46 protein-coding genes and 1 pseudogene are annotated in these 53,837 nt (G+C 72.8%); 28 read left to right on the forward strand and 19 right to left on the reverse strand.

Translation table 11 applies throughout. From position 1 onward, the window contains the following. Positions 1 to 222, forward strand: a pseudogene (locus tag DMH12_RS12900) (coproporphyrinogen III oxidase); the annotation flags it as partial. A 127-nt stretch (positions 223 to 349) separates the two neighbouring features. Here the strand turns inward: DMH12_RS12900 and DMH12_RS12905 are convergent. Together DMH12_RS12905 and DMH12_RS12910 are read right to left on the reverse strand one after the other, a co-directional pair. Beyond that, a complete protein-coding gene (locus tag DMH12_RS12905; RefSeq protein WP_125491708.1) occupies positions 350 to 1,150 on the reverse strand; it encodes a DUF3097 domain-containing protein in 801 nt (266 codons plus the stop codon). A 34-nt stretch (positions 1,151 to 1,184) separates the two neighbouring features. Continuing rightward, the gene (locus DMH12_RS12910) at positions 1,185 to 1,919 is read right to left on the reverse strand and encodes an MBL fold metallo-hydrolase (RefSeq protein ID WP_125491709.1); all 735 of its coding nucleotides are present in this window, start codon (positions 1,917 to 1,919) and stop codon (positions 1,185 to 1,187) included. Positions 1,920 to 2,090: 171 nt separating this feature from the next. On the opposite strand from DMH12_RS12910, the gene hrcA reads away from it, so the two are divergent. From hrcA to DMH12_RS12955, 9 genes are all read left to right on the forward strand, one after another. After that, the gene (hrcA, locus tag DMH12_RS12915) at positions 2,091 to 3,107 is read left to right on the forward strand and encodes a heat-inducible transcriptional repressor HrcA (protein WP_122620162.1); all 1,017 of its coding nucleotides are present in this window, start codon (positions 2,091 to 2,093) and stop codon (positions 3,105 to 3,107) included. Next, positions 3,108 to 4,241, forward strand: a complete 1,134-nt coding sequence (gene dnaJ / locus DMH12_RS12920; RefSeq protein ID WP_125491710.1) for a molecular chaperone DnaJ — start codon at positions 3,108 to 3,110, stop codon at positions 4,239 to 4,241. 258 nt (positions 4,242 to 4,499) lie between these two features. Next, positions 4,500 to 5,585, forward strand: coding sequence for a nitronate monooxygenase (locus DMH12_RS12925; protein WP_122620163.1), 1,086 nt, complete (start codon positions 4,500 to 4,502; stop codon positions 5,583 to 5,585). After that, positions 5,582 to 6,331: a 16S rRNA (uracil(1498)-N(3))-methyltransferase gene (locus tag DMH12_RS12930; RefSeq protein ID WP_125491711.1), complete on the forward strand. Its 750-nt coding sequence runs from the start codon at positions 5,582 to 5,584 to the stop codon at positions 6,329 to 6,331. The genes DMH12_RS12925 and DMH12_RS12930 overlap by 4 nt, the downstream gene beginning before the upstream one ends. A 79-nt stretch (positions 6,332 to 6,410) precedes the next feature. Then, positions 6,411 to 6,926: a hypothetical protein gene (locus DMH12_RS12935; protein ID WP_125491712.1), complete on the forward strand. Its 516-nt coding sequence runs from the start codon at positions 6,411 to 6,413 to the stop codon at positions 6,924 to 6,926. 72 nt (positions 6,927 to 6,998) lie between these two features. Continuing rightward, complete coding sequence (locus DMH12_RS12940) at positions 6,999 to 10,214, forward strand: S41 family peptidase (RefSeq protein ID WP_125491713.1); 3,216 nt, start codon at positions 6,999 to 7,001, stop codon at positions 10,212 to 10,214. A gap of 74 nt (positions 10,215 to 10,288) precedes the next feature. After that, positions 10,289 to 10,642, forward strand: a complete 354-nt coding sequence (locus DMH12_RS12945) for a histidine triad nucleotide-binding protein (RefSeq protein ID WP_125491714.1) — start codon at positions 10,289 to 10,291, stop codon at positions 10,640 to 10,642. Between the two features lie 6 nt (positions 10,643 to 10,648). Then, positions 10,649 to 11,554, forward strand: a complete 906-nt coding sequence (locus DMH12_RS12950; RefSeq protein WP_125491715.1) for a ribonuclease Z — start codon at positions 10,649 to 10,651, stop codon at positions 11,552 to 11,554. A 20-nt stretch (positions 11,555 to 11,574) separates the two neighbouring features. After that, complete coding sequence (locus DMH12_RS12955; RefSeq protein ID WP_185832289.1) at positions 11,575 to 12,573, forward strand: adenosine deaminase; 999 nt, start codon at positions 11,575 to 11,577, stop codon at positions 12,571 to 12,573. Between the two features lies 1 nt (position 12,574). Here the strand turns inward: DMH12_RS12955 and DMH12_RS12960 are convergent, their stop codons facing one another. Continuing rightward, positions 12,575 to 13,918 carry an MFS transporter gene (locus DMH12_RS12960; protein ID WP_125491717.1) on the reverse strand — a complete coding sequence of 448 codons (1,344 nt, stop codon included), beginning with the start codon at positions 13,916 to 13,918 and terminating at the stop codon, positions 12,575 to 12,577. Between the two features lie 317 nt (positions 13,919 to 14,235). Between DMH12_RS12960 and DMH12_RS12965 the strand changes: the two genes are divergently transcribed. Together DMH12_RS12965 and DMH12_RS12970 are read left to right on the forward strand one after the other, a co-directional pair. Next, the gene (locus DMH12_RS12965; RefSeq protein ID WP_125491718.1) at positions 14,236 to 15,531 is read left to right on the forward strand and encodes a glucarate dehydratase family protein; all 1,296 of its coding nucleotides are present in this window, start codon (positions 14,236 to 14,238) and stop codon (positions 15,529 to 15,531) included. 146 nt (positions 15,532 to 15,677) lie between these two features. Continuing rightward, positions 15,678 to 16,811 (forward strand): carbohydrate kinase family protein, encoded by a 1,134-nt coding sequence (locus tag DMH12_RS12970; RefSeq protein WP_185832294.1) that lies wholly within the window; start codon positions 15,678 to 15,680, stop codon positions 16,809 to 16,811. 19 nt (positions 16,812 to 16,830) lie between these two features. Here DMH12_RS12970 and era read toward each other — a convergent pair whose 3' ends face one another. From era to DMH12_RS13015, 9 genes are all read right to left on the reverse strand, one after another. Beyond that, positions 16,831 to 17,784, reverse strand: a complete 954-nt coding sequence (gene era, locus DMH12_RS12975; RefSeq protein WP_185832290.1) for a GTPase Era — start codon at positions 17,782 to 17,784, stop codon at positions 16,831 to 16,833. A gap of 61 nt (positions 17,785 to 17,845) precedes the next feature. Then, positions 17,846 to 18,199: a cytidine deaminase gene (locus DMH12_RS12980; RefSeq protein ID WP_125491721.1), complete on the reverse strand. Its 354-nt coding sequence runs from the start codon at positions 18,197 to 18,199 to the stop codon at positions 17,846 to 17,848. Between the two features lie 34 nt (positions 18,200 to 18,233). After that, the gene (locus tag DMH12_RS12985) at positions 18,234 to 18,593 is read right to left on the reverse strand and encodes an MmcQ/YjbR family DNA-binding protein (protein WP_125491722.1); all 360 of its coding nucleotides are present in this window, start codon (positions 18,591 to 18,593) and stop codon (positions 18,234 to 18,236) included. Continuing rightward, positions 18,590 to 19,894, reverse strand: a complete 1,305-nt coding sequence (locus DMH12_RS12990; RefSeq protein WP_125491723.1) for a hemolysin family protein — start codon at positions 19,892 to 19,894, stop codon at positions 18,590 to 18,592. The genes DMH12_RS12985 and DMH12_RS12990 overlap by 4 nt, the downstream gene beginning before the upstream one ends. After that, positions 19,891 to 20,388 (reverse strand): rRNA maturation RNase YbeY, encoded by a 498-nt coding sequence (ybeY, locus tag DMH12_RS12995; RefSeq protein ID WP_122620179.1) that lies wholly within the window; start codon positions 20,386 to 20,388, stop codon positions 19,891 to 19,893. The genes DMH12_RS12990 and ybeY overlap by 4 nt, the downstream gene beginning before the upstream one ends. A gap of 12 nt (positions 20,389 to 20,400) precedes the next feature. Then, positions 20,401 to 21,480 (reverse strand): PhoH family protein, encoded by a 1,080-nt coding sequence (locus tag DMH12_RS13000; RefSeq protein WP_125491724.1) that lies wholly within the window; start codon positions 21,478 to 21,480, stop codon positions 20,401 to 20,403. A gap of 106 nt (positions 21,481 to 21,586) precedes the next feature. After that, entirely contained in the window at positions 21,587 to 22,954 is a 1,368-nt protein-coding gene (locus tag DMH12_RS13005; RefSeq protein WP_125491725.1) for a GH1 family beta-glucosidase, read from the reverse strand. A gap of 64 nt (positions 22,955 to 23,018) precedes the next feature. Then, on the reverse strand, positions 23,019 to 23,285 hold the full coding sequence (locus DMH12_RS13010) for a protealysin inhibitor emfourin (RefSeq protein ID WP_125491726.1): 267 nt from the start codon (positions 23,283 to 23,285) through the stop codon (positions 23,019 to 23,021). A 21-nt stretch (positions 23,286 to 23,306) separates the two neighbouring features. After that, entirely contained in the window at positions 23,307 to 24,377 is a 1,071-nt protein-coding gene (locus tag DMH12_RS13015) for a M4 family metallopeptidase (RefSeq protein ID WP_125491727.1), read from the reverse strand. 334 nt (positions 24,378 to 24,711) lie between these two features. Here DMH12_RS13015 and leuA point away from each other — a divergent pair, with 334 nt between their 5' ends. After that, on the forward strand, positions 24,712 to 26,433 hold the full coding sequence (gene leuA / locus DMH12_RS13020) for a 2-isopropylmalate synthase (RefSeq protein WP_125491728.1): 1,722 nt from the start codon (positions 24,712 to 24,714) through the stop codon (positions 26,431 to 26,433). A 184-nt stretch (positions 26,434 to 26,617) separates the two neighbouring features. Continuing rightward, entirely contained in the window at positions 26,618 to 27,313 is a 696-nt protein-coding gene (locus DMH12_RS13025; RefSeq protein ID WP_125491729.1) for a TerB family tellurite resistance protein, read from the forward strand. 13 nt (positions 27,314 to 27,326) lie between these two features. Here the strand turns inward: DMH12_RS13025 and DMH12_RS13030 are convergent, their stop codons facing one another. After that, positions 27,327 to 27,869: an N-acetyltransferase gene (locus DMH12_RS13030; RefSeq protein WP_125491730.1), complete on the reverse strand. Its 543-nt coding sequence runs from the start codon at positions 27,867 to 27,869 to the stop codon at positions 27,327 to 27,329. A gap of 270 nt (positions 27,870 to 28,139) precedes the next feature. Between DMH12_RS13030 and DMH12_RS13035 the strand changes: the two genes are divergently transcribed. From DMH12_RS13035 to DMH12_RS13075, 9 genes are all read left to right on the forward strand, one after another. After that, complete coding sequence (locus tag DMH12_RS13035; RefSeq protein ID WP_260474204.1) at positions 28,140 to 28,895, forward strand: SCO2525 family SAM-dependent methyltransferase; 756 nt, start codon at positions 28,140 to 28,142, stop codon at positions 28,893 to 28,895. A gap of 54 nt (positions 28,896 to 28,949) precedes the next feature. Beyond that, complete coding sequence (locus DMH12_RS13040; RefSeq protein WP_125491732.1) at positions 28,950 to 30,794, forward strand: SCO2524 family protein; 1,845 nt, start codon at positions 28,950 to 28,952, stop codon at positions 30,792 to 30,794. Positions 30,795 to 30,796: 2 nt separating this feature from the next. Then, positions 30,797 to 31,714, forward strand: a complete 918-nt coding sequence (locus tag DMH12_RS13045; RefSeq protein ID WP_125491744.1) for an SCO2523 family variant P-loop protein — start codon at positions 30,797 to 30,799, stop codon at positions 31,712 to 31,714. Further along, complete coding sequence (locus tag DMH12_RS13050; protein WP_185832291.1) at positions 31,711 to 32,673, forward strand: SCO2522 family protein; 963 nt, start codon at positions 31,711 to 31,713, stop codon at positions 32,671 to 32,673. The genes DMH12_RS13045 and DMH12_RS13050 overlap by 4 nt, the downstream gene beginning before the upstream one ends. A 1-nt stretch (position 32,674) precedes the next feature. Beyond that, on the forward strand, positions 32,675 to 33,655 hold the full coding sequence (locus DMH12_RS13055) for an SCO2521 family protein (RefSeq protein ID WP_125491733.1): 981 nt from the start codon (positions 32,675 to 32,677) through the stop codon (positions 33,653 to 33,655). A 72-nt stretch (positions 33,656 to 33,727) separates the two neighbouring features. Beyond that, positions 33,728 to 34,843 carry a hypothetical protein gene (locus tag DMH12_RS13060; protein WP_125491734.1) on the forward strand — a complete coding sequence of 372 codons (1,116 nt, stop codon included), beginning with the start codon at positions 33,728 to 33,730 and terminating at the stop codon, positions 34,841 to 34,843. A gap of 153 nt (positions 34,844 to 34,996) precedes the next feature. Then, a complete protein-coding gene (locus tag DMH12_RS13065) occupies positions 34,997 to 37,075 on the forward strand; it encodes an MMPL family transporter (RefSeq protein ID WP_125491735.1) in 2,079 nt (692 codons plus the stop codon). 67 nt (positions 37,076 to 37,142) lie between these two features. Continuing rightward, positions 37,143 to 38,417 carry a sensor histidine kinase gene (locus DMH12_RS13070; RefSeq protein WP_185832292.1) on the forward strand — a complete coding sequence of 425 codons (1,275 nt, stop codon included), beginning with the start codon at positions 37,143 to 37,145 and terminating at the stop codon, positions 38,415 to 38,417. Next, positions 38,414 to 39,082, forward strand: a complete 669-nt coding sequence (locus DMH12_RS13075; protein WP_185832293.1) for a response regulator transcription factor — start codon at positions 38,414 to 38,416, stop codon at positions 39,080 to 39,082. The genes DMH12_RS13070 and DMH12_RS13075 overlap by 4 nt, the downstream gene beginning before the upstream one ends. A gap of 23 nt (positions 39,083 to 39,105) precedes the next feature. Here DMH12_RS13075 and DMH12_RS13080 read toward each other — a convergent pair whose 3' ends face one another. Then, positions 39,106 to 40,602, reverse strand: coding sequence for an alpha/beta hydrolase (locus tag DMH12_RS13080; RefSeq protein WP_125491736.1), 1,497 nt, complete (start codon positions 40,600 to 40,602; stop codon positions 39,106 to 39,108). A gap of 160 nt (positions 40,603 to 40,762) precedes the next feature. On the opposite strand from DMH12_RS13080, the gene recO reads away from it, so the two are divergent. Both recO and DMH12_RS13090 read left to right on the forward strand, forming a co-directional pair. Then, positions 40,763 to 41,512: a DNA repair protein RecO gene (gene recO / locus DMH12_RS13085; RefSeq protein WP_125491737.1), complete on the forward strand. Its 750-nt coding sequence runs from the start codon at positions 40,763 to 40,765 to the stop codon at positions 41,510 to 41,512. A 40-nt stretch (positions 41,513 to 41,552) separates the two neighbouring features. Further along, positions 41,553 to 42,389 (forward strand): isoprenyl transferase, encoded by an 837-nt coding sequence (locus DMH12_RS13090; RefSeq protein WP_125491738.1) that lies wholly within the window; start codon positions 41,553 to 41,555, stop codon positions 42,387 to 42,389. Between the two features lie 72 nt (positions 42,390 to 42,461). On the opposite strand, the gene DMH12_RS13095 is transcribed toward DMH12_RS13090, so the two are convergent. The 4 genes from DMH12_RS13095 to DMH12_RS13110 form a co-directional block, all read right to left on the reverse strand. After that, positions 42,462 to 42,881 carry a Fur family transcriptional regulator gene (locus tag DMH12_RS13095; RefSeq protein WP_122620198.1) on the reverse strand — a complete coding sequence of 140 codons (420 nt, stop codon included), beginning with the start codon at positions 42,879 to 42,881 and terminating at the stop codon, positions 42,462 to 42,464. A gap of 62 nt (positions 42,882 to 42,943) precedes the next feature. Next, the gene (locus DMH12_RS13100) at positions 42,944 to 43,846 is read right to left on the reverse strand and encodes a metal ABC transporter permease (protein ID WP_122620199.1); all 903 of its coding nucleotides are present in this window, start codon (positions 43,844 to 43,846) and stop codon (positions 42,944 to 42,946) included. A 13-nt stretch (positions 43,847 to 43,859) separates the two neighbouring features. Continuing rightward, positions 43,860 to 44,633 carry a metal ABC transporter ATP-binding protein gene (locus DMH12_RS13105; protein WP_125491739.1) on the reverse strand — a complete coding sequence of 258 codons (774 nt, stop codon included), beginning with the start codon at positions 44,631 to 44,633 and terminating at the stop codon, positions 43,860 to 43,862. 20 nt (positions 44,634 to 44,653) lie between these two features. Continuing rightward, positions 44,654 to 45,631 carry a metal ABC transporter substrate-binding protein gene (locus tag DMH12_RS13110; RefSeq protein WP_125491740.1) on the reverse strand — a complete coding sequence of 326 codons (978 nt, stop codon included), beginning with the start codon at positions 45,629 to 45,631 and terminating at the stop codon, positions 44,654 to 44,656. A gap of 226 nt (positions 45,632 to 45,857) precedes the next feature. Here DMH12_RS13110 and DMH12_RS13115 point away from each other — a divergent pair, with 226 nt between their 5' ends. Continuing rightward, positions 45,858 to 47,240 carry a glycine--tRNA ligase gene (locus DMH12_RS13115; RefSeq protein WP_122620202.1) on the forward strand — a complete coding sequence of 461 codons (1,383 nt, stop codon included), beginning with the start codon at positions 45,858 to 45,860 and terminating at the stop codon, positions 47,238 to 47,240. A gap of 123 nt (positions 47,241 to 47,363) precedes the next feature. Here DMH12_RS13115 and DMH12_RS13120 read toward each other — a convergent pair whose 3' ends face one another. Further along, a complete protein-coding gene (locus tag DMH12_RS13120; RefSeq protein WP_125491741.1) occupies positions 47,364 to 48,446 on the reverse strand; it encodes a chitinase in 1,083 nt (360 codons plus the stop codon). A gap of 198 nt (positions 48,447 to 48,644) precedes the next feature. Between DMH12_RS13120 and DMH12_RS13125 the strand changes: the two genes are divergently transcribed. Beyond that, positions 48,645 to 49,448 (forward strand): histone H1-like repetitive region-containing protein, encoded by an 804-nt coding sequence (locus DMH12_RS13125; RefSeq protein ID WP_125491742.1) that lies wholly within the window; start codon positions 48,645 to 48,647, stop codon positions 49,446 to 49,448. A gap of 9 nt (positions 49,449 to 49,457) precedes the next feature. Next, positions 49,458 to 53,822 carry a cation-translocating P-type ATPase gene (locus DMH12_RS13130; protein ID WP_125491743.1) on the forward strand — a complete coding sequence of 1,455 codons (4,365 nt, stop codon included), beginning with the start codon at positions 49,458 to 49,460 and terminating at the stop codon, positions 53,820 to 53,822. The last annotated feature ends 15 nt before the right edge of the window (positions 53,823 to 53,837 follow it).

Raw genomic sequence — 53,837 nt, forward strand, 5'->3', positions numbered from 1 at the left:
GTCCTCACGGACGAGGACCGGCGTGTGGAGCGCGTCCTGCTGGAGCTGCGGCTGCGGGAGGGGGTGCCGCTGTCGCTGCTGCGGGAGGCGGGGCTCGCGGCGTCGAGGCGTGCGCTGTCCGACGGACTGCTTCACGAGGGGCCGTACGCGGAGGGGCGCGCGGTGCTCACGCTGCGTGGACGGCTGCTGGCGGATGCGGTGGTGCGGGATCTGGTGGACTGACCAGCCTGTTTCGCCCCCGCCGCCCCTGACCGTCCGGTCCCGGGGGCTCCGCCCCCGGACCCCCGCTCCTCACACGCCGAGGGGCTGAAATGCAGCCGGACAAGCCGGAGGGGCTGAAAGAAGTGACTCACGCGGTCACGAAGTCGATCAGTTCCTCCACCCGGCCCAGCAGCTCCGGCTCCAGGTCCTTGTACGAGCCGACCCGGGCCAGGATCGCCTGCCACACCGCCCCGGTGTTGTCGGCGGGCCAGCCCAGGGCCCGGCACACGCCCGTCTTCCAGTCCTGCCCGCGCGGCACCCGCGGCCAGGCGTCGATCCCCACGGACGACGGCTTCACCGCCTCCCAGACGTCGATGTAGGGATGGCCGACGACCAGGGCGTGCTCGCCCGTCACCGCCTCCGCGATGCGGGACTCCTTCGAACCCGGCACCAGATGGTCCACCAGGACGCCCAGCCGCGCGTCCGGCCCCGGGGCGAACTCCGCGACGATCGACGGCAGGTCGTCCACGCCGCCCAGGTACTCCACGACGACGCCCTCGACGCGCAGGTCGTCGCCCCAGACCTTCTCGACCAGCTCGGCGTCGTGCCGCCCCTCGACGTAGATGCGCCCGGCGCGCGCCACCCGGGCGCGTGCGCCGGGGACGGCGACCGAACCGGACGCCGTACGGGAGGGGCGCACCGGGCCGGACGCGGGCCGCACCAGCGTCACCACGCGCCCCTCCAGCAGGAAGCCGCGCGGCTCCATCGGGAACACCCGGTGCTTGCCGAAGCGGTCCTCCAGCGTCACCGTGCCCGCCTCGCAGCCGATCACCGCGCCGCAGAACCCGGTGCCGGGCTCCTCGACCACCAGGCCGGGGTCGGCGGGTACCTCGGGCACGGGCTGCGACTTCTTCCACGGAGGGGTCAGGTCGGCGGAGTACTGGCGCATTCTGCCGACGATACGAGGAATCCGCCGTTCGTGATCAGTGCGACACGCCGAAACGCGCGGCCAGCGCATCCCGTTGGGCCCGGACGAACGCCGCGTCCACCACCGCTCCGTGACCGGGGACGTACCGCGCGTCCGCGCCGCCCAGGTCGAGCAGCCGGTCCAGCGCCGCGGGCCAGTGCGACGGCACGGCGTCGGGGCCGGCCTGCGGTTCGCCGGACTCCTCGACCAGGTCGCCGCAGAACACCACCTCCGGGTCGCCCGGCACCAGCACCGCGAGGTCGTGGCCGGTGTGCCCCGGGCCCACGTTGGCGAGCAGGACCTGCCGCCCGCCGCCCAGGTCGAGCGTCCGCTCGCCGCAGACCTCGTGCGGGACGCGGACCAGCGCGTCGACCGCCTCCTCCGCCAGCCGCTCGTCCAGCCCCTCCGCCACCGCGTCCGCGCGCAGCGCCTCCCGCCCGTGTCCGCCCGGCGCGAACACCGCGTCGGTGCCCACCGCGCCGTAGACCTCCGCGCCCGCGAACGCCGCGGCGCCGAGGACGTGGTCGAAGTGCGGGTGGGTCAGCGCGAGATGCGTCACACGGTGCCCGGCCAGCCGTTGCGCCCCCGCGCGCAACCGGGCGCCCTCGCCCAGGCTCGATCCCGCGTCGATCACCAGCACCGCGTCCGTGCCGAGGACCAGCCCCGCCGTGCAGTCCCAGCCCGGCAGCCGGCACCGGCCCACCCCGGCCGCCACCCGCTCCCATCCCAGGTCTTCCCAAGTCACCGTCACGGCCACGACGCTATCGCCACACGGTCCCGCCGCACGTCGGCGTGGCCCCGGCCTTGCCGGGGGCGTACCCCACGGCCGTACACTGGGCCGGGGAAGTCTGGCACTCGCGCGCCGTGAGTGCCAGGACGGACCGGCAGGGCAGCGGACGACGACTTCTGGAGGTGTGCGCGGATGCTCAGTGAACGCAGGCTCCAGGTACTGCGCGCCATCGTCCAGGACTACGTCGGCACCGAGGAGCCGGTCGGGTCCAAGGCCCTCACCGAGCGGCACAACCTCGGCGTCTCGCCGGCCACCGTGCGCAACGACATGGCGGCCCTGGAGGACGAGGGCTTCATCGCGCAGCCGCACACCAGCGCCGGGCGCATCCCGACCGACAAGGGCTACCGCCTGTTCGTCGACAAGCTGGCCGGCGTCAAGCCCATGACCGCGCCCGAGCGGCGCGCCATCCAGAACTTCCTGGAGGGCGCCGTCGACCTCGACGACGTGGTGGCCCGTACGGTGCGGCTGCTCGCGCAGCTGACCCGGCAGGTCGCCGTCGTGCAGTACCCTTCGCTGACCCGCTCGACCGTCCGGCACGTGGAGTTGCTGGCCCTCGCGCCCGCGCGCCTGATGCTGGTGCTGATCACGGACACCGGCCGGGTCGAGCAGCGGATGGTCGACTGCCCGGCGCCGTTCGGCGAGGCGTCCCTCGCGGATCTGCGCGCACGCCTCAACAGCCGGGTCGCGGGCCGTCGTTTCACCGACGTGCCGGGGCTGGTCGAGGAACTGCCGGATGCCTTCGAGGCCGAGGACCGCGGTACGGTCTCCACCGTGCTCTCCACTCTCCTGGAGACGCTGGTCGAGGAGAACGAGGAGCGGTTGATGATCGGCGGCACCGCCAATCTGACCCGCTTCGGGCACGACTTCCCCCTGGTGATCCGGCCGGTGCTGGAGGCGCTCGAGGAGCAGGTCGTGCTCCTCAAGCTGCTCGGCGAGGCGAAGGATCCGGGCGTGACCGTACGGATCGGTCATGAGAACGCCCATGAGGGACTCAACTCCACGTCCGTCGTGTCGGTGGGCTACGGTTCGGGCGGCGAGGCGGTTGCCAAGCTCGGCGTGGTCGGACCGACCCGCATGGACTACCCGGGAACGATGGGAGCGGTACGCGCAGTGGCACGGTACGTCGGACAGATCCTGGCGGAGTCGTAGGTGGCCACGGACTACTACGCCGTACTCGGCGTGCGCCGCGACGCTTCCCAGGACGAGATCAAGAAGGCGTTCCGGAGGCTCGCCCGCGAGCTGCACCCGGACGTCAACCCCGATCCGAAGACCCAGGAGCGGTTCAAGGAGATCAACGCCGCCTACGAGGTGTTGTCGGACCCGCAGAAGAAGCAGGTCTACGACCTCGGCGGCGACCCGATGTCCCAGGCGGGCGGCGGGGCCGGCGGCTTCGGCGCGGGTGGCTTCGGGAACTTCTCGGACATCATGGACGCGTTCTTCGGTACGGCGTCGCAGCGCGGGCCGCGCTCGCGCACCCGCCGCGGCCAGGACGCGATGATCCGCATCGAGGTCGAGCTGGACGAGGCGGCCTTCGGCACGACCAAGGACATCCAGGTCGACACCGCCGTGGTCTGCAACACCTGCAACGGCGAGGGCGCGGCGCCCGGCACGTCGGCCCAGACGTGCGACATGTGCCGCGGTCGCGGTGAGGTCTCGCAGGTCACCCGGTCCTTCCTGGGCCAGGTCATGACCTCGCGGCCCTGCCCGCAGTGCCAGGGCTTCGGCACCGTGGTCCCGACCCCGTGCCCCGAGTGCGCGGGCGACGGGCGCATCCGCTCCCGGCGCACCCTCACCGTGAAGATCCCGGCCGGTGTGGACAACGGCACCCGGATCCAGCTCGCGGGCGAGGGCGAGGTCGGCCCCGGCGGCGGCCCGGCCGGCGACCTGTACGTAGAGATCCACGAGCTGCCGCACTCCACCTTCCAGCGCCGCGGCGACGACCTGCACTGCACCGTCACCATCCCGATGACGGCGGCGGCCCTCGGCACGAAGGTGCCGCTGGAGACGCTCGACGGCATGGAGGAGATCGACATCCGCCCGGGCACCCAGTCCGGCCAGTCGGTCCCGCTGCACGGCCGGGGCGTCACCCACCTGCGCGGCGGCGGCCGGGGCGACCTCATCGTGCACGTCGAGGTCACCACCCCGACCAAGCTCGACCCCGAGCAGGAGCGCGTCCTGCGCGAGCTGGCCGCCCTGCGCGGCGAGGAACGGCCGCAGGGCCAGTTCCAGCCCGGTCAGCAGGGGCTGTTCTCGCGGCTGAAGGACGCGTTCAACGGGCGCTGAGGCGGTGGCTCCTCGGGCGCCGAGGGGTCTGCCCGTGCGGCCTGATCGCGGGGTGCCGGGAGGCTGCCGGGGGTCCGGGGGTCGCCCCCGGGCAGACGCAGTCAGCCCGGTCGGCAGGGGCTGTTCTCGCGGCTGAAGGACGCGTTCAACGGGGGCTGAGGCGGGCGGCCGTCGGCCGGTCGGGATGCGGATGCTCCTGGCGTATGCCGACGGAAGCCCGGATTCGGACTTGTTCGGAGGACGTGACAACATGCGGTCATGTCCTCCGCACTGACCGATCTCTTCCCCTACCCGATCGTGCAGGCGCCGATGGCGGGCGGCGTCTCCGTGCCGCGGCTCGCCGCGGCGGTCTGCGAGGCGGGCGGGCTGGGATTCCTGGCCGCCGGGTACAAGACCGCGGACGGGATGTACCAGGAGATCAAGGAGCTGCGGGGGCTGACCGCACGCCCCTTCGGCGTCAACCTCTTCATGCCGCACCCGGAGACCCCCGACCCGGCAGCCGTCGGCGTGTACGCCCACCAGCTGGCCGGCGAGGCCGCCTGGTACGAGACAGAACTCGGCGACCCCGACAGCGGCCGGGACGACGGCTACGACACCAAGCTCGCGGTGCTGCTGGACAACCCCGTGCCGGTGGTCTCCTTCCACTTCGGTGTCCCGAGCACCGAGGTCGTCGACTCCCTGCACCGCGTCGGCACCTTCGCCCTGGTCGCGGCGACCACCGCGGACGAGGCCCGCGCCGTGGAGCGGTCCGGCGCCGACGCGGTGATCGCGCAGGGCGCCGAGGCGGGCGGCCACCAGGGCACCCACCGGGACAACCCGGAGACCGGCGGCGCCGGCACCGGACTGCTGTCGCTGGTCGCCCAGGTCCGGGAGGCGGTGAGCCTGCCCATCGTCGCCGCCGGCGGCATCATGCGCGGCGGTCAGATCGCCTCGGTTCTCGCGGCCGGCGCGAGCGCGGCCCAGCTGGGCACCGCCTTCCTCGCCACCCCCGAGTCCGGCGCGCACGACCTGCACAAGCAGGCGCTGACCAACCCCCTGTTCGTGCGCACCGAACTGACCCGCGCCTTCTCCGGCCGCCCCGCCCGCGGCCTGGTCAACCGCTTCCTGCGCGAGCACGGCCCCTACGCCCCCGCCGCCTACCCGGACGTGCACCACCTCACCGCCCCGCTGCGCAAAGCGGCGGCCAAGGCGGGCGACGCGCAGGGCATGGCGCTCTGGGCCGGGCAGGGCCACCGGATGGCCCGCGAGCTGCCCGCCGGACAGCTGGTGGAGGTCCTGGTGGCCGAACTCGCCGCCGCCGGGACAGCGTTGTCGCACTACGCGACGGGAGGCGCGGGGCGATGACGGCACCGGTGTTCGTGGTCGACTCCCTCGGCCCGGCGGACCTGACGGCGGGGGAGTACGTCCTCGACGGCCCCGAGGGACGGCACGCCGTCTCCGTGAAGCGGCTGCGGCCCGGCGAGGACGTCGTCCTCACCGACGGCCGCGGACACTGGGCCGAGGGCGTGGTGAAGGCCGCCGAGGGCAAGGACCGGCTGGTCGTCACGGACCTGGAGACGGTCCACGAGGAAACGCCGGAGCAGCCCCGGATCACCGTCGTCCAGGCCCTGCCGAAGGGCGACCGGGGCGAGCTGGCCGTGGAGACGATGACCGAGGTCGGCGTCGACGCGATCGTGCCCTGGGCGGCGTCCCGCTGCATCACGCAGTGGAAGGGCGAGCGAGGGCAGAAGGCGCTCGGCAAGTGGCGCGCGACGGCCCGCGAGGCCGGCAAGCAGTCCCGCCGGGTCCGCTTCCCCGACGTCGCGGACGCGGCGACCGGCAAGCAGGTTGCCTCACTTCTGGCCACCGCCGACTTCGCCGCCGTACTCCACGAGAGCGGCGACGAACCACTGGCCGCCGCCGAACTCCCCGCCTCCGGCGACATCGTGCTGGTGGTCGGCCCCGAAGGCGGCGTCTCGCCGGAGGAGTTGGCCCTCTTCGCCGAGGCCGGTGCCCGGCCCTACCGCCTGGGACGCAGCGTCCTGCGCACCTCCACCGCGGGCACCGCGGCGACCGCCGCCCTGCTGACCCGCACCGGCCGCTGGTCCTGACACAGCAACCGGCGGCCTGTCGCCACCGTGGCCGTATGCCCCCTACCGCCCGCCCCGGACCGGTGGGAGGCTGCCCTCCATGGGGGCATTGAGGCGGATATGGCGTGTGGCTCCGGCGGCCGTCGGCGCGGTCGTCGCCGTCGGAGGTGTCGTCGCGTGCGAACCGGGCGGGCTCAGTTCCGCGACCGTGGCGTACACGACCGACCGGACCATGACGCGTGAACTGGAGCGGCAGAAGGCCGACGTGCGGTGGCTCACCTGCACCGCGAACACCGAGGGCGACGGCTCCACCGCGTCGGCGGGCGAGGCGACCGTCGCCTCCGTCGACTGCGACGGGGAGACCGACGACGGCAAGAAGATCACCGTCGACGGCAAGGTGACCCGCGTCGTCAACGGCGCCTGTGTGCGCGGCGACCTCAAGGCCGCGGTGGACGGCAAGGAGTGGTTCCGGGTCAAGGGGCTGGGCAACTGCGACGCCACCAGCGCCCCGCCCGCGAACCGCCCCTCCCAGCAGCAGCCCGGGCCCACCGTGACCGTCACCCGGACCATCTGGTGCCCCGACGACCCGCACTGCCGCCCGGTCGAGGGCAAGTAGTCCGCCGGGCCGGCGACCGGCAAGTGATCCAAACCTCTGTCGGCGGACCGCGCCGCTGCATAGGGTGAGGGGGTGACACAGCCCGCAGCGCCTGCCTACCTCCGCTTTCCGCACCCGCACGGCGAGTTGGTCGCCTTCACCGCCGAGGACGACGTGTGGCTCGCCCCGCTCGACGGCGGCCGGGCCTGGCGGGTCAGCGCCGACAACGTGCCGGTGAACCACCCGCGCATCTCGCCCGACGGCACCACCGTCGCCTGGACCTCCACCCGGGACGGCGCCCCCGAGGTGCACGTCGCGCCCGTCGACGGCGGCCGCGCCGAGCGCCTCACCCACTGGGGCAGCATCAGGACCCAGGTGCGCGGCTGGACCCCGGGCGGCGAGGTCCTCGCCCTCAGCACCTACGGACAGGCCAGCCTGCGCCGCAGCTGGGCCCGCGCCGTCCCGCTCGACGGCGGACCGGCCGCCACCCTGCCGTACGGCCCCGTCGGCGACGTCGCGGTCGGACCGCACACCGTGCTGCTGTCCGCGCCGATGGGCCGCGAGGCCGCCTGGTGGAAGCGCTACCGGGGCGGTACGGCGGGCAAGTTGTGGATCGACCGCGAGGACGACGGCGAGTTCGTCCGCCTGCACGACGGCCTCGACGGCAACATCGAGTACCCCTTCTGGGTCGGCGACCGGATCGCCTTCCTCTCCGACCACGAAGGCACCGGAGCCGTCTACTCCTCCCTCGCCGACGGCTCCGACCTGCGCCGTCACACCCCCCTCGACGGCTTCTACGCCCGGCACGCGGCGACCGACGGCACCCGAGTCGTCTACTCCAGCGCCGGTGAGCTGTGGACGCTGGACGACCTCGACGGTGCCGAGCCCCGCCGGCTGGACATCCGGCTCGGCGGTGCCCGCGTCGACCTCCAGTCCTACCCGCTCAACGCCGCCCGCTGGTTCGGCTCGGCCTCCCCCGACCACACGGCACGCGGCAGCGCCGTCGCCGTACGCGGCGGCGTCCACTGGGTCACCCACCGCGCCGGACCCGCCCGCGCGCTCGCGGCGACGCCCGGGGTCCGCACCCGGCTGCCCCGCACCTTCCGCGTCGAGGGCGAGGAGTGGGTGGTGTGGGTGACGGACGCCGAGGGCGACGACGCCCTGGAGTTCGCGCCCGCCACCGGACTCGCGCCCGGCGCCACCGCCCGTCGCCTGGCCGCCGGACAGCTCGGCCGGGTGCTGCACCTCGCCATGGCCCCCGACGGCAGCCGGGCCGCCGTCGCCTCGCACGACGGGCGGGTGCTGCTGGTCGAGCGGGAGAGCGGCGAGGTCCGCGAGGTCGACCGCAGCGAGGACGGCGACGCGTCCGGGCTCGTCTTCTCGCCCGACTCCGCCTGGCTCGCCTGGTCCCACCCCGGCCCCGACCCGCTGCGCCAGCTCAAGCTCGCCAACACCACCGACCTGTCGGTGAGCGAGGCGACGCCGCTGCGCTTCAAGGACTACGCGCCCGCCTTCACCCTGGACGGCAAGCACCTCGCCTTCCTCTCCACCCGCTCCTTCGACCCCGTCTACGACGAGCACGTCTTCGACCTGGCCTTCGTCGAGGGCGCCCGGCCGTACCTGATCACGCTCGCCGCGACCACCCCCTCGCCCTTCGGCCCGCAGCGCCACGGCCGGCCCTTCGAGACCCCGGACCGGGAGGAGACCCCCGACAGCGAGGGCACCCCGACCACCCGGATCGACATCGAGGGCCTCGCCGACCGCATCGTGCCCTTCCCGGTCGAGGCCGCCCGCTACTCCGGGCTGCGCGCCGCCAAGGACGGCGTCCTGTGGCTGCGCCACCCGCTCACCGGCGTCCTCGGTGCCTCCCGCGCCACCCCGGACGCCCCCGACCCGAACACCGAGCTGGAGCGGTACGACCTCGCCCAGCAGCGCGTCGAGCATCTCGCGGGCGACGCCGACCACTTCGAGGTCAGCGGCGACGGCAAGCGGGTGCTGCTGTGGACCGACGGGCGGCTCAAGGTCGTGCCCAGCGACCGGCGGGCCTCCGGCGACGAGGACAGCGACACCAACATCAGTGTCGACCTGGGCCGGGTGCGGCAGACCGTCGAACCGGCCGCCGAGTGGCGCCAGATGTTCGACGAGACCGGCCGCATCATGCGGGACCACTTCTGGCGGGCCGACATGAACGGCGTCGACTGGGACGGCGTCCTCGACCGCTACCGGCCCGTCCTGGACCGCCTCGCCACCCACGACGACCTGGTCGACCTCCTCTGGGAGGTGCAGGGCGAACTCGGCACCTCGCACGCCTACGTCACCCCGCGTGGCGGCCACGGCTCCGGTGCCCGGCAGGGCCTGCTCGGCGCCGACCTCTCCCGGCACGAGGACGGCACCTGGCGCATCGACCGCGTCCTTCCCTCGGAGACCTCCGACCCCGACGCCCGCTCGCCGCTCGCCGCGCCCGGCGTCGCCGTGCGCGCGGGGGACGCGGTCGTCGCGGTCGCCGGACAGCCCGTGGACCGGGTCACCGGACCCGGTCCGCTGCTGGTCGGCACGGCGGGCAAGGCCGTCGAGCTGACCATCTCCCCGTCCGGCGGCGGCGAACTGCGGCACGCCGTCGTCGTCCCCCTCTCCGACGAGGAGCCGCTGCGCTACCACGCCTGGGTCGCCGACCGCCGCGCCTACGTCCACGAGAAGTCCGGCGGCCGGCTCGGCTACCTGCACGTCCCCGACATGCAGGCGCCCGGCTGGGCCCAGATCCACCGCGACCTGCGGGTCGAGGTGGCCCGCGAGGGCCTGGTCGTCGACGTCCGCGAGAACCGCGGCGGGCACACCTCCCAGCTGGTCGTGGAGAAGCTGGCCCGGCGCATCGTCGGCTGGGACCTGCCCCGCGGGATGCGCCCCTCCAGCTACCCGCTGGACGCGCCCCGCGGCCCGGTCGTCGCCGTCGCCAACGAGTTCTCCGGCTCCGACGGCGACATCGTCAACGCCGCCATCAAGGCACTCGGCATCGGCCCCGTCGTCGGCACCCGCACCTGGGGCGGCGTCATCGGCATCGACAGCCGCTACCGCCTGGTCGACGGCACCCTGATCACCCAGCCCAAGTACGCCTTCTGGCTGGAGGGTTACGGTTGGGGCGTGGAGAACCACGGCGTCGACCCGGACGTGGAGGTCTGGCAGCGCCCCCAGGACCACGCGGCGGGCCGCGACCCGCAACTGGACGAGGCGATCGGGCTGGCGCTGGCCGCCCTGGAGGAGACCCCGGCGAAGACCCCGCCGGTGCTGCCCGAGCCACCGGGGACCGACTGACGCACCCGGTCGATACGATGCCCGCAGAAGATCACCGGTGACCCGGTGCTCCCTTTCCGGCGTGAGGAGGCCCCATGGCGGGCGAGCCCCAGGACGACTGCCTGTTCTGCAAGATCGTCGCAGGCCAGATCCCCGCGACGATCGTCCGCGAGACGGACACCACCGTCGCCTTCCGCGACATAAACCCCCAGGCCCCCACCCACGTCCTGGTGATCCCCAAGGCGCACCACCGCGACGCCGCCGCGCTCGCCGCCGGTGCCCCGGACCTCGCCGCGGACGTCCTGCGCGAGACACAGGCCGTCGCCGACCAGGAGAAACTGGACAGCTACCGGACCATCTTCAACACCGGCACCGGCGCCGGCCAGACCGTCTGGCACGCGCACGCCCACGTCCTCGGCGGCCGCGGCCTCGAATGGCCCCCCGGATAGCCCACGATGTCCGTACGTGAACTGGTCGTCCTCGGCACCGCCAGCCAGGTCCCGACCCGGCACCGCAACCACAACGGGTACCTGCTGCGCTGGGACGGCGAGGGCATCCTGTTCGACCCCGGCGAGGGCACGCAGCGCCAGATGCTCCGCGCCGGGGTCGCCGCCCACGACCTGAACCGGATCTGCGTCACCCACTTCCACGGCGACCACAGCCTGGGCCTGGCCGGTGTCATCCAGCGCGTCAACCTCGACCAGGTCCCGCACGAGATCACCGCCCACTACCCGCGCTCCGGACGCCGCTTCTTCGAACGCCTGCGGTACGCCACCGCGTACCGCGAGACGGTCGCGCTCACCGAGTCGCCGGTGGACACGGACGGGCCGCTGGCGGTCACCCCCGCCTACACCCTGGACGCCCACAAGCTGTCCCACCCCGTCGAGTCCTACGGCTACCGCCTCACCGAGCCCGACGGCCGCCGCATGCTCCCCGACCGCCTGGCCGCGCACGGCATCACGGGCCCCGACGTCGGCCGCCTCCAGCGGGAGGGCTCGCTGAACGGCGTCCCGCTCGACGAGGTCAGCGAGGTCCGCCGCGGCCAGCGGTTCGCCTTCGTCATGGACACCCGGCTCTGCCCGGGGGTGCACACCCTCGCCGAGGGCTGCGACCTGCTGGTCATCGAGTCCACCTTCCTCGACGAGGACGAGACGCTCGCCACCGACCACGGCCACCTCACCGCCGGCCAGGCCGCGCGGGTCGCCCGGGACGCGGGGGTACGGCACCTGGTGCTGACCCACTTCAGCCAGCGCTACTCAGAGCCCGAGGAGTTCGAGCGGCAGGCGCGGGCCGCCGGGTTCGCGGGCGAGCTGACCGTGGCCCGCGACCTCACCCGGATCCCCGTTCCGAAACGTCGGTGAAACCGCCGTACGATGCTCTGATGTCCCTGCCCAAAGCTGAACTGCACCTCCACATCGAAGGCACCCTGGAGCCGGAGCTGGCCTTCGAGCTGGCCGCCCGCAACAGCGTGCCCCTGCCGTACGTCGACGAGGACGCGCTGCGCGAGGCGTACCGGTTCGAGGACCTCCAGTCCTTCCTCAACCTGTACTACGAACTGATGACCGTCCTGCGCACCGAGCGGGACTTCGAGGACCTCGCGGACGCCTACCTCGCCCGTGCCGCCGCGCAGGGCGTCCGGCACGCGGAGATCTTCTTCGACCCGCAGGCCCACCTCGCCCGGGGCGTGGAGATGGGCACGGTCGTGGAGGGGCTGTGGCGGGCGCTGGGCCGCAGCCGGGAGCGGCACGGGGTCTCCACCCGGCTGATCATGTGCTTCCTGCGCGACGAGTCCGCCGAGTCGGCGATGCGGACCCTGGACGGGGCCAAGCCGTACCTCGACCGCATCACCGGCGTCGGCCTGGACTCCGCCGAGGTCGGCCACCCGCCGGTCAAGTTCCGCGAGGTGTACGAGGCCGCCGCCGCGCTCGGGCTGCGCCGGGTCGCGCACGCGGGCGAGGAGGGGCCGCCGGAGTACGTCACCGAGGCCCTGGACGTGCTGGGCGTCGAGCGCGTCGACCACGGCCTGCGCTCGATGGAGGACCCGGAGCTGGTGGCGCGGCTGGTGCGCGACCGCGTCCCGCTGACCCTGTGCCCGCTGTCCAACGTCCGGCTGCGCACGGTCGACACCCTCGCCGACCACCCCCTGCCGGCGATGCTCGACGCGGGCCTCATGTGCACCGTCAACTCCGACGACCCGGCCTACTTCGGCGGCTACGCGGGCGACAACTTCGACGCCGTGCGCCTGGCCCTCGGCCTGACCGAGGAGCGGCTGCGGGAGCTGGCCCGCAACTCCTTCCTCGCCTCCTTCCTGGAGGACGACGAGGAACTGCGGGCGCGCTGTCTGGCCGAGGTGGCGGCGTACACCTTCCCGGCCGCCTGACTCAGCCCGGGCCGGGCCCCGGTGCGGCCGCGGCCTGCCGGGGCCCGGCCGTGTCGTAGGCGCCGCGGACGGCCAGGGCCGGGGCGTCGACGTCGATCTCCACGACCGGATGCTCCGCGGCACCGACCTCGGGCACCGCACCGCTCGGCGTGCCGGTGGCGGCGGCGACCAGCGCGGCCGGGGTGCCGCCGCGGCGGCGGATCGTGCCGGGCAGCAGCGGACGCCCGCCGGTGTGCAGGGCCACGGCCGTCATCGGCACGGCGACCAGCAGCAGACCCCCGGCCAGGACGAGACCCATGCCCGCGTAGCCGGCCTGCGCGGACAGCACGCTGCCCGCCAGCGGCCCGGCCGCCGTGCCCAGCGACGACGCCGAGCCGACGAGCACCGCCCAGCGCCCCCGCGCGTCGAGCGAGGCGGCGAGACCGATCAGGTACGACAGCACCACCGGGTACAGCGTGTTCCAGGCGATCTCCCCGGTCGCGAACGCCGTGGGCGTGGTCGCGGACGCGCTCACCACGATGCAGCCCGCGATGAGCGCGGTGCCCGCCCCGACCGGCATGGCCCGGCCGAGCCGCGGCCCGAGCGCGCCGGCCACCAGCACGCCCATCAGTCCCGCGCCCAGTGCGACGGCGAAGACCAGTCCGAGGGCGGCGTCGCCGAGGCCCGCCTGGGTCAGCCCGATCCTGCCGCTGACGCCCCACAGGGAGTTCTGGGCGAGGGACCAGCACAGCACGGTGACGGCCAGGACGAGGCCCGAACGGCGGTGGGGGAGCGGTCCCGAGGCGGTCCGCGCGGCCGGCGACGCGCCGGTCGCGGCCGGGAGTCGGCCGGTCAGCGGCCACACCGCGAGCGCGGTCAGCGCGATCGCGGCCAGTGGCAGGCCGTGCGACCGGCCGAGGTGGGGCACCGTCAGATACACGGCGCCGGCCAGCGCGGACACGCTCAGCAGGCCCGCCGTGGAGGCGCGGTGGGGGTCCCTTTCGGCGGCGATCCGCGTGGCGGCGACCGTCGTGGCCGTACCGGATCCGAACCCGCCGAGGACCGCGCCGGCGACGACGGCGGGGACGGCGGTGGTGAGCGAGGCGGCGCCGTAGCCCAGGAAGGCCAGGGCCAGTCCGAACCGGGCCAGGGTGCGGGCGCCGGCCCGCTCCACGCGGGAGGCGAGCAGGAAGCCCGCGCTCGCCGAACTCAGCAGCAGCGCGCTGCCGACGGCGCCTGCCTGCGTGGCGCTCAGCGGAAGACCGGTGTCGAGTCTGCCGACGGTGGTGGGCAGCAGATACGGAGGAAGGTACCCGGCCGTGAAAACGGCGACGAGGGGCCAGGGGGTGGTACGGAGGGCGAGCACGGGCGTTCCCAGGGCATGCGAAAGGGACTCGGGAAGAGGAGGGGGGCGACGGCCGTCGATCGACGGGAGCGCGCGGGCAATTTGTATCAAGAGCGGGAACGCCGCAAACAACCGAGGGGGTATGACCTGGATCACATGTGCGTTTGGGGGTTTCGGTGCTGGGTAGCAGCGAACGCCACCCCGGCTGACCAGGCGTCGGGCCGGTGCCGTCCGCCGCCCTGCCGCCCGGTCGCGCCATTGACGCCCCTGGGTCGCGCTCCTTAGTCTCGATCTCCATACGTGGATGCCGTTTACATACAGAGACGAGGAGTCGCCCCGTGACCGCCGACCTCACCATCACGGCCGTCCACCTCACGCCGATCCTCGTGGCGGACCCTCCGCTGCTCAACACACAGGGCGTGCACCAGCCGTACACGCCCCGCCTGATCATCGAGGTCGAGACCGCCGACGGGGTCACCGGCATCGGCGAGACCTACGGCGACACCAAGTACCTGGAACTGGCCCGGCCCTTCGCCGAGAAGCTGGTCGGCCGTCAGGTCAGCGATCTGAACGGCCTGTTCGACGCGGCCGACGAGGTAGCCGTCGACGGCTCCCGGGTCTCCGCCCAGGTCGACGTCGGCGGGCTGCGCGGCGTCCAGACCGCCGACAAGCTGCGCCTGTCCGTCGTCTCCGGCTTCGAGGTCGCCTGCCTGGACGCCCTCGGCAAGGCGCTCGGCCTGCCCGTGCACGCGCTGCTGGGCGGCAAGGTCCGCGACTGTGTCGAGTACAGCGCCTACCTCTTCTACAAATGGGCCGCCCACCCCGAGGGCGTCGCCGCCGAACGGGACGACTGGGGCGCCGCCGTCGACCCGGCCGGCGTGGTCGCACAGGCCCGCGCCTTCACCGAGCGGTACGGCTTCACCTCCTTCAAGCTCAAGGGCGGTGTCTTCCCGCCCGACGAGGAGATCGCCGCGATCAGGGCGCTCGCCGACGCCTTCCCCGGACACCCACTGCGCCTGGACCCCAACGGCGCCTGGTCCGTGGAGACCTCGCTCAGGGTCGCCGAGGAACTCGGTGACGTCCTGGAGTACTTGGAGGACCCCGCGCTCGGCACGCCGGCCATGGCCGAGGTCGCCGCGAAGACCGGGGTGCCGCTCGCCACCAACATGTGCGTGACGACGTTCGCCGAGATCCCGGAGGCGTTCACCAAGGGCGCCGTCCAGGTCGTGCTCTCCGACCACCACTACTGGGGCGGACTGCGCAACACCCAGCAGCTCGCCGCCGTCTGCCGCACCTTCGGCGTCGGCGTGTCCATGCACTCCAACACCCACCTCGGGATCAGCCTCGCCGCCATGACCCACGTCGCGGCCACCGTGCCCGGCCTGCACCACGCCTGCGACTCCCACTACCCCTGGCAGTCCGAGGACGTGCTCACCGAACGCCTCGTCTTCGACGGCGGCCGCGTCACCGTCTCCGACGCCCCCGGTCTCGGTGTCGAACTCGACCGCGACCGCCTCGCGTTCCTGCACCGGCGCTGGCTCGACGACGACGGCACCCTGCGCGACCGCGACGACGCCGCCGCGATGCGGGTCGCGGACCCGGACTGGGTCACCCCGTCCGTGCCCCGCTGGTGACCGCCGCCGTCTGACGCCACCGGCGGCCGGGCACGGGGGAATGCCGGTGCCGTGGTGCACACTGGCCAGATCCGCACCATGCCAGGGAGCGCACCGTGACAGCGTCCACCGTGTCCACCGCGTCCGACGTGCCTGCCATGCCCGCCATGCCGGCCGACGCGAGAACCCATCGCCACGCCCAGGACGAGGAATCGCACCGCCGGTCCAGGGTCGATCCTCTCGCCGCGCTGCGCGGCCCGCAGGACCCGCCCTGGGACGTGTATCTGACCGGCACCGTCTTCCTCGACGTCGTCTTCACCGGGCTCGACTCCGCCCCGGTGCGCGGGACCGAGTCCTGGGCCCGCGGGATGGGGTCGAGCCCCGGCGGCATCGCCAACATGGCGACCGCGCTGGCCCGCCTCGGCCTGCGCACCTCGCTCGCCGCGGCCTTCGGCGACGACCACTACGGCGACTACTGCTGGGACGCCCTGGCCCAGGGCGAGGGCATCGACCTCGGCTCCTCGCGCACCGTTCCGGGCTGGCACTCGCCGGTGACGGTCTCGATGGCGTACGAGGGGGAGCGCACGATGGTCTCCCACGGCCACGAGCCGCCGCCGGAGGAGCCGTCCCCCGACTGCCCGCCCCGTGCGCGTGCCGCCGTCGCCTCCCTCACGCCCGGCGTGAGCGCCCCCTGGATCGCCCAGGCCGCCGCCCGCGGCACCCGCGTCTTCGCCGACGTCGGCTGGGACGACACCGGCGCCTGGGACCTGGCCGGGCTCTCCGACCTCGCCCACTGCGAGGCCTTCCTGCCCAACGCGGAGGAGGCCATGCGCTACACCGGAGCCACCTGCCCGCGCGCCGCGGCGCACGCCCTGACCGAGCACGTGCCGCTCGCCGTGGTCACCCTCGGCGCGGAGGGCGCGTACGCGGTGGACCGGCGGACGGGGGAGAGCGCCGAGGTCCCGGCGATCGAGGTGGAGGCCCTGGACCCGACCGGCGCGGGGGACGTCTTCGTGGCCGGGTTCGTCACCGGCACCCTGGCCGGCTGGCCGCTGGCCGACCGGCTCGCCTTCGCCGGTCTGACCGCCGCCCTCTCGGTCCAGGAGTTCGGCGGCTCCCTGTCGGCGCCCGGCTGGGGCGAGATCGCCACCTGGTGGCGCAAGGTCCAGTCGGTCCGGGGCCAGGACCCCGCGGCTCTGCGCCGCTACGCGTTCCTCGCCGCCCTGCTCCCCGACGACCCACCCGCCGCCTGGCCCCTGCGCCGGGCCGTTCCGACGATCGGCTTCCGCCCGCCGTCCTGACCGCCCGGAGCCGGCCGGCTCAGAACCCCAGCCGTCGCAGCTGCTTGGGGTCGCGCTGCCAGTCCTTGGCGACCTTCACGTGCAGGTCGAGGAAGACAGGTGTGCCGAGGAGGGCCTCGATCTGCTTGCGGGACTTGATGCCGACGTCCTTCAGGCGCTTGCCCTTGGGGCCGATGATGATGCCCTTCTGGCTGGGGCGTTCGATGAACACGTTGGCGTGGATGTCCAGGAGCGGCTTGTCGGCGGGGCGGTCCTCGCGCGGGAGCATCTCCTCGACGACCACCGCGATGGAGTGCGGCAGCTCGTCCCGTACGCCCTCCAGCGCGGCCTCCCGGATCAGCTCGGCGACCATGACCTGCTCGGGCTCGTCGGTCAGGTCGCCCTCGGGGTAGAGGGCGGGGCCCTCGGGCAGCAGCGGGGTCAGCAGGTCCGCGAGCAGGTCGACCTGCTTGTTCGCGGTGGCCGACACCGGGACGATCTCCGCCCAGGTGATGCCCAGTTCCTCGCCGAGCCGGTCGATCGCGATCAGCTGCTCGGCCAGGGTCTTGCCGTCGACCAGGTCGGTCTTCGTGACGATCGCGACCTTCGGCGTCTTCCGGATCCCCGCCAGCTCCTTGGCGATGAAGCGGTCACCGGGGCCCAGCTTCTCGTTGGCCGGCAGACAGAAACCGATGACGTCCACCTCGGCCCACGTCGTGCGCACCACGTCGTTCAGCCGCTCGCCCAGCAGCGTGCGCGGCTTGTGCAGCCCAGGGGTGTCCACCAGGATCAGCTGGGCCTCCTCGCGGTGCACGATGCCCCGCACGGTGTGCCGCGTGGTCTGCGGACGGTTCGAGGTGATCGCCACCTTCTGCCCGACCAGAGCGTTCGTGAGGGTGGACTTGCCCGCGTTGGGGCGGCCCACGAAGCAGGCGAAGCCGGCCCGGTGAACAGTCTCGGCCGGTTCTTCGGATGACTGGGTACGAACGCTCATGGCGCCCATTGTCCCTGATCCCCGGAGCCCCGCCGTACCAAGGTCGACGGCGGGGCCGCCCTCAGCCCGCGCTCACCGTGGAGCGGACCGTCCCGTCCGGCGAGGCGACCAGCACCGGCGTCCCGGGGCCGCCCAGGTCCCGCACCGCCGCCCGGTCCTCCGCCGACGCCGCCTCCGCCTCGGTCACCACGGCCGCCGCCTCCAGGGACTTCGCGCCGGACGCCACCGCCATCGCCACCGCGGTACGCAGCGCGCTCAGCTTCAGCGAGTCCAGGGCCACGGTCCCGGCGACGTAGGTGCGTCCGGTCTCGTCGCGCACGGCCGCCCCCTCGGGCACACCGTTGCGGGCCCGCGCGGAACGGGCCAGGGTGACGATCTTGCGGTCCTCGGGATCGAGGGCGGGAGTCTCGGTCATGGACCGAGCATACGTTCAGTGATCAGGAGCGGGCTCAGGGACGGTCGAGGCGGAGGCGCTCGGCGCGCGGCAGACCGGCGACGACCAGGTCGTACGAGTCCTCGACCAGCTCCCGGACCACACGGTCCGGGAGTCCGCCGCCGGCGGTCACCGTGTTCCAGTGCCGCTTGTTCATGTGCCAGCCCGGGACGACCAGCCCCGGGTACTCGCCGCGCAGCCGCACCGCGTCGTCCGGGTCGCACTTGAGGTTGACCGTGAGCGGGCGCCCGTCCAGCGAGGACAGCGCGAACATCTTGCCCAGCACCTTGAAGACCGAGGTCTCCGGGTTGAAGGGGAAGTCCTCCACCGAGGCGTTGAAGGACAGGCAGAAGTCGCGCAGCTCCTCGGGACTCACTCCTCCGCCGCCTCCTTCGGGGCCTCCGTGGCGCCCACCGGCTCCGCCAGCACCGTCACGATCTTGTTCCGGCGGCCCGCCGCGGCCTCCGCGGTCAGCCGCAGTTCCCGCCCGTCGGGCAGCTCCACGATCGAGGAGGCGCCGGCGATCGGCACCCTGCCCAGCGCCTTCGCCAGCAGACCGCCCACCGTCTCCACGTCCTCGTCGTCGAACGCCTCCAGGCCGTACAGCTCGCCCAGGTCGCCGATGTCGAGGCGCGCGGTGACCCGGAAGCGGTCCCCGCCCAGCTCCTCGACCGGCGGCAGCTCCCGGTCGTACTCGTCGGTGATCTCGCCGACGATCTCCTCCAGGATGTCCTCGATGGTCACGATGCCGGCCGTGCCGCCGTACTCGTCGATGACGACGGCGACGTGGCTGCGTTCCTTCTGCATCTCGCGCAGCAGGTCACCGGCGTTCTTGGTGTCGGGCACGAAGGTCGCGGGGCGCATCGCGGTGGAGACCAGGTCGCTCTCCGCCTCCCGGCTGATGTGCGTCCGGCGGACCAGGTCCTTCAGGTACACGATGCCGACGATGTCGTCCTCGCTGTCCCCGGTGACCGGGATCCGGGAGAAGCCCGAGCGCAGGGCGAGGGTGAGGGCCTGCCGGATGGTCTTGTAGCGCTCGATGACCACGAGGTCGGTGCGCGGGACCATGACCTCGCGGACGAGGGTGTCGCCCAGCTCGAACACCGAGTGCACCATGCGGCGCTCCTCGGCCTCGATCAGGGACTCCTTCTCGGCGTAGTCGACCAGCGCGCGCAGCTCCGCCTCGGAGGCGAAGGGACCGCGGCGGAAGCCCTTGCCGGGGGTGAGCGCGTTGCCGATGAGGATGAGCAGCGACGGGATCGGGCCCATGACGCGAGCCAGCGGCACCAGCACGTACGCCGCGACCGTCGCCGTGTTCAGCGGGTGCTGGCGGCCGATGGTGCGCGGGGAGACCCCGACGGCGACGTACGAGACGAGCACCATGACCGCGATGGCGATCAGCAGGGCCTCGGTGGTGTTGGCGAACTCCTCCAGGCAGGCGTACGCGACCAGCGCGGCGGCCGCCATCTCGCAGGCGACGCGGACCAGCAGCGCCACGTTGAGATAGCGCGTCGGGTCGGCGGCGACCTTGGCGAGCTTCTCGCCCCCGCGCCGGCCGGACCGTACCGCCTCCTCGGCCCGGAAGCTGGAGACCCGGGCCAGGCCCGCCTCCGCGCAGGCGGCGAGCCAGGCGACCACGATCAGGGCCACGGCGCCCGCGACCAGGGGGAGGCTCATGAGACGGTCGGGGCCGGAGACGGGCCGGTCAAGCCCCGCTCCGCACGCCAGCCGTCCACGATGGCCGCCTGGAGACCGAACATCTCGGCCTTCTCGTCCGGCTCCTCGTGGTCGTAGCCGAGCAGGTGCAGCACCCCGTGGACGGTCAGGAGCTGGAGCTCCTCGTCCATGGAGTGCTGCGTCGGCGCCTCGGCGCCCTGCTTGGCGGCGACCTCCGGGCAGAGCACGATGTCGCCGAGGAGCCCCTGCGGCGGCTCGTCCTCGTCCTTGGCGGGCGGGCGCAGCTCGTCCATCGGGAAGGACATCACATCCGTCGGACCGGGCAGGTCCATCCACTGGATGTGCAGCTGCTCCATGGCGCCGTCGTCCACGACGATCACCGAGAGCTCGGAGAGCGGGTGGATGCGCATCCGCGCGAGCGCGTAGCGGGCGATGTCGAGGATCGCCTGCTCGTCGACCTCGGTTCCGGACTCGTTGTTGACGTCGATCGACATGGTCGTGCTGGTCTACTTCCCCTTGGCCTTGGCACCGTTTCGCGGAGCGTGGCCGCCCTTGTGGGTGCCGTTCTCGGTGCCGTTGCGGCTGTCGTACAACTCGTAGGCGTCGACGATACGGCCCACCAGCTTGTGCCGGACCACGTCGTGCGACGTGAGCCGGGAGAAGTGGACGTCCTCGACGCCGTCCAGGATCTCCTGGACCTGCCGCAGACCGGACTTGGTGCCGCCGGGCAGGTCGACCTGCGTCACGTCACCCGTGATCACGATCTTCGACTCGAAGCCGAGGCGGGTGAGGAACATCTTCATCTGCTCGGGGCTGGTGTTCTGGGCCTCGTCCAGGATGATGAACGCGTCGTTCAGCGTGCGGCCGCGCATGTACGCCAGCGGCGCGACCTCGATCGTCCCGGCTGCCATCAGGCGGGGGATCGAGTCGGGGTCGAGCATGTCGTGCAGCGCGTCGTACAGCGGGCGCAGATACGGGTCGATCTTCTCGTAGAGCGTGCCCGGCAGGAAGCCGAGCCGCTCGCCGGCCTCGACCGCCGGTCGGGTCAGGATGATCCGGTTGACCTGCTTGGACTGGAGGGCCTGCACGGCCTTCGCCATCGCCAGGTAGGTCTTGCCGGTGCCCGCCGGGCCGATGCCGAAGACGACGGTGTGCTTGTCGATCGCGTCGACGTACCGCTTCTGGTTCAGCGTCTTGGGGCGGATCGTGCGGCCGCGCGAGGACAGGATGTTCTGCGTGAGCACCTCGGCCGGGGTCTCCTGGCCGTCGCTCTCCCCGTTCTCGCTCGCCTTGAGCATGGCGATCGAGCGTTCCACTGCGTCCTCCGTCATCGGCTGCCCCGTGCGGAGCACCAGCATCATCTCGTCGAAAACGCGCTGAATGAGGGCGACCTCGTGGGTGTCGCCGACGGCGCTGATCTCATTGCCCCGGACATGGATGTCGGCCGCCGGGAAGGCCTTCTCGATCACGCGCAGGAGGGAGTCTCCGGAGCCCAGGACGGTCACCATGGGGTGCTGGGCGGGGACGCTGATCTGTGCTCTCGCCTGCCCCTGCGCGGGGGTGTGGGCTGAGGGTGTCTGAGTCATGGGCCGGCGCTCTAGGCCTGCTCGTCCTCCTCTGCGGCGCGTGCCGCGTGACGGGTGTGGTCTGCTGCCTCCAGCGTACGACTCCCCGCCGACAGCGCCGAGGTTTTTATATGCGCGGCGGTCCGGCGGCGCCCGGCCGCCCGCCGGCCCGCGCCTCGCGGACCAGGTCCCGGAACCACCCGTACGACGCCTTGGGCGTGCGCTCCAGCGTCGTGAAGTCCACGTGGACCAGTCCGAACCGGCGGGCGTACCCCTCGGCCCACTCGAAGTTGTCCAGCAGCGACCACACGAAGTAGCCGCGCACGTCCACCCCCGCCTCGACGGCCCGGTGCAGGGCGCGGACGTGCCCGTCGAGGTAGGCGATGCGGTCCCGGTCGTCCAGGCCCTCGTAGGAGCAGCCGTTCTCGGTGATGACGACGGGGGGGAGCCGGTCGCCGTAGCGGTCGCGCAGGCCGGTGAGCAGCTCGGTCAGCCCCTCGGGGACGACCGGCCAGCCGAAGTCCGTCAGCGGCCGGTCCTCGACGGCGCGCAGCGAGAAGGGCAGTCCGGCCGGGAGGGTCACCCCGCCGGACCCCGTCTCGGTGCCCAGCGGGGCGCCCACCAGGGCCGGCGCATAGTAGTTCACGCCGTAGAAGTCCAGCGGCTCCGCGACGACCTCCAGGTCGGCCGTCACGTCCCTGGGCATCAGCTCGCCGATGCCCTCCGGGTACCGCCCGGTCAGCAGCGGGTCGCTGAACATCCGGTTCAGCAGGACGTCGTACAGGTCCGCCGCCTCCCGGTCGGCCGGGTCGTCCGAGGCGGGCCAGGTGGGTCCGTGCGAATTGGCGATGCCGATGTCCGTGGCGCCCGCCGCGCGCAGCGCCCGTACCGCCAGACCGTGCGCGAGGAGCTGGTGGTGGGCGGCCGGCAGGGCGTCGAAGAGCAGTGCGCGGCCGGGGGCGTGGGTGCCGAGGGCGTGGCCGAGCAGGGTGTGCTCGGCGGGCTCGTTGAGGGTGATCCACTTGCCGACCCGGTCGCCCAGCCGCTCGGCGACGACCGACACGTACGCGGCGAACCGGGCGGCCGTGTCCCGCTCCAGCCAGTCCAGATGGGCCGGCAGGTCCCAGTGGAAGAGGGTCGGCACCGGCCGGACGCCCGCCGCGCACAGGTCGTCCACCAGGCGGTCGTAGAAGTCGAGGCCGCCCGGCGCGTTCACCCGGGGCCAGGAGACCGAGAAGCGGTACGCGTCCACGCCGAGGTCCGCCAGCAGCGCCACGTCCTCGCGGTGGCGGTGGTAGTGGTCGCAGGCCACCGCCGCCGTCGAGCCGTCCTTCACCCGGCCCGGCAGGTCCGTGAAGTCGTCCCACACGGAGCGCTCGCGCAGGCCGGCGGCGCCCTCGATCTGGTGTGCCGAGGTGGACACGCCCCACAGGAAGCCGTCCGGGAACCGGGGGAGCGGGTCCGGGGCCGTGCCCGTGCTCGGATCAGTCGCCATGCGCGGATCATCCGCACCCCCCGCGCGGGAAGTCAACGCCCTTGCACGCCAACGGCGTTCCGCGTTACGCGCCCTCCTTCAGCACCCGGGAGATCAGCCTGCGCTGCTCGTCCGTCAGCCGGGGGTCGGCGGCGTACACCGTCTTCCCGTCCACGGTGATCTGGTAGCTGAACCCGTCCGGGACCCCGACCGGGGGCGTGGCCCGGCCGTCGGCGCACGCCCGCTCGGCCAGTGCGTGCCACTCGGCCGCGTCGGGGCGCTCCGCCGTATCGACCTCCGCGTGGCGTTCGATGCCCGCGAAGCCTCCTGTGCGCCTCACCAAAATCCGCATGCAACCGTGTCTAGTACGGAACTACAGCGTGCGCACCCCGACCTGCTCCCAGGCCTTGCGCACCGCTTCGAGTTCCTCGCCGTCGCCGTAGCGCTCCCGGGCGGCCTTCAGGGTGAGCGTCGCGAAGTCCGCGAACAGCGCGTCCTGCGCCAGCTCGCCGCCGGTCAGCACGTCGTACCAGATCTGCCCGGCCCGCTCCCAGGCGTGCCCGCCGAGCGCGGTGGCGAGCAGGTGGAAGGCGTGGTTGGGGATGCCGGAGTTGATGTGCACGCCGCCGTTGTCACGGCCGGTGCGGACGAAGTCGTCCATCGTCGCGGGCTGCGGGTCCTTGCCGAGCACGTCGTCGTCGTACGCCGTGCCCGGCGCCTTCATGGAGCGCAGCGCCACGCCCGTCACGCGCGGGGCGAGCAGTCCGGCGCCGATCAGCCAGTCGGCCTCGGCGGCGGTCTGGCCGAGCGAGTACTGCTTGATCAGGGCCCCGAAGACGTCCGAGACCGACTCGTTCAGGGCGCCCGGCTGGCCGTAGTAGGTCAGGTTGGCGGTGTGCTGGGTGACGCCGTGGGTCAGCTCGTGGCCGATCACGTCCAGGGCGATGGTGAAGTCGAGGAAGATCTCCCCGTCCCCGTCGCCGAAGACCATCTGCTCGCCGTTCCAGAAGGCGTTGTTGTACTCGCGGTCGTAGTGCACGGTCGCGTCCAGCGGCAGTCCGGCGCCGTCGACGGAGTCGCGCCGGTACGCCTTGAGGAAGTGCTCGAAGGTGGCGCCCAGACCCGCGTAGGCGCGGTTCACGGTGACGTCCCGGCCGGGCTCCTCACCCTCGGTACGCACCTTCTTGCCGGGCAGGTCGGTGCCGTGCCGGGCGTCGAAGATCGTGCGGTGCGGCGTCCCGGCCTCGGCACCGGCGCGCGGGGCGATCGTGGGGGCGCCGATGACCGTGGTCAGCCGGCGGTGGGTGCGCTCGAAGGCGTCGCGCTGGAGGGTGCGGCGGGCCGGTCCGGAGAGCACCGGGTCGGCGTGCTGGGCCAGCCGGTCGAGGACGTGGGGCGGCACGATGGTGCAGAAGACGGGCTCGAAGCCCCCGTGGGTCGTCATGTCCGGCACCTTCGCACTGCGTGACGGTGGTGTCACCACCCGCAACCACGATTGGTGAAAAACGGTACCAAGGCCGCCCCGCGGCTGCCGACAAGTGGTATACGGCACTTTTTGTCCCGGTTCCCTCCATGGTCCCGCATACTGATACGGACCCGCGTGACCGGCGTGACTCGGCTATGGTGCTGGGCATCATGCGTTTCGGGCTGCTTCTCCTTAGCTGCCGCGGCGAGGGCCTGTAAGAGGCCGACTCCCTCCCCGCGGAGCTTGGTGGTGCCGTCGGCCGTCCTTCCGGACCACGCGGACACCGCGGAACTCACGAGGAGCCCACGCCATCATGGCCAACCGCCAGCAGCCCAGCCCCATGCCGACAGCCAAGTACCGCGGGTACGAGCAGGTCGACATCGCCGACCGCACCTGGCCGGACCGGCGCGTCACCACCGCCCCCCGCTGGCTCTCCACCGACCTGCGCGACGGCAACCAGGCCCTGATCGACCCCATGTCGCCCGCCCGCAAGCGCGCGATGTTCGATCTGCTGGTCAAGATGGGCTACAAGGAGATCGAGGTCGGCTTCCCGGCCTCCGGCCAGACCGACTTCGATTTCGTACGCTCCATCATCGAGGACCCGGACGCCATCCCGGACGACGTCACGATCTCCGTACTGACCCAGGCCCGCGAGGACCTGATCGAGCGCACGGTGGAGTCCCTGAAGGGCGCCAGGCGGGCCACCGTCCACCTGTACAACGCGACCGCCCCCGTCTTCCGCCGGGTCGTCTTCCGCGGCTCCCGGGACGACATCAAGCAGATCGCCGTCGACGGCACCCGGCTGGTCATGGAGTACGCCGAGAAACTGCTGGGCCCGGAGACGGAGTTCGGCTACCAGTACAGCCCCGAGATCTTCACCGACACCGAGCTGGACTTCGCCCTGGAGGTCTGCGAGGCGGTGATGGACACCTACCAGCCCGGTCCCGGCCGCGAGATCATCCTCAACCTGCCCGCCACCGTGGAGCGTTCCACGCCGTCCACGCACGCGGACCGCTTCGAGTGGATGGGCCGCAACCTGTCCCGCCGCGAGTACGTCTGCCTGTCCGTCCACCCGCACAACGACCGCGGTACGGCGGTGGCGGCGGCCGAGCTGGCGCTGATGGCCGGCGCCGACCGCATCGAGGGGTGCCTGTTCGGACAGGGCGAGCGCACCGGCAACGTCGACCTGGTCACCCTGGGCATGAACCTGTTCTCCCAGGGCGTCGACCCGCAGATCGACTTCTCCGACATCGACGAGATCCGTCGCACGTGGGAGTACTGCAACCAGATGGAGGTCCACCCGCGCCACCCCTACGCGGGCGACCTGGTCTACACGTCCTTCTCCGGCTCCCACCAGGACGCCATCAAGAAGGGCTTCGACGCCATGGAGGCCGACGCGGCCGCGAAGGGCGTCACCGTGGACGACATCGAGTGGGCCGTCCCGTACCTGCCCATCGACCCGAAGGACGTCGGCCGCTCCTACGAGGCGGTCATCCGCGTCAACTCGCAGTCCGGCAAGGGCGGCATCGCCTACGTGCTGAAGAACGACCACAGCCTGGACCTGCCCCGCCGGATGCAGATCGAGTTCTCGAAGATCATCCAGGCCAAGACGGACGCCGAGGGCGGCGAGATCACGCCCACGGCGATCTGGGACGTCTTCCAGGACGAGTACCTGCCCAACCCGGACAACCCCTGGGGCCGCATCCAGGTGGCCAACGGCCAGACCACGACCGACCGCGACGGCGTGGACACCCTCACCGTCGAGGCCGCGGTCGACGGCGTGGAGACCACCCTGGTCGGCACCGGCAACGGCCCGATCTCGGCGTTCTTCCACGCGCTGCAGGGCGTCGGCATCGACGTACGGCTGCTGGACTACCAGGAGCACACGATGAGCGAGGGTGCCTCCGCGCAGGCCGCCTCCTACATCGAGTGCGCCATCGGCGACAAGGTGCTGTGGGGCATCGGAATCGACGCGAACACCACGCGCGCCTCGCTGAAGGCCGTCGTCTCCGCCGTCAACCGCGCAACTCGCTGACCAGCCGAATCGGTGGTTTGGAGCCCCGCTCGCCGCAGAACGGCGGGCGGGGCCCCGTCATATACCGGCCATATATCTGTGCAGGTCACGGAAAGGTCTCGTCCTGGGTACTGACTCCACGTCGGTGATGTGGCTAACATCACGCCAGCGCGACGATGCTGTCGCGCCGTTACGGAGGTGCGACGTGCTGCCTGGACGGGGACGAAACGGCCGAGCTGCCCGGCTGCCACGCATCCTGGGCACCCGCACCGCGTGGACGCCGGTCGGCGACGGTGAGTTCTTCTGCCCCGGCTGCGGTGGCGACCGCAACTACCAGCGGCTCGCCGGACGGCGCCGCTTCACCCTGCTCGGCGTGCCCCTGCTGCCCCGCGGCGAGTCCGCGCCGACCGTCGAGTGCGCGGCCTGCCGCCGCCACTACGGCACCGAGGTCCTCGACCACCCCACCACCACCCGCTTCTCGGCGATGCTCCGCGACGCCGTCCACACCGTGGCCCTCGCGGTCCTCGCCGCCGGCGGTGCCTGCTCCCGCACCGCGCTGGAGACGGCGGCCGTCGCGGTGCGCGCGGCCGGCTTCGAGGACTGCACCGAGGAGCAGTTGAACGCGCTCGTCGAGGCGCTGGAGGCGGACACCGGCCGGGTCCACGGCGAACCCTGCGTGCCGGGCCTCGCCATAGAACTGCACGAGGCGCTGGACCCGCTGGCCCCGCACCTCGCCACCGTCGGACGCGAGTCGATCCTGCTCCAGGGCGCCCGCATCGCCCTCGCCGACGGCCCCTACACCCCCGCCGAACGCGACACCCTGGCGACGGTCGGGGCGGCCCTGACCCTCTGCTCCGACGACGTCACCCGCCTCATGGAATCGGCGGGCACGCCCTCCTGACCGCGCGCAGGCCCTAGCAGGGCAGGTCCAGCCGCATGATCTGGCGGTGCATGCCCGGCCCGAAGTAGTCCTGGCGCAGACCCCCGTCGGGTTCCTCCGGGCGGAAGCCCAGGGAGCGGTAGAGGAAGATGGCCGCCAGGTTGGCGGGCTCCACGGTCAGCCGCACGACGTCGATGCCGTCCCGGCGCAACCGGGTCAGCACCTCCGTCATCAACTCCGTGCCCAGACCGTGCCGGCGCCGGTCCGGGGTCACGCCCAGGCCGAGTATCCAGCTGTCCGTGCCGAGCGCCCGGGTGGCGGCCAGCACGTAGCCGCGCAGCCGGCCCGCGCCGTCGTCGAGCACCAGGAAGTGTTCCTCGTACATGTCGAAGAGCTGGCGCAGCAGGAAGCCGGGATAGGCGAACTCCTGGAACACCTCCTCGTCGAGCCGCCGCAGTTCGGGCAGATCGGACTCCCGGGCGGTGCGCAGGTCCAGAGGCGGGCCGTCCGGGCCGTCGGCGGCCCCCGGGAGCAGGTCGTGGCGGTCGAGGGAACGTTCCAGCGGTTCGGCGGTCATGCAGCCCCCAGTCAGCACGTGCGGACGTCAACTCCTCGCCACCGGAGCCCTACTCGAAGGAATGACGCTTCGTGTGGCGGCCGGTGACTCCTTCTGGCTAGAGTGAGCTTCCAACTTCGGCCGTGCAAGGGCGAGTTCGGGTGTGCGACGATGCGCCCGACGTGCGCCCGGCGGATGCGGAGTGGCGAGTTCCCTGCTGTCTTGCTGTGCCCCGGTGCCCTACCGTGCACAACACTGGGGTTTGTCCGAAATCGAATGGAACGCGGCAGGATGACTATGGATCGCAACGCCGACGCACCGTGGTCGAAGTTCGATCCCGAGGCGTACGTCGACGACAACTACCGGACGCCGCTGGAGGTCGACCTCCTCATCGTCCGGCTGATGCGCGACCACTTCACCCGCTGCTTCGCCGACACCCCGCACCCGGTGCGCGGCATCGACGTCGGAGCCGGCGCCAACCTCTACCCCGCGCTCTCCATGCTGCCCTGGTGCGACAAGGTGCTCCTGCTGGAGTACGCGCACCCGAACGTCGAGTACCTGGAGAAGCAGGTCTCCCCGGGCGGGTACGACACCGCATGGGACGCGTTCTGGAACGTGCTGGAGGAGGCGCCCGCCTACCGCGCCGTCGAGCCCAGGGAGCTGGCCGGCGAGATCGTCCGGGTGGAGCGCGCCAACCTGTTCGACCTGGAGCACGGACACCGCCGCTGGGGCCTCGGGACCATGTTCTTCGTCGCCGACTCGATGTCCGAGTGCCCCGAGGAGTTCCAGCGGGGCGTGCGCTGCTTCATGAACGCGCTCGGCGACGGAGCCCCGTTCGCCGCCGCCTTCATGAAGGAGTCCGTCGGCTACCGGGTCGGCACCCACGACTACCCGGCCTACCGGGTGAACGAGGACCGGGTCAGGGAGAGCCTCGAGCCCTTCACCAAGGAGCTGGAGATCCACGATCTGCACCACATGGTGCGGCCGGGACACGAGGGAATGCTCCTCGCCCTGGGACGGCGCAATCCGGAGATTGCCACCCCGTAGGAACGGGGACCATGCTGAACACAGGGCAACGAGATCTGTACGAGGGGTGCGGGGATGCAGATCAAGCCACGGCAGCACCTGCTGGAAATCTGGCACGCCATGGCCCGTCACTCGTTCGACGACGGGAAGCTCGTCCGGGGGGACACCGACGGGCTGAGCAGCGTCGCCGACGCCGAACGCCTGCTCTGCATCCTGTATCCGGCCACCGAGGTCCCCGCCTTCCGCCTCGACCAGCCCGACACCACCGAACGTGACGTCCTGCGCGCCCTCGACCGCCTCGGCACCCGGCTGGAGATCCCGCCCAACCTGATCACCGCGCTGACCCAGTTCATGCGCACCCACACCGGCACGGACGACAGCCCCACCTTCTCCGGCGGCCACTACTTCCGCCCCGCCGAAACCGGTGGCGAGATCACCCACCAGCAGTACCAGCTCGGCGTGGTCGACTCCTACTCCATGTCCGTCACGCTCTGCCTCGCCACCCTCGGCTTCCTCAAGATCTACGAGGGCACCACGACCCGCCCCGAGGTACGCAAGGCCGTCGGCGAGCTGAGGGAGGCCACCAACACCCGGCTGACCGCCGCGATGGTCAGCCTGCTGCGCTCCTTCACCGTCAACGTCTTCGACGCCGAGTCCGAACAGGGCAGCCGGCTGATCGAGGTCATCGGACAGGGCGGGCAGTCCGACCGCGTCGTCCTCCAGCAGTTCTCCCGCCGGTTACGCCCGCTGCGCGCCACCATCATCGAGAGCATCTCCAGAGGCATCCAGGTCGACGAGGGCATCCGCGACGAGAGCCAGCTCTTCGAGTGCGGCTGGGCCTGGGGCATCGTCAAGGACGCGCCGAAGATCACCGACCTGAGCCTCGCCGTACCCGGCCAGCCCGACGGCATCGCCGACCGGCTGCCCTACGTGTACTTCACCGTCACCGCCCTCGACGGCATCCAGGACCTGTTCTCCGACCGCACCCTCACCCTCGGTCTGCTCGACGAGGACCAGCAGAAGCTCGCCGAGATGCTGCGCCTGCGCTGGGAACTGAGCCAGCAGTACTGGTCCGCCATCGCGCGTTTCGGCGCCGACCGCTGGCCCCTGGAGGACCTGCCCTGGCAGACCACCGGACTGCGCCTGGAGTCCGAGTACTTCTCCCTGACCGTCGCCGCCATCGTCGTCCACGACCTGGTCCGCCGGAAGGCGACCGACGACGACCTCACCCGCACCGTCGCCATCATGGAACGCCTCGCCGACCGCGGCAGAGTCACCAGCCGCATGACCAGGAACGACCCCACCATCCTGCTGCACACGCCCGGCGTCACCATGCCGCTCGCCGGGTCCGAGCGCTCCGGCGGACAACTGCTGTGGCGGATGACCGACTTCTCGGCGCAGCTCCTCAAGCGGATCATCCAGCTCGCCGAACTCTCCCGGAACATCGGCGCGCAGGACCGGCTGCTGCGCCTGGCCGAGCAGGCCTTCGAGCACCTGTGGAACCGCCGCATCGACGACGAGGACGGCGCCGGCCTCTGGGACAACGTCCAGGCCGTCTACCCCGAGGCCCACGAGGCGGGGCTGCGGATGTCCTGGAGCATCACCGAGCGCGTCACCGAGTGCCTCGTCGCCGCCCGCATCCTGTACGAGCAGCAGCCCATCCGCAGCCCCGAACTCGCCGAACTCGCCCGCGAACTGCTCAGCGAAGCCACCCACCTGTTCGGCAGGGAGCAGCTGGAGGCGTCCGTCGCCGCCGACGGCAGCAGGGCCCGCGCCATGCGGAGCATCGAGAGCCGCCTCGACCACGCCCGCAGCCTGGTCGACGACCGGCCCGCCACCGCCTTCGCCCTGGCCCTGCCCGTGCTCCAGGAACTCGACACCCTGGCCCAGGCCCGGGGCGCCGCCGCCCAGGAGGTGTGAGCGTGCTCGTCTTCGCCGCCTCCGACAAGGGAGGCACGGGTCGCTCGGTCACCAGCGCCAACCTGGCCTACCAGCGCGCCCTCACCGGCGACCACGTGGCCTACGTCGACTTCGACTTCGGCTCGCCCACCGCCGCCGCCGTCTTCGACGTGCCCAGCGCCATGCGCGGCACCGAGGAGCACGGCCTCCACTCCTACCTGGAGGGCGAGACGGCGGAACCAGTCCGCATCGACGTCTGGCGGCAGACCGAGCACCCCCTGCTGCGCGCCCGCCCCAACCAGTCCGGCCGCCTGGTGCTCTTCCCCGGCGACGCGGGCGGCGGCGAGTTCGCCACCGGAGAGGAGGCCCTGGAGCGCTGCATCGACCTGCTGCTGAAACTCAACGGCGAGTTCGACGTCACCGTCGTCGACCTCAGCGCCGGCCGCAGCTACGCCGTCGACATGGTCCTCGCGGCCACCGCCCACCCGCGCATGCGCAACGTCCCCTTCCGCTGGCTGGTCTTCCACCGCTGGACCCGCCAGCACGTGATCGCCGCCTCCGGACTGGTCCACGCCGACCACGGCATCATCGGCGGCGGTGTCGAACGCGGCCACGACGAGGACGCCCTGCGCGCCGCCATCCGCTTCGTGCGGGCCGCCGTACCCGACCCCGAGTCGCCGCTGTGGTCCCAGGGTTCGCCCGCCCAGGCGGCCTGGATGCAGGCCTGCGACGAGGCACTGCGCCGGCTCGCCGCCGAGCACCGCATCGGCGACAGCGTCGTCCTCGGCGTCGTACCGCTGGAGCCCATACTCCAGTGGCGCGAACAGCTGATCACCGAGGAGGACGTCCTCTCCACCCAGATAGCGAACAAGGAGACACTGGAGGCCCTGGAGGAGATCGCCCGCCGACTGACGGACGACGTGCATTGGGGGCGGCCGTGAGTGACGCCGTGTTCCGGGAGACCGCTGCCGAGGCGCGTACGCAGTCGGTGCCGCTGGCTCATCTCTCGCTGGAGCTGGGGCACCTCTACATGGAGGACTTCGAGGCCGGGCCCGAGCGGCTGCGCCGGCACTTCGCCGAGGTGCTGCCCTGGGTGGAGGCGGCGCGGGCCGCGGCCGGTGCGCGGGCCGGCGGCAAGCGGGCCCGGATCAGCACCTGCTTCCTGATCGACGACTACTTCAGCCGGTTCTCCACCCCGGCCGAGGTCGTCCCCATGCTCCTCGCGGAGGCGGAACGGGCCGGGCTCGCCGTCGACTACCTGGCCCGCGAGTCCGGCTGCGCCGTCACCGGCAAGACACCCGTCGCGGAGGCGGTGGCCGGCCGCATCGTGGAGTCGCCCGTCCCCGGCAGCTACGGCATGCGCCCGCCCACCGCGCGGACGGGCTGGCTCGCCAACGGCGAACGGGCCCCCGCCAAACAGGCCGCCATGGCGATGAAGCGGGCCCCCTGGCAGCCGCCCCGGGAGACCGCCGCCCGCCGCCACTCCGTCTTCCTCGACGCCGAACTGTGGAGCGACGACGCCGACGGGCGCCGCACCTGGTCCTGCCCCTTCCTCGCCGCCGTCTGGCAGCTCGCCCGCCTCGGACTGCTGCGCGACGCAGGCGAGGCCGTCCTCGTCCCGCAGCCGCACACCGGCAACGGTTTCCCCGAGGACTGGGACGAACTGCCCTCCCTGCTCCGGCTCAACCCGCGCGCCGACCCCTTCTCCGCCTACCGGACCTGTTCCGTCGTACCCAACCGCTTCCTCCCGGTCGAACACGCGGTGCGCGTGATCCTCGACCAGATCGAGGTCGACCCGGGGGCGCTGGCGCAGGTCGCCGAGCGTTCCGGGAACGAGCGCACGGCCGTCCCCGACTCGGTCGCCGACCGCGTCTCCTACGTCTTCTACGCGGCGCCCTGAGATGGCGCCGCGGCAGAGCACCCCGCCCGCCGTTCTCGCCTGCGGCGAGATCCGCACCTGCCTGCTGCCCGCCCGGCAGGCCCTCGACATCCGCTCCGCCGCCCAGCTCCTCGGCCTGCGCGCCGACGAACGGGTACTCCTCTCCGAGCGCCCGGGCCTCTACGCGCGTTCCCCCGACACCCTGACCGGCGTCGACTGCCCGCTGCCCAGCGCCAACGGCGCCCGGGTGCGCGCGGTGGGCACCGTCACCGCGCACGCCGCGCTCACCGAGGGGCGGGTCCTGCAGACCTCCGCGCACTGCCGGCTCCCCGCCGCAGGTCCCGACCAGCGGCGGCCCTGGGGCGAGTACCTGGTGCGGCCCGGAGTGGTCGAACCGCTCGGCAGGCTCCCGCACGAGGCGGTCGCGCAGGGCGTGCTCGGCGGCGGCCGCCACGGCGACCTCGACGTCGGCCTGATCGCCGACGGGCTGCTCACCCGGCTGCTGCGCCACCCCCTGCTCGACCAGCGACCGCCCTTCCGCTCCCGGCCCACCCGGCTGCGCTGGGTGGCCCTGCCCGCGGACCCCGGGGACGCGCCCTCCCTCGAACGGTTCACCCTCGCCGAGGACGAACTGCGCACCGTACGCCTGCGGGTGCCCGAGGACACCGACGGCGCCGACCTCGCCGCGCTCTGCGACGACCTCGCCCTGCACGACTGGCTCCTCACCACCGTCGTCCGCATGCTCGACGGCATCCGGCTCGGCGCCACACCCACGCAGGACGCCGGCGCCGTCGTCCGGGCGCTGCGTCCTGCCGTGGACCACCTGCTGCACCTGTGGATGCCACGGGCCCGGGTGACCCGGGACCTGGCCCCGCTGTGGGACCCGCTGGAGGAACGGCCCGGCTTCACCCGGCAGTGGCAGGCGCTGGTGCAGCGCATCCGCGACCAGCTCACCCTGCACGCCATCCCCGCACCCCACCGGGAGGTGGAGCCGGCTCCCTGACCGGACCCAGCGCCTCCCACGCACATCCCCGCACCCCGATCCGACGCGCATCCCAACGGGGGGAGAAGCGAGATGAGCACGGCACAGTCACCCCGACCCGACGACACGGCCCGCACCCCGGGCCCGGCCGACCCGAGGGGCGAGTCCCCATGGGCGCGCATGCTGCTGGTCGCCCTCGTGGTCGGCGCCCTCTTCTGGAGCGTCACGGCACTGCTCAGCCCCGACGACGGCACCCTGCGGCAGTTCACGGCCGCCGTCCTCTGCGCCGGCGCGGCCTTACTCGTCCAGTACGTGCTCGGCCTGGCACCACGCCCGGCCCACGAGCGGCTGGAGGAGCACACCCGCCGGGTGGAGAGCGCCCTCGCCGAGAACACCGCCGCCGTACGGGACGGGCTCAACCAGTACGACGACGAGCTGAAGTCCGGTCTGACCCGGTACACCGAGGACGTCAAGCAGCTCGTCGAGACGCACGTCACCCACGGGGACCACCGGACCGGCGACTCCGCAACGCCGTTGGACCGGGTCCGCATCGACAGCGTGCCCGACCTGGCCAAGGGCTTCGCCGACGTCCTGCTGCCCAGCCCCTCGATCCTGCACACCTTCGTCCATCTGGAGATGGAGCGGGTGGTCGGCCACATGGCGGACCTCACCAACCTGAGCGCCGAGTGCCCCGGCGAGAACCACGACTGGATGCTCACCCTCACCCGGGCCGCCGAGCAGTCCATCCTCGCCACCAGCACCTCCGTGGACCGGCAGTTCTGGAACAGCGAGCCCGCCGGACGCTACCTCGACGCCCAGCAGGCGGCCATCGACGAACAGGGCGTCGCGGTGCGCCGCCTGTTCCTGCTGGAGAGCGCCCGCGAACTCGACGACCGCCTGCTGCGGCTGTGCGAGGAGCAGGAACTGCGCCGCATCGACGTCCGCGTGGCAGTCCTGCCCGAACTGCCCCCGCACCTCCAGCGCGGCACCACCAACGACTTCATCCTCTACGACGAGGAGGTGTCGTTCGAGATCGAGCAGGACCTGCGCGACGTCAACGTGCGGACCCGCCTCACCGCGCGCCAGGACTACGTACGGGACCGGCTCAAGCGCTTCCGGGAACTCTGGGACGCGGGCATGGGTCTGCGCGAACTGGAGGTGCGCGTCGACGACGAGGAGGACGGCAACTGGATGGTCGACCAGGCCTGACCGCCCCCTCGGTACTCCCGGGGGAGTAACGGCGCCCGGCACGTCACCCGGGGCAGTACCGGCCAACTCGCCCTCGGGTCCGACGTGCCGGCCGCCCGCCGCCGGAAGTCTGGAGACAGCCGACCAGACATCCAGCGGAGGGAGGCCCGTCAGATGGGGGCCGTAAGGACAAGTGGGGGGCGACGGCGGGCCGTGCCCTGGCTGGTGCTCGGACTGTGGATCGCGGTCCTGGCGATCGCCTCGCCGTTCGCGTCGAAACTCGCGGACGTGCAGCGCGACCGAGCCGTCGACTACCTGCCGGCCGGCGCCGACTCGACGCAGGTCGCCAGGATCCAGGACCGGCTGCCGGGCGGCGAGGCCACCGAGATGGTCCTCGTCTACCACCGGGACGCCGGACTGACCTCCGCCGACCGGGCCACCGCCGCCGGCCAGGTCGCCGAGATCGCGGGCGCGCACGAACTCACCGGCCGGCCCGCCGGCATCCCGTCCGAGGACGGCACCACCCTCATGTACCCGGTCGCCAGCACCGAGCCCGGCCAGGACGAGGAGGCCCGCGACGCCCTCGTCAACGCCGTACGGGACATCGCCCGGGGCGGCGACGGGCTGAGCGTCGAGGTCGGCGGCGCCGGCGCGCTCGCCACCGACGCCGCCGAGGTCTACAACTCCCTCGACGGCCCCCTGCTCTACACCACCGCGGCCGTCGTCGCACTGCTGCTGATCCTCATCTACCGCAGCCCGTTCCTGTGGCTGGTCCCGCTCGCCGTCGCCGGCATCGCCGACTACCTCTCCATGGGCGTCGCCTACGGCCTCAACCAGTGGTTCGGCACCGCGGTCTCCGGCCAGAGCTCCGGCATCATGACCATCCTCGTCTTCGGCGTCGGCACGGACTACGCGCTGCTGCTGGTCTCCCGCTACCGCGAGGAACTGCGGCGCGTCGAGCGGCCGTACGACGCCATGGCCGCCGCCCTGCGCGGCTGCGGCCCCGCCGTGCTCGCCTCCTCCGGCACCGTCGCCGCCGGGCTGCTCTGCCTGCTCGCCGCCGACCTCAACTCCAGCCGGGGCATGGGCCCGCTCGGCACCGTCGGCGTGCTGTGCGCGCTGGCCGCCATGCTGACCCTGCTGCCCGCGCTCCTGGTCCTGCTGGGCCGACGCGTCTTCTGGCCGCTCGTGCCCCGCCACGGCAGCACGCCCAAGGCCCGCCGGTCGCTGTTCGCGGCGATGGGCGGCTCCGCCGAACGCCGGCCCCGCACCGTCCTCGTGGGCGGCGCGGTGCTGCTCGGCGCGCTCGCGCTCGGGGCGTTCGCCCTGCCCGGCTCCCTCAAGCAGGAGGACTCCTTCACCACCCGGCCCGACGCCATCGCCGCGATGGGGACCCTCGCCGCCGCGTACCCGGAGAGCGGCATCCAGCCCATCGCCGTCATCGCTCCCACCGACCGGGCGGAGGCCGCCCTCGCCGAGGCCCGCGACACCCGCGGCGTCGAGAGCGCCGAGGCCGTCCGCAGCGGCGGAGGCTGGACCGAGCTGACCGTACTCGCCGCCGCCCCGCCCCAGTCGGCGGCCGAGACCGCCACCATCGAGTCCCTGCGCGACTCGCTCGACGGGTCCTACGTCGGCGGCCCCAGCGCTCAGCAGATCGACCTGGAGGACACCAACGCGCGCGACACCGCCATCGTCGTCCCGATCGTGCTGCTGTCGGTGCTGCTGATCCTGGCGGTGCTGCTGCGATCGCTGGTCGCGCCGCTGATCCTGGTCGCCGCCGTGGTCGCCGTGTGGGGCGCGGCGCTCGGCATCGGGGGACTGGTCTTCGGGCCGCTCTTCGGCTTCGAGGGCACCGACCCCGGACTCGGCCTGCTGTCCTTCGTGTTCCTGGTCGCCCTCGGCGTCGACTACGGCATCTTCCTGATGCACCGCATGCGCGAGGAGTCCCTGCGCGGTGCCGAACCCACCGAGGCCGCGCTCTCCGCGCTGCGCACCACCGGCGGGGTCATCGCCTCCGCCGGGCTGGTCCTCGCCGCCACCTTCGCGGTGCTCACCAGCATGCCGATGGTGCAACTGGTCGAGCTGGGCTTCGTCATCGCGGTCGGTGTCCTGCTCGACACCTTCCTCGTCCGCACCTACCTCGTCACCAGCGCGAGCGTCGCCCTGCGGCGCCGGGTGTGGTGGCCGGGCCCGCTGTCCCGGGCGCCCGGGGAGCCCGCGGCGGCCGGTGAGCGGGAGCCCGTCGGTGTCTGAGGTGCCGGGCGACCGGAGTGCGCCCCTCCCCTCCCGGAGGGGCGCGTCCGTCGCGGAGGATGGGCGCGTGCAGGCAACCACCACGGCAGCGCCCCGGCCCCGTGCCGGCGAGCGGATCATGGCCGCCGTCAACCGCGACCCGCGCGCCGCCCCGCACGGCACCCGCAACGACGCCGTGCTCGCCGCGGTCCTCCTCACCGGCGCCGTCTGCCTCGCCCTGGCCACCGACGAGGGCCGCCGCCCGGACGCGGTCGGCTGGACGCTGCTGGCCGCCGCGCACGTCGCGATCGTGTGGCGGCGGCGCCACCCGCTGCTGGTGCTCGTGGCGCTGGTGGCCCTCGTCGGGCCGTACCACGCCATGGACAACAACCACGCGGCGGCCGGTCCGGCCTCCTACGTGGCGCTCTACACGCTCGCCGTCACCGGCCGCCCGCTGCGCACGATCCTGACCGGCATCGGTGTCCTCACCGTTTCCGTCGGCATCATGCTCACCGTCAACACCCACCAGGCCGTCGAGCTGATCCGCATCTCCGGCTGGGTGATCGCCATCCTCTTCGCCGGCGTCGACGTCCGCTACTACCGCCAGTACGTCGCCTCCATCGTCGAACGGGCCGAACGCGCCGAACGCACCCGCGAGGAGGAGGCCCGCCGCCGCGTCGCCGAGGAACGCCTGCGCGTCGCCCGGGACCTGCACGACCTGCTCGCGCACAGCATCACCCTCATCGGCGTGCAGACCTCGGTCGCCGCCCACGTCCTGACCGCCGACCCCGGCCGCCTGGACCGGGCCGCCGTCGCCAAGGCCCTCGACGACATCGCCGAGACCTGCCGGAGCGCGCGCGGCGAACTGCGCACCACGCTGGAGGTGCTGCGGGAGCAGGACGCCACCGACGCCCGCGGCCCGCTGCCCGGACTGCACGGGCTGCCCGACCTCGCGGAGACCGCCCGGGGCGCGGGCGCACGGGTGGAGCTGTCGGTGCGGGCCGACGCCGTCCCGCCCGCGGTCGGTGCCGCCGCCTACCGCATCGTGCAGGAGGCGCTGACCAACTCCGTACGCCACGCCGGCCCGGCGCCGTCCGTCCACGTCGAGGTGCGCGCCGAGCGGGGCGCCCTGCGCCTGTCCGTCACCGACGACGGCAACGGGCCCGAGGCCGCCGGCACCCCCGGCTTCGGCCTCGTCGGCATGCGGGAGCGGGCCCGCAGCGTGGGTGGCACACTCGACGCCGGGCCGCGGGAGGGCGGCGGCGGGGGCGGCTTCGAGGTGACGGCCGTGCTGCCCACGCCCGCCGTACCGACGGGGCCCGCCCCGACCACGACACACCTGATCCCGGAGAGCGACCGATGACGATACGCGTGCTGCTCGCGGACGACCAGAACCTCGTCCGGGCCGCGTTCGCCCTGCTCGTGGCCTCGGCGCCGGACATGGAGGTGGTCGGCGAGGCGGGCACCGGCCGCGAGGCCGTGGCGCTGGCCCGCGCCGAACGCGCCGACCTCGTCGTCATGGACGTCCGCATGCCCGACCTGGACGGCATCGAGGCGACCCGGCTGATCGCCGCCGACGAGGACCTCGCGGGCGTGCGGGTGCTGGTCCTCACCACCTACGACACCGACGAGAACATCGTGGAGGCGCTCCGCGCGGGCGCCTCCGGGTTCCTGGTCAAGGACACCCGGCCCGCCGAACTCCTCGACGCCATCCGCACGGTGACGGCGGGCGACGCGCTCCTGTCGCCCGGACCGACCGCCCGCCTGATCGAAAGGTTCCTGCGCAGCCCCGCGACGCCCGCCGCGGGCACCGCGGGACCCGACTGCCTGTCCGACCGGGAACGCCAGGTGCTCGCCCTGGTCGCACGCGGCCTCAACAACACGGAGATCGCCGACTCCCTGGGCCTGAGCCCCCTGACCGCCAAGACCCACGTCAGCCGCATCATGGGCAAGCTGGGGGCGCGAGACCGCGCGCAACTGGTCATCGTGGCGTACGAGTCGGGGCTGGTGACCCCCGGCGTCGGCTGACCTCCGGCGGACGGCGGACTGACTCAGCCCTCGCAGTAGAGGTCGGCGGACGGCCGCTGACCGGTCGCGAGGAAGCGGGAGACGGTCCGGTCGCCGCAGGCGTTGCCGTTGGCGAGGTAGGCGTCGTGGCCGGTGGAGTCCACGGTCACCATGACCGCGCGCCGGCCGAGCGCCTCCCGCATCTTCCGGGCGCCGCTGAGCGGGGTGGCCACGTCCCGTTCGTTCTGGACGAGCAGGACGTTCGACGGCCCCCGGCCGGTGATCCGCACCGGCGCCTCGCGCGGCGCGTAGGGCCAGGCGGCGCACACCATCGCGTTGCGGGGCATGCCCGCGGTGAGCGGGTACTTGGCGCGGCTCTCGGCGACGCCCTTGCGGTACACGGCGGGCGACTTCGGCCAGGCGACGTCGTTGCAGAGCGTCCCCACCCCCACCGCGGTGACGTTCTGCAGCACGGACTCGGGCGGCGCCTGGGGCACGGGCGGCACGGTGCCCTGTGCCGCGGCCCGCATCATCCTCGCGAGCGTGGGATACGCGCTGGGGCGGTACAGGCTGTCCAGCATCGTCTGACGCAGCACGTTGCCGTTCAGCTCCTCCGGGTTGGCTCCCGGCCAGGGGATCGGCGTCCGGTCCAACTCGGCGGCGAGCCGCAGGAACCGCGGCCGTACGTCGGCCGCCCGGAGTGCCACGCGGTCCGGGTTGCCCGGCTGAGAGGCCCACGCGGCGAAGTCCGGGAAGGTGTCCTCCACGCCCTGCTCGTGGCCGGCGAGCCAGGCACGGGCGACGCGCGCCGGGTCGGGGTCGTCGTTGCTGTCCAGCACGACGCGGTCGGTGCGGTGCGGGAAGAGCTGCGCGTACACCGCGCCGACGTACGTCCCGTACGACACCCCCCACGCGGAGATCTTCCGCTCGCCGAGCGCGGCCCGCAGACGGTCGAGGTCGCGGGCCTCGTTCGCCGTGCTCAGGTGCCGCATCAGCTCGCCGCCGTCGCGTACGCAGGCGTCGGTGACGCGGCGCGCTGTGTCGAGGTTCCCGTCGACCGAGCCGTCGGGGGCGGGCCAGGGGCGGAGCCTGGAGGTGGCGAGGTCGGCGGTCTCCAGCCCGCAGTCGACGGCGGTGGACGGGGCGAGCCCGCGCGGCGCGAACCCGACCAGGTCGTAGGCGTCCCGGACTTCGCGCGGCAGCTTCTGCCCCTTCCCCGACGGGTCGCCCAGACTGGACCCGCCCGGCCCGCCGGGGATGAGCAGCAGCGTCCCGCGCCGGGCGTCCGGATCCTCGCTCCGGATGCGCGAGACGGCGATGTCGATACGGGGGCTGCCGGGATCGGCGTAGTCCATGGGCACCCGGAGCGTGGCGCACTGCTGACGGGGGTCGACGGCGCCCCCGCCGCAATCCGTCCAGGTGAGGGCCCCGGCGGGGTCCGCGGTCGCGGCGGAGGCGGTGAACGGCGCGGTGATCCCGAGGAGTGCGGTGGAGACGCCGACGAGGGCGGCGTCGCGGATGATTCGCTTGCGCTGCGTCATACGACGAGCCTCACGGATCTCCGGCGCCGCCCACATCCGGTCAACAACCCTCTTGGTACGGGGGTATACCCGAGGACCGTCCCAGCCGGGGCCCTCTTCACGGGTCCGCCTCCTCGCACTGCCGCACGGCCACCCCGGGGCATGCGCGAGAATGGGCGGCATGAGTCTGTTCCGCGACGACGGCATCGTGCTGCGCACCCAGAAGCTGGGCGAGGCGGACCGGATCATCACCTTGCTCACGCGCGGTCACGGACGTGTACGCGCCGTGGCGCGCGGCGTACGGCGGACGAAGTCGAAGTTCGGGGCCCGCCTCGAACCGTTCTCGCACGTCGACGTGCAGTTCTTCGCCAGGAACAGCGAGCTGGTCGGGCGCGGGCTGCCGCTGTGCACGCAGAGCGAGACCATCGCGCCGTACGGTGGCGGGATCGTCACGGACTACGCCCGCTACACCGCGGGGACGGCCATGCTGGAGACGGCCGAGCGGTTCACCGACCACGAGGGCGAGCCGGCGGTCCAGCAGTACCTGCTGCTGGTCGGCGCGCTGCGTACCCTCGCCCGGGGCGAGCACGCTCCGAACCTCGTGCTCGACGCGTTCCTCCTGCGCTCGCTGGCGGTGAACGGGTACGCGCCGACCTTCGGGGACTGCGCGAAGTGCGGCCTGCCCGGTCCGAACCGGTTCTTCTCGGTCGGGTCGGGCGGTTCCGTCTGCGCCGACTGCCGGGTGCCCGGCAGCGTCGTACCCTCGCCGCAGGCCCTGGAACTGCTCGGGGCACTGCTCACGGGAGACTGGGGGACCGCGGACGCGTGCGAGCCGCGGTACGTGCGGGAGGGCAGCGGGCTGGTGTCCGCCTATCTGCACTGGCACCTGGAGCGGGGCCTGCGCTCCCTGCGGTACGTCGAGAAGTCCTAGGCACAAACACGCAGAAACAGTACGAGGAGACGAGAGACACATGGCGGTACGCGGGATCCTTGGGCGGCAGCGCCGGGAGTACAGGACGCCGGAGCCGCACCCGTCCGGCGCGCGGCCCCCGGGCCTCGGTGAGCTGGTCCCCGAGCATGTGGCGATCGTCATGGACGGCAACGGGCGCTGGGCCAAGGACCGCGGGCTGCCGCGGACCGAGGGGCACAAGGTCGGGGCCGAGCGGGTGCTCGACGTGCTCCAGGGCGCCATCGAGATGGGCGTGAAGAACATCTCGCTGTACGCCTTCTCCACCGAGAACTGGAAGCGGTCGCCGGACGAGGTGCGCTTCCTGATGAACTTCAACCGGGACTTCATCCGCAAGACCCGCGACCAGCTCGACGAGCTGGGGATCCGCGTGCGCTGGGTGGGCCGGATGCCCAGGCTGTGGAAGTCCGTCGCCAAGGAACTCCAGGTCGCCCAGGAGCAGACCAAGGACAACGACCGGCTGACCCTGTACTTCTGCATGAACTACGGCGGCCGCGCCGAGATCGCCGACGCCGCGCAGGCCCTCGCCGAGGACGTGCGGGCCGGGAAGCTCGACCCGTCGAAGGTCAACGAGAAGACCCTCGCGAAGTACCTGTACTACCCGGACATGCCGGACGTGGACCTGTTCCTGCGGCCCAGCGGCGAGCAGCGCACGTCCAACTACCTGCTCTGGCAGAGCGCGTACGCCGAGATGGTGTTCCAGGACGTGCTGTGGCCCGACTTCGACCGGCGCGACCTGTGGCGGGCGTGCCTGGAGTTCGCCTCCCGCGACCGGCGGTTCGGCGGGGCCATCCCGAACGAGGAGCTCCTGGCCATGGAGGGCCGGAGCGGAGGGAACTGAGCCCGTCCGGCGTTCGCGGGCGAGGCCGTCGGGCCGGAAGGGGTCCGGGGCGCGGCCCCCGGCCCCGGCGGCTCAGCCGCCGGAGGCGGTCGCGCAGTCGGCGCAGGTGCCGAAGATCTCCACGGTGTGGGCGACGTTGACGTAGCCGTGTTCGGCGGCGATGGCCTCGGCCCACTTCTCCACCGCGGGGCCCTCGACCTCGACGGCCTTGCCGCAGGAGCGGCAGACCAGGTGGTGATGATGGTCGCCGGTGGAGCAGCGGCGGTAGACGGACTCGCCGTCGGCGGTGCGCAGGACGTCGACCTCGCCGGCGTCGGCGAGGGACTGAAGCGTGCGGTAGACCGTGGTGAGCCCGACCGAGTCGCCCTTGTGCTTGAGCATGTCGTGGAGCTCCTGTGCGCTGCGGAACTCCTCGACCTCCTGGAGAGCCGCCGACACGGCGGCCCGCTGCCGGGTGGCGCGGCCCTTCACGGGCGGTCCAGCGGTCGTCACCGGGTTCCTCCTCACGTCTTGGCGGCTTGCCGGGCCATTGTGCCAGCCCGGTTCGCCCGCGGTCAGACGCCGACCTCGTCGGTGGCCCCCCGGGTGGCCGGAATCTTGCACTCCGCCGGATCCGACGCGGGCCCCGCGGCAGTGGCCGCTCGCGCGCGTCGCCGGGCGAGCGGTGCCGCCAGCGCGGTCAGCAGGACGAACGCGCCGATGGTGAGCAGCACGATCGTCGCGCCGGGCGGCACGTCCTGGTAGTACGAGGTGACCGTGCCGCCGATCGTCACGGTCACGCCGAGCGCGACGGCGATCGCGAAGGTGGCGGCGAAACTGCGGGTGAGCTGCTGCGCGGCGGCCACCGGGACCACCATCAGCGCCGACACCAGCAGCAGCCCCACGACGCGCATCGCGACCGTCACCGTCACCGCGGCCGTGACCGCGGTCAGCAAATTCAGCGCGCGCACCGGCAGGCCGGTGACCCGGGCGAACTCCTCGTCCTGGCTGACCGCGAACAGCTGCCGGCGCAGGCCCAGGGTGACCAGGACCACGAAGGCGGCCAGCACGCAGATCGCCGTGACGTCGGACTCGCTCACCGTGGACAGGGAGCCGAAGAGGTACGAGGTGAGGTTGGCGCTGGAGCCGGTCGGCGCGAGGTTGATGAACATCACACCGCCGGCCATGCCGCCGTAGAAGAGCATCGCGAGGGCGATGTCGCCGCGGGTCTTGCCGTACCAGCGGATCAGCTCCATGAGGACCGCGCCGAGCACGGAGACCAGGGTCGCCATCCACACCGGGGACCAGGAGAGCAGGAAGCCGAGGCCGACGCCGGTCATCGCCACGTGGCCGATGCCGTCGCCCATGAGGGCCTGGCGGCGCTGGACCAGGTAGATGCCGACGGCGGGCGCGGTGATGCCGACCAGGACGGCCGCCAGCAGGGCCCGCTGCATGAAGGCGTAGTTCAGGATTTCCATAGTCGTCGCCTTCTCAGCTCAGCAGGCCGGTGCGGATCGGTTCGGCGTCCGTGGGCGCGTGCGGGTGCACGTGGTCGTGGCCGGGCAGCGCGTGCTGGCCGACCGCCTTCGGGGGCGGGCCGTCGTGCAGCACGCAGCCGTCGCGGAGCACCACGGCCCGGTCGATCAGCGGCTCCAGGGGGCCCAGCTCGTGCAGGACGAGGAGGACCGTCGTACCGGCCGCGACCTGCTTCCTGAGCGTCTCGGCCAGCACCTCCTGGCTGGCCAGGTCGACGCCCGCCATCGGCTCGTCCATGATCAGCAGTTCGGGTTCGGCGGCGAGCGCGCGGGCGATCAGCACGCGCTGGTGCTGGCCGCCGGAGAGGGCGTTCACCGAGTCCTTGGCCCGGTCGGTCATGCCGACCAGGGCGAGGGCGCGGCGCACGGCCTCGTGGTCGGCCTTGCGCAGGATGCCGAAGCGGGCCCGGGAGAGCCGCCCGGAGGAGACCACCTCGGTCACCGTCGCGGGGACGCCGCCCGCGGCCGTGGTGCGCTGCGGGACGTAGCCCACGCGCGCCCAGTCGCGGAACCGGCGCCGGGGGGCGCCGAACAGCTCGATCTCCCCGGCGGTGACCGGCACCTGGCCGATGACGGTGCGCACGGCCGTGGACTTGCCCGAGCCGTTGGCGCCGAGCAGGGCGACGACCTCGCCGCGGCGCACGGTGAGGTCGATGCCGCGCAGGACGGGGCGTGAGCCGAGTTCGGCGCGCACGCCGCGCAGCGAGATGACGTTGACGGGCTCGCTCATGCCGCCCTCCGGTGAGTTGATCACTTGGCTCCCAGGGCCGTCCGCAGGGCCTTGAGGTTGGCTTCCATGACCTGGAAGTAGTCGTCGCCGCGGGACTTCTCGGTGATGCCCTCGATCGGGTCGAGGACGTCCGTCTCGAGGTTCGCGTCCTTGGCGACCGTCTTCGCGGTCTTGTCGCTGACGAGCGTCTCGTAGAAGACCGTGGAGACGCCGTCGGCCTTCGCCATCTTCTCAAGCTCCTTGACCCGGGCGGCGCTGGGCTCGGACTCGGGGCTGAGGCCGCTGATGGCCTCCTCGGTCAGGCCGTAGCGCTCGGCGAGGTAGCCGAAGGCGGCGTGCGTGGTGATGAAGACCTTGGTGTCGGTGTCCTTCAGCCCGGTCTCGAACTCCGTGTTCAGGGCGTCGAGCTTCTTGACCAGGGCCTCGGTGTTCTTCTTGTAGTCGGCGGCGTGGTCGGGGTCGGCCTTCTCGAAGGCCTCGCCGACGCCCTTGGCGACCTCGGCGTACTTGACCGGGTCGAGCCAGATGTGGGGGTCCTTGCCGCCCTCCTCGCCGTGCTCGTGGCCGTGCTCCTCCTCGGCGTGGTCGTGCTCGGCGGCGTGTCCGCCGACCTCGGAGCCGTGCTCCTCCAGTGCGGTCAGCGTGGCCGCGTCGATCTTCGTCTTGGCGCCGGACTGGGCGATGGCCTCGTCGGCGGAGGGCTGCAGGCCCTTGAGGAAGAGCGCGGCGTCCGACTCCTCCAGCTGGGCGCGCTGCTTGGCGCTGATCTCCAGGTCGTGCGGTTCCTGGCCGGGCTCGGTCAGACTGGTGACGTTGACGTGGTCGCCGCCGATCTGCTCGGCGAGATAGGCCATGGGGTAGAACGACGCGACGACGTCGAACTTGTCCGTGTTGCCCGCCGCCGCGTTGTCGCCGGCGCAGGCCGAGAGGGTCCCGAGGCCGAGTGCGGCGGCCGCGGTGACTGCTATGCCGGATATGTGACGTCGTCGTACGTTCATGGGATTCATTTTCAACAAATATGGAAACGGTTGTCAACAAGCGGCCATATCGGAGGCCCGAGGATCCTGCGGGGCCCCGATTTGGTTGAGGGGCAGTCCACGCCGGTAACCTGAAGCATTCTCTGGAAGCATCTCGCTTCGCCCGCCCGCCACCCGACCACCACCCCTCAACGAGGCGCTTCGCGCCGCACCAGTCAGTCACCGTCGTCGTAATGAAGAGAGCACCGTGGCCGCCGACAAGATCGACACCATCGTCAGCCTGAGCAAGCGCCGTGGCTTCGTATTCCCCTGCAGTGAGATCTACGGCGGTCAGCGTGCCGCCTGGGACTACGGTCCGCTCGGTGTCGAGCTCAAGGAGAACCTCAAGCGCCAGTGGTGGCGCTACATGGTCACCTCGCGCGAGGACGTCGTCGGTCTCGACTCCTCCGTGATCCTGGCCCCCGAGGTCTGGGTGGCCTCCGGTCACGTCGCCACCTTCACGGACCCGCTGACCGAGTGCACCTCCTGCCACAAGCGGTTCCGTGCGGACCACCTGGAGGAGGCGTACGAGGAGAAGAAGGGCAAGGCTCCCGAGAACGGCCTGGCCGACCTCAACTGCCCCAACTGCGGCAACAAGGGCACCTTCACCGAGCCCAAGCAGTTCTCCGGTCTGCTCTCCACCCACCTCGGCCCGACCCAGGACAGCGGCTCCGTCGCCTACCTGCGGCCCGAGACCGCCCAGGGCATCTTCACCAACTTCGCCCAGGTGCAGACCACGTCGCGCCGCAAGCCGCCGTTCGGCATCGCCCAGATGGGCAAGTCCTTCCGCAACGAGATCACGCCCGGCAACTTCATCTTCCGGACCCGCGAGTTCGAGCAGATGGAGATGGAGTTCTTCGTCAAGCCGGGCGAGGACGAGAAGTGGCAGGAGTACTGGATGGAGCAGCGCTGGAACTGGTACACGGGCCTGGGCCTCCGTGAGGAGAACATGCGCTGGTACGAGCACCCGGCCGAGAAGCTCTCCCACTACTCCAAGCGCACCGCCGACATCGAGTACCGGTTCTCCTTCGGCGGCAGCGAGTGGGGCGAGCTGGAGGGTGTCGCCAACCGCACCGACTACGACCTCTCCTCGCACTCCAAGGCCTCCGGCCAGGACCTCTCCTACTTCGACCAGGAGGCCGGCGAGCGCTGGACGCCGTACGTCATCGAGCCGGCGGCCGGTGTCGGCCGGGCGATGCTCGCCTTCCTGCTCGACGCGTACATCGAGGACGAGGCGCCGAACGCCAAGGGCAAGCTGGAGAAGCGCACGGTGCTGCGGCTCGACCCGCGGCTGTCCCCGGTGAAGGTCGCCGTGCTGCCGCTGTCCCGCAACCCCGAGCTGTCGCCCAAGGCGAAGGGGCTCGCGCAGGCGCTGCGGCAGAACTGGAACATCGAGTTCGACGACGCCGGGGCGATCGGGCGCCGGTACCGGCGTCAGGACGAGATCGGTACGCCGTTCTGCGTCACCGTCGACTTCGACACGCTGGACGACAACGCGGTGACGGTCCGCGAGCGCGACACCATGAAGCAGGAACGCGTGTCGCTGGACCAGATCGAGGGGTACCTGGCCTCACGTCTGGTCGGGTGCTGATCGTTCGTATCGGTTGAGTTGCCAGGGGCTCCCGCCCCCTGGCACCCCGAGCCTGTGCCCACCCCTCGCCCGACTCGGTCGGATGAGGGGTGGGCCTTTGGCGTTCGGTGACCTGTTCGTTCGTCAGCGGCCCTGAAGCGACTTCACGTTGTCGCCGAAGGTCCAGTTCTTCGAGCCGTCCCAGTTGAGGGACCACGTCATCAGGCCCTTGAGGGCGCCGTTGTAGTGGTTCCAGGCCTGTGCCACCAGGGACGGGGACATGTGGCCGCCGCCCGCGCCGGGCTGTGCGGGCAGGCCCGGGACCTGCTTGTCGTAGGGCACCCGGATCGTCGTGCCCTGGATGACCAGGCCCTTGTCCAGGCAGTCGGTCTGCTTGGTGAAGCCCTGGACCGTGCCGGCCGAGTAGGAGTCGCCGGAGCAGCCGTACATGCTGCCGTTGTAGTACTGCATGTTCAGCCACCACAGGCGGCCGTTGTCCGCGTACTTCTTGATGACGGGCAGGTACGCGCCCCAGATGGAGCCGTAGGTCACGCTGCCGCCGGTGACGTAGGCGGTCTCCGGGGCCATGGTGAGGCCGAAGTTCGAGGGCATGCGGGCGAGCACGCCGTCGATGATGCGGATCAGGTTGGCCTGGGACGTGGAGAGTTGGCCGATGCTGCCGCTGCCGGTCAGGCCGGTCTCGATGTCGATGTCCATGCCGTCGAAGTTGTACTTCTTCAGGATCGGCACGATCGTGTCGACGAAACGGTCCGCGACGGCGGTGGAGTTGAGGTCGATGCCGGCCGTCGCGCCGCCGATGGAGAGCAGGATCGTCTGCCCGGACGCCTTGGCCGCGCACATCTCCGCGGGCGTCGCCACCTTCACGCCCGTGTCCATGCCGTCCTCCCACAGGGCCGTTCCGTCGGAGCGGATGACCGGGAAGGCCGCGTTCAGCACGTTGTAGCCGTGGGCGCCGATGCGCGAATCGGTGATGGGCGTCCAGCCGAAGGGCGGGTGCACGCCGTTGGCGGCGCCGTCCCAGTTCTCCCAGTAGCCCTGGAGGACCTTGCCGGTGGGCTTGGACTTCACGGCGCAGGTGTCGGTCGCGGGGGCAGGGGCGGGTGCGGGTGCGGCGGACGCGGTGGTGGCCCCCAGCGGGGCCAGGACGGTGGCCGCCAGTGCGGCGGCCAGTAGACGGATCCTGCGGCGGACCTTGGGGCGGATCATGCCGGGCCTCCCGGTGGGGGGTGCGGTGAGGTGTCGTAGGCATGACAGTGGTGTGGTCCAGACCTTTCGTCAAGAGGTCTGGACCAAGAACGGGTGACGCCGTCGGGGTGACGCCCGAGGTGCGGGAACGCGGAGTTGTGCGGAAGGTGATGTTCCCAGGGGTTTCCCACCGCACGGACAGGGCGAGGACGAACAGTCATGGCTGAGCAGAAGTCGGCGCAGACACTCCCGCGGCCGCTGCACGCGGCCGCTTCCGCGGTACAGAAGGTGCCGGGCGCCACGACGGTCGGCAAGGCCGCCGAGGGCGCGCTGGAACGGATCGGCGCGGTGTCGCCGCGCGGGCGGCGCGTGATCGTGTACACGGGTGCGGGGGTGCTGGGCGTCGCCGGGCTGGTGGAGTGGCCGGTGGCGCTCACCGGAGCGGCGGTGGCCTGGCTGACGCAGTCGCGGCGGCGGAACGGGAACGGGGTCGCCGGGCGGGGCACGGGTGGTACCGGTGCCACCGAGGCCGCCCGGAAGCGCGCCGCCGTCAGGAAGAGCACCGCCAAGACCGCGGCGGCGACGTCGCCCGCCTCGACGTCGCCCGCGGCGAAGTCGGCCGCGGCGAAGAAGGCGGCGGCGAAGAGGACCACCGCGACGAAGACCACCGCGAAGAAGGCCACGGCCCGGTCGGCCGCCGCGAAGTCCGCCGCGGCGAAGAAGGCGACCGCGGCGACGAAGAAGGCGACCGCGGCGACGAAGGCGACCGCCAACAAGGCGACTGCGAAGAAGGCCACGGCGAAGAAGGCCACGGCGAAGAAGACCACCGCGAAGAAGACCACCGCGACGAAGACCGCCGCCAAGAAGACCGCCGCCAGGAAAGCCCCCGCGAAGAAGACCGCGTCACCCGCACGGAGCAGGAGCCGCTCGGGAAAGAAGACGTCGTCCAGCCGTCCCCCCGCCTCGGGCTCGGCCGGCGGCCGTAAGACCGCCTCCGCCTCGCGCACCCGCAGGACGGGCTGAGCCACGGCCATGGTCGGCGCACTTCTGACGCGGTCCCAGGACGCCGTCACCGGATTCGTCCTGGCCGGGCCCCGACTGCTCGCCCGCTCCACCGCACCCGCCGTCGGCGCCGCCGCCGGCGCGGTCGCGGGCACCGCACGGGCCGGTGTGCGAGGCGCCGACTTCGCCGCCCGCGCGGCCCGGGTCGCCCGCTCCGCGCTGCCCGGCGGCACCCGGGACTGGCGGGCCGGACCCCGGGCCCACCTCGCCCTCGCCCCGGCCGATTCCGACGAGGTGCGCCTGGCGGGCGGCACGGAACGCGTCGCGCGAAAGGTGGCCGCGGAGGTGGCCGAACACCCGGACGTGCTGGTCGCCTACTGGGACACCGGCCTCGCCAGGCTGGTGGTGACCGCGGCCGAGGAGGAGCTGACCGACTCCGTCGTGGACCACGTCACCGAACTCGCCGAGCGGCACGGACTCACCCGGACGGACCGACGGGACCGGCAGGACGTCGGCGACCAGGTGGACGAACTGGCCCACCCCGGCGACCCGGCCTCGGTGCGCGTTGCCGCGACCGCCCTCGGCGCCGACCTCCTCGGCATCGCCGCCGCCGTGACCGGCGCGCGCCTGCGGCTGCCGCCCTCGCCGCGCCTGATCACCGCCGTGGCGACCCTGCTGCGCGAGAACCCGGCCTTCCGCGCCTGGCTGCGCGAGCGGATGGGCGACCACCGCATGGACGTGACGCTGGCCGCCGCCAACGCCGCCGTGCACGGCGCCGGGCAGAGCCCCACCTCGCTGGTCCTCGACGGAGCGCTGCGCGCCTGCCAGTTGACGGAGGCGGTGGCCAGGACGGCGGCCTTCGAGGTGGTGCACGACCAGCTCTGCGCCCCCGGCCGCGGCAGCCTGCCCGCCGACCTCACCCTGCGCCCCGCGCCGCGCACCTCCCCGGCCCAGGACTACGCCGCCCACGCCTCGGCCGGCAGCGTCGCGGGCGCCGCGGCGACGCTGCTGGTCAAGCACGACGTGGCCGAGGCGGCCGAGGCCGTGCTGGCCGGCTCGCCCAAGGCCGCGCGGTACGGCCCCGCCGCCTTCCACGCCGTACTGAGCGCGGCCCTGTCCCGTGCCGGTGTGCTGGTGCGCGACCCCGGACGACTGCGGCAGCTGGAGATGGCCCGCACGGTCGTGCTGCACCCGAGCGCGCTGCGGCTGCCGGACGACGGCGCCGACCCGTGGACCGAGGACGTGCTGGACGCGGCCCGGCGGGCCGGCCTGCGCGTGGTGATGGTCCAGGACCCGGCGCTGGCCGATTTCACCGGCCTCGCGGACCAGGTCGTCGACGCGCGGCGCCCGCTCGCGGACGTCGTGGCCGAACTGCGGCCCGAGGGAGGCGTCGTCACGGTCGTACGCCCGCGGCCCGAGGACGACGCGTCGGTGCTGTCCGGGCTGCTCGGCGGGGACGTGGCGGTCGCCCTGGCCGACGCGGACTCCCCGGTGGCGTGGGGCGCCGACGTGATCGCTCCGCAAGGGCTCGCCGACGTGTGGCGGCTGCTGCGGGCGGTGCCCGCGGCCCGTGCCGTCGGGCGGCGCTCGCAGACGCTGGCCCGGTCCGGCGCCGCGCTGTCCGGGCTGCTGGTGGCGGTCGGCGAGGCGCGCGGCCGGCGCCGGGGCAGGCCGAGCTTCATCGCGCTGTCCGGGCTGCGGCACGCGCCGGTCGACGCGAGCGCGGCGGCGGCCCTGCTGTCCGGGACGCGTGCCGCGGTCGGCGTGGCGATGGCCCGCGCTCCGCATCCCCGGGCCCGGGTGGCGTGGCACGCGCTGGCCCCGGACGCCGTACGGGACCGCCTGGAGCGGGAGAGCGAGCCCGATCCGACCGTCGTCGAGCAGGCCGCGGCCCGGCTGCGCGCGGTCGCCGACCGGGCGGGCCGGGTGCCGGTGCTGGCCCCGGCGTTCTGGTCGTGGGAGCTGGCCCGGGCGGTCCGCGGGGAGCTGGACGACCCGCTCACCCCGGTGCTCGCGGTCGGCTCGGCGGCCTCCGCGATCCTCGGGTCGGTCGTGGACGCCCTGCTGGTGGTCGGGGCGCTCGACCTGAACGCGCTGGTCGGCGGGTTCCAGCGGCTGCGCGCCGAGCGGGCGCTGTCCGGGCTGCTGGCCGAGCAGACGCAGAAGGCCCGGGTCACCGAGGAGCCCGAACGGGAGGGCGGGCCGCCGCGCATCATGGACGCGGCCCGGCTGCACCCGGGGTACGTGATCGAACTGAAGACGGACGACGTCGTTCCGGCCGACGCCCGGCTGCTGTGGGAGGACGGTCTGGAGGTGGACGAGTCCGCGCTGACCGGTGAGTCGCTGCCGGTGGGCAAGAGCGTGGACCCGGCGCCCAGGGCCCCGGTGGCCGAGCGGTACTGCATGGTCTTCGAGGGCACGACCGTGGTGGCCGGCCGCGCCCGGGCCGTCGTCGTGGACATCGGCGACCACACCGAGGCGGCACGGGCGGTGGCGCTCGCCGCCCGGACGCCCGCCGCGGCCGGGGTGCAGGCCAGGCTCCAGGAACTGACCCGCAAGGCGCTGCCGCTCACCCTGGCGGGCGGGGCCGCGGTCACCGGTCTGTCGCTGCTGCGCGGGGCGCCGGTCCGGCAGGCCGTCGCCGGCGGGGTGTCGGTCGCCGTGGCCGCCGTCCCCGAGGGGCTGCCCCTGGTGGCGACGGTGGCGCAGCTCGCGGCGGCCCGGCGGCTGAGCCGTCGCGGAGTCCTCGTGCGCACCCCGCGCACGCTGGAGGCGCTGGGCCGGATGGACACCATCTGCTTCGACAAGACCGGCACGCTCACCGAGAACAGGCTGCGGCTGACGCGTGTCGCGGGCGCCGACGGCACGGTCCGCAGGGTGGGCGACCCGGAGGCGGCCGACGCCGTACGGACCGCCGCGCGCGCCGTCCCCCGGCTGAACGGCGACGGGGCCCGGCCCACCCACGCCACCGACGAGGCGGTCCTGGACGCGGCGGGTGACGACCCCGGGTGGACGCAGGTGGAGGGCCTGCCCTTCGAGACCTCGCGCGGATACGCCGCCGCCGTCGGACGGGACCGGGCCCGCGGGCCCGCGACGCTGGTGGTCAAGGGCGCCCCGGAGACGGTGCTGCCGGCCTGCGCCGACCTGCCGTCGCACATCCTGGAGGTGGCGCAGACCCTGGCCCGCGACGGACTGCGCATCATCGCGGTGGCCTCCCGCCCACTGCGCCGGGGCGAGGAGGCGGCCGACGTACTCGAACAGCAGCCGGCGAAGCTGGGGTTCGCGGGGCTGCTGGCGCTGGCCGACGCACCCCGTGAGACGTCCCCGGCGCTGGTGCGCGGGCTGCGCGAGGCGGGCGTACGGCCCGTGGTGCTGACCGGCGACCACCCGCAGACCGCCCATGCCATCGCCGTCGACCTGGGCTGGCCCGAGGACGCGGTGGTGGTCACCGGCGACGAACTCGCCGCCGCCGACCGTACGGCGCGCTCCCGGATGCTGCGCGACGCGGACGTCGTGGCCCGTGTGGCGCCGGAGCAGAAGCTCCAGGTCGTCGAGTCGCTGCGGGACGCCGGGCGGGTCGTCGGCATGGTCGGCGACGGCGCCAACGACGCCGCCGCCATCCGCGCCGCCGACATCGGCGTCGGCATCAGCGCCCGCGGCTCGGCCGCCGCCCGCAACGCCGCCGACCTGGTGGTGACCGGCGACGACCTGCTGGTGCTGGTGGAGGCGGTCCGGGAGGGCCGGGCGCTGTGGCACAGCGTCGCCGACGCCATCGCGATCCTGATCGGCGGCAACGCGGGCGAGGTCGGCTTCGGCATCCTCGGCACGGTGCTGAGCGGCTCCTCGCCGCTGTCGACCCGTCAGATGCTGCTGGTGAACCTCTTCACCGACCTGTTCCCGGCGATGGCGGTCGCGGTGACGCGCACGGGGGATCCCGAGCAGGAGGCCGCCGACGCGGGTGCGCCGCTGGGCACGGCGGTGCTGGGCGAGCCCCTGCTGCGGCAGATCCGGCACCGGGCCCTGACCACCGCGCTCGGGGCGACCGCTGCCTGGCTGTTCGGCCGCTTCACGCCGGGCACGGACCGCCGCTCGACGACGATGGCCCTGTGCGCCGTGGTCGGCACCCAGCTCGCCCAGACCCTCGCCGACCGCCGCGACAGCCGCCTGGTCCAGGTCACGTCCCTGGGCTCGGCCGCCGCCCTGGTGGCCCTCGTCCAGACCCCGGGCGTGAGCCGCCTCTTCGGCTGCACCCCGCTGGGCCCGGTCGCGTGGACGGGCGTGGCGGCGGCGATCGTCCTGGCCCTGGCGGGCCAGCGGGCGCTGCCGGAGGTGGAGGAGGCGATCCTGAAGTACTGGCCGAGGGTGGCGGAGCGGCTGCCGATTCCGCTGCGCTGAGGCGGGGGCGGGGGC

It is taken from the genome of Streptomyces sp. WAC 04229, from assembly GCF_003947455.1.
Lineage (GTDB): Bacteria > Actinomycetota > Actinomycetes > Streptomycetales > Streptomycetaceae > Streptomyces.

Bases quoted from the DNA above. Each gene is read 5' to 3' on its own strand.
- DMH12_RS12905 (WP_125491708.1), bottom strand. From the start codon at position 1,150: ATGCGCCAGTACTCCGCCGACCTGACCCCTCCGTGGAAGAAGTCGCAG.
- hrcA (WP_122620162.1), top strand. From the start codon at position 2,091: ATGCTCAGTGAACGCAGGCTCCAGGTACTGCGCGCCATCGTCCAGGAC.
- DMH12_RS12925 (WP_122620163.1), top strand. From the start codon at position 4,500: ATGTCCTCCGCACTGACCGATCTCTTCCCCTACCCGATCGTGCAGGCG.
- DMH12_RS12930 (WP_125491711.1), top strand. From the start codon at position 5,582: ATGACGGCACCGGTGTTCGTGGTCGACTCCCTCGGCCCGGCGGACCTG.
- DMH12_RS12935 (WP_125491712.1), top strand. From the start codon at position 6,411: ATGGGGGCATTGAGGCGGATATGGCGTGTGGCTCCGGCGGCCGTCGGC.
- DMH12_RS12945 (WP_125491714.1), top strand. From the start codon at position 10,289: ATGGCGGGCGAGCCCCAGGACGACTGCCTGTTCTGCAAGATCGTCGCA.
- DMH12_RS12950 (WP_125491715.1), top strand. From the start codon at position 10,649: ATGTCCGTACGTGAACTGGTCGTCCTCGGCACCGCCAGCCAGGTCCCG.
- DMH12_RS12955 (WP_185832289.1), top strand. From the start codon at position 11,575: ATGTCCCTGCCCAAAGCTGAACTGCACCTCCACATCGAAGGCACCCTG.
- DMH12_RS12970 (WP_185832294.1), top strand. From the start codon at position 15,678: ATGCCGGCCGACGCGAGAACCCATCGCCACGCCCAGGACGAGGAATCG.
- era (WP_185832290.1), bottom strand. From the start codon at position 17,784: ATGAGCGTTCGTACCCAGTCATCCGAAGAACCGGCCGAGACTGTTCAC.
- DMH12_RS12980 (WP_125491721.1), bottom strand. From the start codon at position 18,199: ATGACCGAGACTCCCGCCCTCGATCCCGAGGACCGCAAGATCGTCACC.
- DMH12_RS12990 (WP_125491723.1), bottom strand. From the start codon at position 19,894: ATGAGCCTCCCCCTGGTCGCGGGCGCCGTGGCCCTGATCGTGGTCGCC.
- ybeY (WP_122620179.1), bottom strand. From the start codon at position 20,388: ATGTCGATCGACGTCAACAACGAGTCCGGAACCGAGGTCGACGAGCAG.
- DMH12_RS13000 (WP_125491724.1), bottom strand. From the start codon at position 21,480: ATGACTCAGACACCCTCAGCCCACACCCCCGCGCAGGGGCAGGCGAGA.
- DMH12_RS13005 (WP_125491725.1), bottom strand. From the start codon at position 22,954: ATGGCGACTGATCCGAGCACGGGCACGGCCCCGGACCCGCTCCCCCGG.
- DMH12_RS13010 (WP_125491726.1), bottom strand. From the start codon at position 23,285: ATGCGGATTTTGGTGAGGCGCACAGGAGGCTTCGCGGGCATCGAACGC.
- DMH12_RS13015 (WP_125491727.1), bottom strand. From the start codon at position 24,377: ATGACGACCCACGGGGGCTTCGAGCCCGTCTTCTGCACCATCGTGCCG.
- leuA (WP_125491728.1), top strand. From the start codon at position 24,712: ATGGCCAACCGCCAGCAGCCCAGCCCCATGCCGACAGCCAAGTACCGC.
- DMH12_RS13030 (WP_125491730.1), bottom strand. From the start codon at position 27,869: ATGACCGCCGAACCGCTGGAACGTTCCCTCGACCGCCACGACCTGCTC.
- DMH12_RS13035 (WP_260474204.1), top strand. From the start codon at position 28,140: ATGACTATGGATCGCAACGCCGACGCACCGTGGTCGAAGTTCGATCCC.
- DMH12_RS13040 (WP_125491732.1), top strand. From the start codon at position 28,950: ATGCAGATCAAGCCACGGCAGCACCTGCTGGAAATCTGGCACGCCATG.
- DMH12_RS13055 (WP_125491733.1), top strand. From the start codon at position 32,675: ATGGCGCCGCGGCAGAGCACCCCGCCCGCCGTTCTCGCCTGCGGCGAG.
- DMH12_RS13060 (WP_125491734.1), top strand. From the start codon at position 33,728: ATGAGCACGGCACAGTCACCCCGACCCGACGACACGGCCCGCACCCCG.
- DMH12_RS13065 (WP_125491735.1), top strand. From the start codon at position 34,997: ATGGGGGCCGTAAGGACAAGTGGGGGGCGACGGCGGGCCGTGCCCTGG.
- DMH12_RS13075 (WP_185832293.1), top strand. From the start codon at position 38,414: ATGACGATACGCGTGCTGCTCGCGGACGACCAGAACCTCGTCCGGGCC.
- DMH12_RS13080 (WP_125491736.1), bottom strand. From the start codon at position 40,602: ATGACGCAGCGCAAGCGAATCATCCGCGACGCCGCCCTCGTCGGCGTC.
- recO (WP_125491737.1), top strand. From the start codon at position 40,763: ATGAGTCTGTTCCGCGACGACGGCATCGTGCTGCGCACCCAGAAGCTG.
- DMH12_RS13090 (WP_125491738.1), top strand. From the start codon at position 41,553: ATGGCGGTACGCGGGATCCTTGGGCGGCAGCGCCGGGAGTACAGGACG.
- DMH12_RS13100 (WP_122620199.1), bottom strand. From the start codon at position 43,846: ATGGAAATCCTGAACTACGCCTTCATGCAGCGGGCCCTGCTGGCGGCC.
- DMH12_RS13105 (WP_125491739.1), bottom strand. From the start codon at position 44,633: ATGAGCGAGCCCGTCAACGTCATCTCGCTGCGCGGCGTGCGCGCCGAA.
- DMH12_RS13110 (WP_125491740.1), bottom strand. From the start codon at position 45,631: ATGAACGTACGACGACGTCACATATCCGGCATAGCAGTCACCGCGGCC.
- DMH12_RS13120 (WP_125491741.1), bottom strand. From the start codon at position 48,446: ATGATCCGCCCCAAGGTCCGCCGCAGGATCCGTCTACTGGCCGCCGCA.
- DMH12_RS13125 (WP_125491742.1), top strand. From the start codon at position 48,645: ATGGCTGAGCAGAAGTCGGCGCAGACACTCCCGCGGCCGCTGCACGCG.
- DMH12_RS13130 (WP_125491743.1), top strand. From the start codon at position 49,458: ATGGTCGGCGCACTTCTGACGCGGTCCCAGGACGCCGTCACCGGATTC.